Annotated in this window: 55 protein-coding genes and 1 other RNA gene (1 of these 56 running past the window's edge); 19 read left to right on the plus strand and 37 right to left on the minus strand. The window is 63.1% G+C overall.

Going from position 1 to position 56,309, the window contains the following annotated elements:
* The 3 genes from ACESMT_RS06240 to ACESMT_RS06250 all read right to left on the minus strand — a co-directional run.
* Positions 1–1,051 (minus strand): efflux RND transporter periplasmic adaptor subunit (locus tag ACESMT_RS06240; RefSeq protein WP_372825710.1); only part of this gene is annotated, 1,051 nt, incomplete at its 3' end.
* A 207-nt stretch (positions 1,052–1,258) separates the two neighbouring features.
* Positions 1,259–1,732, minus strand: coding sequence for a ribonuclease HI (gene rnhA, locus ACESMT_RS06245; protein WP_372825711.1), 474 nt, complete (start codon positions 1,730–1,732; stop codon positions 1,259–1,261).
* Positions 1,729–2,601, minus strand: coding sequence for a class I SAM-dependent methyltransferase (locus ACESMT_RS06250; RefSeq protein ID WP_372825712.1), 873 nt, complete (start codon positions 2,599–2,601; stop codon positions 1,729–1,731). The genes rnhA and ACESMT_RS06250 overlap by 4 nt, the downstream gene beginning before the upstream one ends.
* Before the next feature lie 12 nt (positions 2,602–2,613).
* Here ACESMT_RS06250 and gloB point away from each other — a divergent pair, with 12 nt between their 5' ends.
* From gloB to ACESMT_RS06265, 3 genes are all read left to right on the plus strand, one after another.
* Positions 2,614–3,384 (plus strand): hydroxyacylglutathione hydrolase, encoded by a 771-nt coding sequence (gene gloB / locus ACESMT_RS06255; RefSeq protein ID WP_372825713.1) that lies wholly within the window; start codon positions 2,614–2,616, stop codon positions 3,382–3,384.
* 140 nt (positions 3,385–3,524) lie between these two features.
* Positions 3,525–4,943, plus strand: coding sequence for a transglycosylase SLT domain-containing protein (locus tag ACESMT_RS06260; RefSeq protein ID WP_372825785.1), 1,419 nt, complete (start codon positions 3,525–3,527; stop codon positions 4,941–4,943).
* Between the two features lie 100 nt (positions 4,944–5,043).
* Positions 5,044–5,913: a restriction endonuclease gene (locus tag ACESMT_RS06265; RefSeq protein WP_372825714.1), complete on the plus strand. Its 870-nt coding sequence runs from the start codon at positions 5,044–5,046 to the stop codon at positions 5,911–5,913.
* 28 nt (positions 5,914–5,941) lie between these two features.
* On the opposite strand, the gene ACESMT_RS06270 is transcribed toward ACESMT_RS06265, so the two are convergent.
* The 9 genes from ACESMT_RS06270 to dnaX all read right to left on the minus strand — a co-directional run bounded on the left by ACESMT_RS06270 (position 5,942) and on the right by dnaX (position 13,694).
* Positions 5,942–6,094 (minus strand): DUF3096 domain-containing protein, encoded by a 153-nt coding sequence (locus ACESMT_RS06270; RefSeq protein WP_372825715.1) that lies wholly within the window; start codon positions 6,092–6,094, stop codon positions 5,942–5,944.
* 157 nt (positions 6,095–6,251) lie between these two features.
* Positions 6,252–6,950, minus strand: a complete 699-nt coding sequence (locus ACESMT_RS06275) for a glutathione S-transferase family protein (RefSeq protein ID WP_372825716.1) — start codon at positions 6,948–6,950, stop codon at positions 6,252–6,254.
* Positions 6,950–7,789 (minus strand): ABC transporter permease, encoded by an 840-nt coding sequence (locus ACESMT_RS06280; RefSeq protein WP_372825786.1) that lies wholly within the window; start codon positions 7,787–7,789, stop codon positions 6,950–6,952. The genes ACESMT_RS06275 and ACESMT_RS06280 overlap by 1 nt, the downstream gene beginning before the upstream one ends.
* A 5-nt stretch (positions 7,790–7,794) precedes the next feature.
* Positions 7,795–8,634, minus strand: a complete 840-nt coding sequence (locus tag ACESMT_RS06285) for an ABC transporter ATP-binding protein (RefSeq protein ID WP_372825717.1) — start codon at positions 8,632–8,634, stop codon at positions 7,795–7,797.
* Between the two features lie 336 nt (positions 8,635–8,970).
* Positions 8,971–10,017 carry an ABC transporter substrate-binding protein gene (locus tag ACESMT_RS06290; RefSeq protein ID WP_372825718.1) on the minus strand — a complete coding sequence of 349 codons (1,047 nt, stop codon included), beginning with the start codon at positions 10,015–10,017 and terminating at the stop codon, positions 8,971–8,973.
* Positions 10,018–10,135: 118 nt separating this feature from the next.
* A complete protein-coding gene (locus tag ACESMT_RS06295; RefSeq protein ID WP_372825719.1) occupies positions 10,136–10,549 on the minus strand; it encodes an MAPEG family protein in 414 nt (137 codons plus the stop codon).
* Positions 10,550–10,650: 101 nt separating this feature from the next.
* Entirely contained in the window at positions 10,651–11,280 is a 630-nt protein-coding gene (recR, locus tag ACESMT_RS06300; protein ID WP_372825720.1) for a recombination mediator RecR, read from the minus strand.
* 150 nt (positions 11,281–11,430) lie between these two features.
* The gene (locus tag ACESMT_RS06305; protein WP_077594521.1) at positions 11,431–11,763 is read right to left on the minus strand and encodes a YbaB/EbfC family nucleoid-associated protein; all 333 of its coding nucleotides are present in this window, start codon (positions 11,761–11,763) and stop codon (positions 11,431–11,433) included.
* A gap of 53 nt (positions 11,764–11,816) precedes the next feature.
* Complete coding sequence (gene dnaX / locus ACESMT_RS06310) at positions 11,817–13,694, minus strand: DNA polymerase III subunit gamma/tau (RefSeq protein ID WP_372825721.1); 1,878 nt, start codon at positions 13,692–13,694, stop codon at positions 11,817–11,819.
* Positions 13,695–13,777: 83 nt separating this feature from the next.
* On the opposite strand from dnaX, the gene ffs reads away from it, so the two are divergent.
* Positions 13,778–13,874: signal recognition particle sRNA small type (gene ffs / locus ACESMT_RS06315), an RNA gene on the plus strand.
* A gap of 88 nt (positions 13,875–13,962) precedes the next feature.
* Here ffs and ACESMT_RS06320 read toward each other — a convergent pair.
* From ACESMT_RS06320 to ACESMT_RS06350, 7 genes are all read right to left on the minus strand, one after another.
* Complete coding sequence (locus ACESMT_RS06320; protein WP_372825722.1) at positions 13,963–14,514, minus strand: DUF4124 domain-containing protein; 552 nt, start codon at positions 14,512–14,514, stop codon at positions 13,963–13,965.
* A 40-nt stretch (positions 14,515–14,554) separates the two neighbouring features.
* On the minus strand, positions 14,555–14,851 hold the full coding sequence (locus tag ACESMT_RS06325; protein ID WP_372825723.1) for a hypothetical protein: 297 nt from the start codon (positions 14,849–14,851) through the stop codon (positions 14,555–14,557).
* On the minus strand, positions 14,848–15,276 hold the full coding sequence (locus tag ACESMT_RS06330; RefSeq protein WP_372825724.1) for a type II toxin-antitoxin system death-on-curing family toxin: 429 nt from the start codon (positions 15,274–15,276) through the stop codon (positions 14,848–14,850). Before ACESMT_RS06330 ends, ACESMT_RS06325 begins: the two co-directional genes overlap by 4 nt.
* A complete protein-coding gene (locus tag ACESMT_RS06335; RefSeq protein WP_372825725.1) occupies positions 15,273–15,497 on the minus strand; it encodes an AbrB/MazE/SpoVT family DNA-binding domain-containing protein in 225 nt (74 codons plus the stop codon). Before ACESMT_RS06335 ends, ACESMT_RS06330 begins: the two co-directional genes overlap by 4 nt.
* A 101-nt stretch (positions 15,498–15,598) precedes the next feature.
* Positions 15,599–16,948: a TIGR03862 family flavoprotein gene (locus ACESMT_RS06340; RefSeq protein WP_372825787.1), complete on the minus strand. Its 1,350-nt coding sequence runs from the start codon at positions 16,946–16,948 to the stop codon at positions 15,599–15,601.
* Positions 16,949–17,251: 303 nt separating this feature from the next.
* Positions 17,252–20,545: a UvrD-helicase domain-containing protein gene (locus tag ACESMT_RS06345; RefSeq protein ID WP_372825726.1), complete on the minus strand. Its 3,294-nt coding sequence runs from the start codon at positions 20,543–20,545 to the stop codon at positions 17,252–17,254.
* The gene (locus ACESMT_RS06350; protein ID WP_372825727.1) at positions 20,542–23,070 is read right to left on the minus strand and encodes a PD-(D/E)XK nuclease family protein; all 2,529 of its coding nucleotides are present in this window, start codon (positions 23,068–23,070) and stop codon (positions 20,542–20,544) included. Before ACESMT_RS06350 ends, ACESMT_RS06345 begins: the two co-directional genes overlap by 4 nt.
* A gap of 110 nt (positions 23,071–23,180) precedes the next feature.
* Between ACESMT_RS06350 and trxA the strand changes: the two genes are divergently transcribed.
* The 6 genes from trxA (at position 23,181) to ACESMT_RS06380 (ending at position 29,094) form a co-directional block, all read left to right on the plus strand.
* Positions 23,181–23,513 (plus strand): thioredoxin TrxA, encoded by a 333-nt coding sequence (gene trxA / locus ACESMT_RS06355; RefSeq protein ID WP_305348010.1) that lies wholly within the window; start codon positions 23,181–23,183, stop codon positions 23,511–23,513.
* A gap of 255 nt (positions 23,514–23,768) precedes the next feature.
* Complete coding sequence (gene rho / locus ACESMT_RS06360) at positions 23,769–25,031, plus strand: transcription termination factor Rho (protein WP_372825728.1); 1,263 nt, start codon at positions 23,769–23,771, stop codon at positions 25,029–25,031.
* A 231-nt stretch (positions 25,032–25,262) separates the two neighbouring features.
* Positions 25,263–25,544 carry a type B 50S ribosomal protein L31 gene (locus tag ACESMT_RS06365; RefSeq protein ID WP_372825729.1) on the plus strand — a complete coding sequence of 94 codons (282 nt, stop codon included), beginning with the start codon at positions 25,263–25,265 and terminating at the stop codon, positions 25,542–25,544.
* A gap of 95 nt (positions 25,545–25,639) precedes the next feature.
* Positions 25,640–27,358, plus strand: coding sequence for a hypothetical protein (locus ACESMT_RS06370; protein WP_372825730.1), 1,719 nt, complete (start codon positions 25,640–25,642; stop codon positions 27,356–27,358).
* A 150-nt stretch (positions 27,359–27,508) separates the two neighbouring features.
* The gene (locus ACESMT_RS06375) at positions 27,509–28,183 is read left to right on the plus strand and encodes a GNAT family N-acetyltransferase (RefSeq protein ID WP_372825731.1); all 675 of its coding nucleotides are present in this window, start codon (positions 27,509–27,511) and stop codon (positions 28,181–28,183) included.
* Positions 28,180–29,094: a carbon-nitrogen hydrolase family protein gene (locus ACESMT_RS06380; RefSeq protein WP_372825732.1), complete on the plus strand. Its 915-nt coding sequence runs from the start codon at positions 28,180–28,182 to the stop codon at positions 29,092–29,094. Before ACESMT_RS06375 ends, ACESMT_RS06380 begins: the two co-directional genes overlap by 4 nt.
* Before the next feature lie 30 nt (positions 29,095–29,124).
* Here ACESMT_RS06380 and phoR read toward each other — a convergent pair whose 3' ends face one another.
* From phoR to pstS, 7 genes are all read right to left on the minus strand, one after another.
* On the minus strand, positions 29,125–30,468 hold the full coding sequence (gene phoR, locus ACESMT_RS06385; RefSeq protein ID WP_372825733.1) for a phosphate regulon sensor histidine kinase PhoR: 1,344 nt from the start codon (positions 30,466–30,468) through the stop codon (positions 29,125–29,127).
* Positions 30,469–30,479: 11 nt separating this feature from the next.
* Positions 30,480–31,178, minus strand: a complete 699-nt coding sequence (gene phoB, locus ACESMT_RS06390) for a phosphate regulon transcriptional regulator PhoB (RefSeq protein WP_372825734.1) — start codon at positions 31,176–31,178, stop codon at positions 30,480–30,482.
* A gap of 234 nt (positions 31,179–31,412) precedes the next feature.
* Positions 31,413–32,114 carry a phosphate signaling complex protein PhoU gene (gene phoU, locus ACESMT_RS06395; protein WP_372825735.1) on the minus strand — a complete coding sequence of 234 codons (702 nt, stop codon included), beginning with the start codon at positions 32,112–32,114 and terminating at the stop codon, positions 31,413–31,415.
* 20 nt (positions 32,115–32,134) lie between these two features.
* Entirely contained in the window at positions 32,135–32,917 is a 783-nt protein-coding gene (pstB, locus tag ACESMT_RS06400) for a phosphate ABC transporter ATP-binding protein PstB (protein ID WP_372825736.1), read from the minus strand.
* Positions 32,918–32,928: 11 nt separating this feature from the next.
* Positions 32,929–33,798, minus strand: coding sequence for a phosphate ABC transporter permease PstA (gene pstA / locus ACESMT_RS06405; RefSeq protein ID WP_372825737.1), 870 nt, complete (start codon positions 33,796–33,798; stop codon positions 32,929–32,931).
* Positions 33,795–34,760 carry a phosphate ABC transporter permease PstC gene (pstC, locus tag ACESMT_RS06410; protein WP_372825738.1) on the minus strand — a complete coding sequence of 322 codons (966 nt, stop codon included), beginning with the start codon at positions 34,758–34,760 and terminating at the stop codon, positions 33,795–33,797. The genes pstA and pstC overlap by 4 nt, the downstream gene beginning before the upstream one ends.
* Positions 34,761–34,878: 118 nt before the next feature.
* Complete coding sequence (pstS, locus tag ACESMT_RS06415) at positions 34,879–35,922, minus strand: phosphate ABC transporter substrate-binding protein PstS (RefSeq protein ID WP_372825739.1); 1,044 nt, start codon at positions 35,920–35,922, stop codon at positions 34,879–34,881.
* 178 nt (positions 35,923–36,100) lie between these two features.
* Between pstS and ACESMT_RS06420 the strand changes: the two genes are divergently transcribed.
* From ACESMT_RS06420 to ACESMT_RS06435, 4 genes are all read left to right on the plus strand, one after another.
* Positions 36,101–36,583: a fasciclin domain-containing protein gene (locus tag ACESMT_RS06420; protein ID WP_372825740.1), complete on the plus strand. Its 483-nt coding sequence runs from the start codon at positions 36,101–36,103 to the stop codon at positions 36,581–36,583.
* Positions 36,584–36,749: 166 nt separating this feature from the next.
* Positions 36,750–37,898, plus strand: coding sequence for an ABC transporter substrate-binding protein (locus ACESMT_RS06425; RefSeq protein WP_372825741.1), 1,149 nt, complete (start codon positions 36,750–36,752; stop codon positions 37,896–37,898).
* Positions 37,899–37,967: 69 nt separating this feature from the next.
* Complete coding sequence (gene ppx / locus ACESMT_RS06430; RefSeq protein WP_372825742.1) at positions 37,968–39,464, plus strand: exopolyphosphatase; 1,497 nt, start codon at positions 37,968–37,970, stop codon at positions 39,462–39,464.
* A gap of 83 nt (positions 39,465–39,547) precedes the next feature.
* On the plus strand, positions 39,548–39,940 hold the full coding sequence (locus ACESMT_RS06435; RefSeq protein WP_372825743.1) for a hypothetical protein: 393 nt from the start codon (positions 39,548–39,550) through the stop codon (positions 39,938–39,940).
* A 20-nt stretch (positions 39,941–39,960) separates the two neighbouring features.
* On the opposite strand, the gene ACESMT_RS06440 is transcribed toward ACESMT_RS06435, so the two are convergent.
* From ACESMT_RS06440 to arsC, 9 genes are all read right to left on the minus strand, one after another.
* Entirely contained in the window at positions 39,961–40,434 is a 474-nt protein-coding gene (locus tag ACESMT_RS06440) for a histidine phosphatase family protein (protein WP_372825744.1), read from the minus strand.
* Complete coding sequence (gene ppk1, locus ACESMT_RS06445; protein WP_372825745.1) at positions 40,434–42,542, minus strand: polyphosphate kinase 1; 2,109 nt, start codon at positions 42,540–42,542, stop codon at positions 40,434–40,436. Before ppk1 ends, ACESMT_RS06440 begins: the two co-directional genes overlap by 1 nt.
* 93 nt (positions 42,543–42,635) lie before the next feature.
* Complete coding sequence (locus ACESMT_RS06450; protein WP_372825746.1) at positions 42,636–43,712, minus strand: glycosyltransferase family 4 protein; 1,077 nt, start codon at positions 43,710–43,712, stop codon at positions 42,636–42,638.
* Entirely contained in the window at positions 43,709–44,572 is an 864-nt protein-coding gene (locus tag ACESMT_RS06455) for a UDP-2,3-diacylglucosamine diphosphatase (protein ID WP_372825747.1), read from the minus strand. Before ACESMT_RS06455 ends, ACESMT_RS06450 begins: the two co-directional genes overlap by 4 nt.
* Positions 44,572–45,435 (minus strand): GNAT family N-acetyltransferase, encoded by an 864-nt coding sequence (locus ACESMT_RS06460; RefSeq protein ID WP_372825748.1) that lies wholly within the window; start codon positions 45,433–45,435, stop codon positions 44,572–44,574. Before ACESMT_RS06460 ends, ACESMT_RS06455 begins: the two co-directional genes overlap by 1 nt.
* 84 nt (positions 45,436–45,519) lie before the next feature.
* Entirely contained in the window at positions 45,520–47,481 is a 1,962-nt protein-coding gene (locus tag ACESMT_RS06465) for a PhoX family phosphatase (RefSeq protein WP_372825749.1), read from the minus strand.
* Between the two features lie 295 nt (positions 47,482–47,776).
* On the minus strand, positions 47,777–48,163 hold the full coding sequence (locus ACESMT_RS06470; RefSeq protein WP_372825750.1) for an RNA recognition motif domain-containing protein: 387 nt from the start codon (positions 48,161–48,163) through the stop codon (positions 47,777–47,779).
* Positions 48,164–48,497: 334 nt separating this feature from the next.
* Positions 48,498–49,238 (minus strand): arsenical resistance protein ArsH, encoded by a 741-nt coding sequence (arsH, locus tag ACESMT_RS06475; RefSeq protein WP_372825751.1) that lies wholly within the window; start codon positions 49,236–49,238, stop codon positions 48,498–48,500.
* Positions 49,204–49,635 carry an arsenate reductase (glutaredoxin) gene (gene arsC, locus ACESMT_RS06480; RefSeq protein WP_372825752.1) on the minus strand — a complete coding sequence of 144 codons (432 nt, stop codon included), beginning with the start codon at positions 49,633–49,635 and terminating at the stop codon, positions 49,204–49,206. The genes arsH and arsC overlap by 35 nt, the downstream gene beginning before the upstream one ends.
* A 53-nt stretch (positions 49,636–49,688) precedes the next feature.
* Between arsC and ACESMT_RS06485 the strand changes: the two genes are divergently transcribed.
* From ACESMT_RS06485 to ACESMT_RS06505, 5 genes are read left to right on the plus strand one after another with little or no spacing between them, the layout of a single operon-like run.
* A complete protein-coding gene (locus ACESMT_RS06485) occupies positions 49,689–50,039 on the plus strand; it encodes an ArsR/SmtB family transcription factor (RefSeq protein ID WP_372825753.1) in 351 nt (116 codons plus the stop codon).
* 14 nt (positions 50,040–50,053) lie between these two features.
* Complete coding sequence (locus ACESMT_RS06490) at positions 50,054–51,358, plus strand: hypothetical protein (protein WP_372825754.1); 1,305 nt, start codon at positions 50,054–50,056, stop codon at positions 51,356–51,358.
* Positions 51,359–51,365: 7 nt separating this feature from the next.
* Complete coding sequence (locus tag ACESMT_RS06495) at positions 51,366–52,034, plus strand: arsenate reductase ArsC (protein ID WP_372825755.1); 669 nt, start codon at positions 51,366–51,368, stop codon at positions 52,032–52,034.
* Entirely contained in the window at positions 52,031–52,765 is a 735-nt protein-coding gene (locus ACESMT_RS06500) for an aquaporin (RefSeq protein WP_372825756.1), read from the plus strand. The genes ACESMT_RS06495 and ACESMT_RS06500 overlap by 4 nt, the downstream gene beginning before the upstream one ends.
* Positions 52,765–53,970, plus strand: coding sequence for an MFS transporter (locus ACESMT_RS06505; RefSeq protein WP_372825757.1), 1,206 nt, complete (start codon positions 52,765–52,767; stop codon positions 53,968–53,970). Before ACESMT_RS06500 ends, ACESMT_RS06505 begins: the two co-directional genes overlap by 1 nt.
* Before the next feature lie 25 nt (positions 53,971–53,995).
* On the opposite strand, the gene ACESMT_RS06510 is transcribed toward ACESMT_RS06505, so the two are convergent.
* Together ACESMT_RS06510 and ACESMT_RS06515 are read right to left on the minus strand one after the other, a co-directional pair.
* A complete protein-coding gene (locus ACESMT_RS06510; RefSeq protein WP_372825758.1) occupies positions 53,996–54,850 on the minus strand; it encodes a universal stress protein in 855 nt (284 codons plus the stop codon).
* A 45-nt stretch (positions 54,851–54,895) separates the two neighbouring features.
* A protein-coding gene (locus ACESMT_RS06515) for a SulP family inorganic anion transporter (protein WP_372825759.1) crosses the window boundary here: on the minus strand, positions 54,896–56,309 show its 3' portion. Its footprint extends 71 nt past the window's final position; the window shows 1,414 of its 1,485 coding nt (coding positions 72–1,485); its start codon lies off the right edge, out of view — the gene reads right to left on this strand; the stop codon is at positions 54,896–54,898.

Here is a 56,309-nt window from a genome sequence, read left to right on the forward strand (position 1 = left end):
CCTGCAAGCCACTGGTAATCTCGGCTTTTCCGGGCTGGCGAAGGCCAACCTGTACCGGCACGCGCTGGGTGGTCCAGCTCTGCGCCTCGGCCCCTGGCAGCAGCTTGATGACGAACTGCTTGTCGCCTTGGGGCAACAGTGCCTCTTCAGGAATCACCTGGGCGTCGTTCCGCTCGCCAAACACGGTGTTGACGCGGGCGAACATGCCGGGGCGCAGTTTCAGCTGCTGGTTGTCGATGCAGGCCCGCACCGCGACAGACCGGCCGTTGGCATCAATCAGCGGATCAATCGCCTGCACCACCGCGCTGTATTTGAGGCCGGGCAAGGCATCCATGTCCACCCGCGCCGTCTGGCCGCGCCGGACCTTGCTCTGAAAACGCTCGGGCAATCGGAAGTCGACATAAATCACATCGATGTCCTCGATGTTGACGATGTCCGCGCCGTCTTTCAGGTAGTCGCCTACATGGACCAACCGGATGCCGGCAATGCCGTCAAACGGCGCAATGATTTTGAGCCGCGCGGCTGTCGCCCTGGCCAGCGACAGCTTGGCCTGAGCCACCTGCAGATTCGCGGCGCTCTCATCCAGCGAGCGCTGGCTGACAAAATTCTGAGCGACCAGTTCCTCGTTGCGCTTCTGGTTGGCCTGGGCAATCGACAGTTCGGCCTGGCTTTGCTGAACCTGCGCCAGCGGTAGCTGGTCATCGAACTGCACCAGCACCTGACCCTTGCGCACACGCTGGCCGTCGGTGAAGTTAAGCTGGGTAATGCGCCCGCTGACCTCCGGGCGCAGCACCACGCTGCGGCGCGAGCGCAGGCTGCCCACGGCCTGCGCATCGTCAATCAGGCGAACCAGCTCCACCTTGGCGGCTTCCACCGTCACTGGCCTGCCCGTTGCGCCAGTAGCACCCGCTGGCACCGCCTTGGTGCCCGAAGCGGGGGCTACCGCGTTGTCAGCCCCTGCGGCTTTGGGCTTCTGGTACCACCAGGCGGCGCCCGAAGCGAGCGCAAGACCGGCCACCGCGACCACCGCGTAAATTGCTTTTGATGCCATGGGGAAGAAACTTGTAATTGAAAAGATACAAGCCGCCAATGTATCAGGACGCTCCTGCCGGGTGCGCCTTTTTTATCGGCCGTGCAGGGGCTTGCCGGTCAGCTTTACACGGCCTTTACGAAGCCAGGGGGCCGTGGTCGCTGCCGATGCTATGTACGCTTACGGCCCTGTCTTTTCATGGCCGCCGCAAGGCCGCTCGGGCGCCCTTCAGCGCCGGGACAAGGCCAGCTCAACGCCCTTGTTGGCCAGCACGTCGGCCCGCTCGTTGCCGGGATCGCCGTCGTGGCCGCGCACCCAGTTCCACGCGATGGCATGGCCGCTGCCGCTGACCAGCGCGTCGAGTTTTTGCCAGAGATCGACATTTTTCACCGGCTCTTTGGACGCCGTGCGCCAGCCCCGGGCTTTCCAGCCGGTGATCCATTCGGTCATGCCCTTGAGCACATACTGGCTATCGACATACAGGGTGACGCGGCAGGGCCGCTTTAGCGCGGCCAGTGCCTCGATCACGGCGGTCATTTCCATTCGGTTGTTGGTCGTCGACAGCTCGCCACCGAACAGTTCCTTGACGCTGCCGTCCGTGGTCAGCATGGCGCCCCAACCGCCGGGGCCGGGGTTGCCCTTGCAGGCCCCATCGGTATAAATCACCACGTGCTGCGCGGCGGTTTGCGAAATTTCAGTCATGCATCGGGGTCCAGATTTCTGCGAGTGTCCGGAGTTATTAAAAAAGCGCCAGGCTGCCGCACCTGGTTGGCAATAGCCACCGGGGCGGTGGCTGTGCCCTTGCGGGCTTTCCAGGCGGGTTCAAGCAGGCGCATGCCGCGTACCCGCTTGACGGCCACCAGGAAATACACAGCGCCGAAAATCGGCCACGAGCGAGCGCCGACCTTGTCCATCCAGGCAAACCGCTCCAGCGACGCGCGGCTGCTGACGGCCGGACGGTAGCAGCCAAACTGGCCGGACTCCACCTCAAAGCTGAGCAGGCGCAGCCAGTCGCGCAGGCGCCAGTAGCCAATAAATTCGCCGGCCTCAGGCAAAAACAGTTCGCCGTAGCCCATACGCTGGTAAAAATGCGCGCGGCGCTGCCGCAGCCCCCACAGGCTGGCCGGGTTCATGCCGCTGATCACCAGGCGGCCCTCGGGCACCAGCACGCGTTCAACCTCGCGCAACGTGGTGTGCGGGTCGCTGCTGAGCTCCAGCGTGTGCGGAAGCAGCACCAGATCCAGGCTATTCTCGGGAAACGGCAAGGCTGCCGGATCCGTCAGCAGCGCCACGCGTGCGGGCGGTGCGTCTGGCGCGGCGGACGCCGTGGCGCCTTTGTCGGGCGGCGACGGGACCGAAGCTGGCCCGCCCTCGGCACCCTGCTGGGCCAGCCATTTGTGCGGCATGCGGTTGCCGCGTAACGCGTCCAGTTCAGGCAGCCCCAGCTGCAACGCGTGATAGCCAAACATGTCGGCCACGGCCTGATCGAAGCGCTCACGCTCCCACGCCAGCAAATACTCGCCGGGCGGAGTCCTGAACCAGTCTGTGAAACCTATAATTTGTGAGCCCATCAAGACCGCTGCATGTTCATCATTCCCATTCCTGCCTTCTCGGACAATTACCTCTGGCTCCTGCACGACGGCCAGCGCGCGCTGATCGTGGATCCCGGCGATGCCGAACCCGTGCAGCGCGCACTGCAGGAAAACGGGCTTACGCTGGAGTCGATTCTAGTCACGCACCACCATGCCGACCACACAGGCGGCGTGGACGCCCTGCGCGAGGCCACAGGCGCGCTGGTGTACGGCCCGGCCCGCGAGCCTATTCCCGGACCTTTTCACAAACTCGTGGACGGCAACAGGGTGCAGGCCCTGGGCCTGGATTTTGAAGTGATCGACGTGCCGGGCCATACAGCCGGCCACATCGCCTTCTACACGCCGGAGGTGGATGGGCGGCCGCTGCTGTTTTGCGGCGACACGCTTTTTTCTGGCGGTTGTGGGCGGCTGTTTGAAGGCACGCCGGCACAAATGCTGGCCTCGCTGGACCGCCTCGCGACGCTTCCCGGCAACACCCGTGTGTGTTGCACCCACGAATACACCCTGAGCAACCTGCGCTTTGCGCTGGCGGTGGAACCTGACAATAGCGAACTAATTGGTTACCATGCACGCTGTACGGCCTTGAGAGAGCAAGGCAAGCCCACGCTACCCACGTCGATAGCCCAGGAGTTGCTGATCAACCCGTTCTTGCGTACCCGACAAGCCACTGTCATCGCAGCAGCCCGGCGTTTTGACCCGGCCGCCCATGACGACAACACCATATTTGCCGCCATCAGGCAGTGGAAGAACCAATTCAAATGACAGAACCGCAGCGCCCGTTTTTTCCCAGTTCCCCCATTTCGGGCGGGCGTTTTTCCCGTCAGGCATCAAGCCTCAAAACATTTGTTCTGGCGTTCACGGTGGCCGTGCTCGCAGGCTGCGCCGCCACCAGCCCGACGGGCATGCCCGGCGACCCGGTGCTGACCACATCCTCCGCGCCAGCGGCCCCACCGGTTTACCCCAACGGCCCGCTGTCACCCATTAACAGGGCGCAGGCGGCGTCCAGCACGGTCGTGCAGTTGCAGCCGCCACCGGACCTCTGGGCTCGCATACGCAGCGGCTTTGCCATGCCCGACCTGCAAGGCGAACTGGTGACCGACCGGGAGCAGTGGTACGCCAGCCGGCCCGACTACATGCAGCGCATGACAGAGCGCTCAAGCAAATACCTGTTTCACATCGTCGAGGAGCTGGAGCGGCGCAACATGCCGACCGAACTGGCGCTGCTGCCCTACATCGAAAGCGCCTTCAACCCGCAGGCCGTCTCCAGCGCCAAGGCCGCCGGCATGTGGCAGTTCATGCCGGCCACCGGCAAGTACTTTGACCTCAAGCAAAACGCCTTCCGCGACGACCGCCGCGACGTCCTGGCCTCGACACGTGCCGCGCTGGACTACCTGCAAAAGCTGCATCGCATGTTCGGCGACTGGCACCTCGCGCTGGCCGCCTACAACTGGGGCGAAGGCAGCGTGGGCCGGGCCATCGCCAGAAACAAAAAGGACGGCTTGGGCACCGGTTACCAGGACCTGCGCATGCCGGACGAGACGCGGCTGTACGTGCCCAAACTGCAGGCGGTCAAGAACATCGTGGCCAATCCACAGGCCTTCCGCGCTGAGCTGCCGCTGATTGAAAACCACCCGTATTTCCAGCAGGTGCTGATCTCGCGCGACATCGATGTTGCGCTGGCCGCCAAACTCGCTGACGTCGCACTCGCCGACTTCAAGGCACTCAACCCGTCCGCGCACCGCCCCGTGATCATTGCGTCAGGCACGCCGCTAATCCTGCTCCCCTGGGACAACGCCAAAATATTCCAGCGCAACTTCGAGGCCTACACACAGGGGCAATATGCAAGCTGGACCGCCTGGACCGCACCGGCCACCCTGAGCGTCGGCGATGCAGCCAGGCGCGTCGGCATGAGTGAGGCCGACCTGCGCGGCGTCAACAACATTCCGCCGCGTATGCTGATCAAGGCCGGCTCCACGCTGCTGGTGCCGCGTACCGCCACAACGGACAGCGATGTGACCAGCCACGTTGCCGACACGGCGCAAGTGGCTTTCGCGCCCGAAATTGTCACCCGCAAAACCTCTGTCAAGGCGCGCAAGGGAGAAACCGTAACCACTATCGCGCGCCGTTACGGCCTGAGTGCCGCGAACGTGGCCGAATGGAACGACGTCAGCGCCAATGCCGCATTCAAGCTGGGCCACCAGGTGGTGCTTTTTTTACCGGTCAAGGCCAGCAGCACCCGCAGGGCAGCACCTTCGCGCAGCAACATCAAAGCCATCAAGCGCAGCCCTGGCAAAACCGTGATCAAGAGCAAAAAACGCTAACGGCACCCGTCTGCGGGAACTACAAAAAAACCGTGCCCTGGCCCATGTCCATCCTGCGTTTACAGCTATCAAAAATGTAGCGCCCCAGATTGCACATGCCATGGCCGCCCGCAACCCCAGCCCCCCCAGCAAGCCCCGCGACCCCGGCAAGCCCAAGGCGCGCCATTCCTACGTTTTTTTCATTGGCCTGCTGGCCATCGCACTCGGGCTGACGCTGCTGGTGATGTCCCTGGAGAGCAAGGGTTTAAGGCCTGCGGGCGCAGTGGCCTTGCTGCTCGGCCTCGTCATGGCTGGCAGCTATCTGACGAACCGGCTCTACAACGAAGCCTATGCCGACCCTCTGGCGTACGAACCCCCCTGGAGCAAGCTCGCCAGAGGTGCCGGGCCGCCAAGGCTGCCGGCCCCAGGAAAAGCGGCCGTTTCACCCGGAACGGCCTTTTCCATGGAAAAACTGATCGATTTCCCTGCCGCTGCGCCCCCCCGCCGCGCCGACCCGCCAGCCCGCAGCATGCCCGTGCACGTACCACCCGCGCCGGTGCCTTCGTGGACAGAACTGTTTGATCGCATGTCACCGCAGCAGTTTGACAGCGTGTGCGTGGCCCTGTTTGGACAAAGCGGGTTTGAACCCCGTTGCCAGTCGCATGGCGTGCCTGGCGGGGTGACGATCTGGCTTCACTCCCGCCATGCGCACCAGGGCAAGGAAACCCCTGCGGCGGTTGCGCTGTGCAAGCAATGGAAGGGGCAAGTGGTGGATCTGCGTGAACTGTATCCCTTGTTCGTACTCATGAAGGCGCGCCAACTCAAGCGAGGCACCTATGCCACCGCATCAAGCTACACCGACAATGCGCGCCAGTTCGCAAAGGACAACAACATCAACGCTCTGGACAAGGTCGGTCTGCTGGGCTTGATCGCCGGACGTACGCCGGCCCAGCAGCAAGCCCTGCTGGCACTGGCGCTGGCGAACACCTGACGCTGCCAGCCGCGGCTGCGGAACTTGTCTACAGGCGCAAGGACCCGGTGCCGAACAATCCGATCAGGCCAATGACGATCAGGTAGATCGCCACGATGTAATTGAGCAGCCGCGGCATGATCAGGATCAGGATGCCGGCAATCAGGGAAACGATGGGGCCGATGTGGGCAGACAGGTTCATGGGGTGTCCTTGGCAAGTGTTCAAAGCGTCCTGCTGGTTTTGGCAGTGCGCGGGTCGTATCAATGTACCGGCAGCGGTCGCCCGGGTCTGTAGGACGAAGCAAACAGCTGAACCGCGAATTGACGAGCCGGCAGGCCGTACGTGCCAGCAAACCGGTTCAAGGCTGGCTGGCGGCAACCAGCGTCGCAAGGAAGGCTGGCAGCGGTCGGCCCTGCGTCAGCAGATAACGCCCCATGGCCCCAGCAACCTGCCGCACCGAGGGCCGCAGTGACACGCGGTCGCGCCAGGCCAGCAAAAGCGGTGTTGAACCGTTGATGGGCGCGCCCATGCGCTCGCCGAACAGCCGGGCCAAGTAAAACGCGATATCCGCAAACGAGCAGGAACCGGTCAGGCCCTCACGGTCAGCCAGCAGTTTTTCCATCTGCCCGTCATACAGGGCGCAAGCCTCACGTGCCGCGACAGCCGCCGGGTCCTGCGGCTGCGCCTGCAATCCCATGAGGCGGACCACGGGCGGAAAATACACCTCGTCGGACTGGTGCTCCAGCAGGCGCGCACGGGCTTTTGCTTCGAGCCCGGTGGGCCAGAGCGCCGGCGCCGGCTGCAGTTCCTCAAGATATTCAAAAATCTGGGTCGAATCAAACAGCTCAAGGCGGCCATGCACCAGCACCGGCACCTGCTGCTTCGGGTTGATACGCAGCACCTCGGGGTGTTTGGGCTGGTACAAACGTTTCATTTCGAAGGGCACCATGACCACTTCGACGTCCAGCCCTTTTTCCAGGGCCGCAATCTCTACCTTGGCGCCGAACATGCTCAGCGGACCGGAGTACAGGCGCATCGCCGGGGCGGCGCCGCCCATCAGAGTTTCTCAGTCTCGCCCATGCGCGGCTGCCATTTCATGAGCCGCTTCTCGACGCGCCCGACAATGCCGTCCAGCACCAGCGCAAAGGCTGTCAGCACCACAATGCCCGCAAACACGGTGTTCACGTCAAACGTTCCTTCGGCCTGCAGGATCAGGTAACCCACGCCCCGTGCCGACCCCAGGTACTCGCCGACCACGGCGCCGACAAAGGCCAGTCCCACCGACGTGTGCAGGCTGGAAAACACCCAACTGGTCGCGCTGGGCAGGTAGACGGTACGCAGCAGCTGCCGTTGATTGGCGCCTAACATCCGCGCATTGGCCAGCACCACCGGACTGACTTCCTTGACGCCCTGGTAGACATTGAAAAACACGATGAAAAACACCAGCGTGACCGCCAGTGCCACCTTGCTCCAGATGCCCAGGCCAAACCACATCGCAAAAATCGGCGCCAGGATCACGCGCGGCATGGAGTTGGCGGCCTTGATGTAAGGGTCCAGGATGGCGCTGGCCATGGGCGCCAGCGCCAGCCACAGGCCGCAGGCCAGGCCCAGTACCGTGCCGATGCCAAAGGCCAGCACCGTCTCCAGCAGCGTGGTGCCCAGGTGCAGGTAGATGTCGGCATTGCCCGGCAAACCGTCAGGAAACAGCAGGCTGGGGCCAAAGCCGAAAGGCAGGAACCAGGACCAGACCCGGCCAGCCACCTTGATGGGTTCACCGAGGAAAAACGCCAGCTGCTGGTCGCGCGAAGCCAGTTGCCACAGACCCAGGAAAGCCACCAGCAGGCCAACCTGCCAATAACGAAGATTTTTGTCGGAAGGTTTGAGCGAATTCCACATGATGTTCATGCCGCCTTGCGGAGTTGCTGGGCATAACCCTTCAAGACTTCATCGCGAAGCACGTCCCATATCTGGGTGTGCAGTTCAATGAAGCGCGCCTGCGTCCTGACTTCGGCCACGTTGCGGGGACGCGGCAGGTCAATGTCGAACTCACCCATGGGCCGGGTCGCCGGTCCAGCCGACAACACCACCACACGGTCACTCATGGCAATCGCTTCGTCGAGGTCATGGGTGATGAAAAGCACCGCCTTCTTTTTTGCTGCCCACAAATCGAGCACCTCGTTTTCCATGAGCTGACGGGTCTGGATGTCGAGCGCGGAAAAGGGCTCGTCCATCAGGATGATGTCCGGGTCCAACGCCAGCACCTGCGCCAGCGCCGTACGCTTGCGCATGCCACCGGAGAGCTGATGCGGGTAACGATCGCCAAAGCCGCTCAGGCCAACACGCTCCAGCCAGGCCTGGGCCTGGCGCCGAGCTTCGTCATCCGGCACGCCGCGGTATTGCAGACCCACCATGACATTGTCGATGGCGCTGCGCCAGGGCATCAGCGCCTCGGTCTGAAACATGTAGCCGGCCCGGGTATTGATGCCGCTCAACGGCTGGCCGAATACCTTCACGGTGCCCGACGTAGGCGGCAACAAACCTGCACCGATGTTGAGCAGGGTGGACTTGCCGCAGCCGGTCGGGCCAACGACGGAGACAAACTCTCCGGCGCGTATACGCAGCGTGGTCTCGCCGACGGCAGTGTAGGCCTCGCCCGCATCGTCGCGTGAACGAAAGGTACAAGTGACGTCCAGCAGTTCGAGGGCGCAACCAGCAGTTTGATTTTTGGCGGGGTCGGTCATGGATGCATATTGTCACCGCGAACCGGGCTGCTTAAACAGAGGCCGACCACAAGCGAAGTGGAGTTCCATGCCAGCCGGGGCCGCGGAACCGGCTTAGCCGGGCCGCAGGCGCAGCGCCCCCCTCGGGGCTGGTGCCTGCGGCTCCGAACCTGCTTGAGCAGGTTTGGACGGGCGACAGAGGCGAAGCGTCTCGCGAGCCGCGGCCTGCGGGGCCTCGCGTAGTACACGAAGTGACAAGCGTGGGGTGAGGGCCGCAGCGAAGGGCCGCCCCGAGCAAGGCAAGCCCCCTCGGGGGGCAGCGTAGTACACGCAGTGACAAGCGTGGGGGCCCTATTTCTAGGCCTTGAACTTTTCCTTGGCGCGCCGGGCAAATTCGTTGGTGTAGGTTTTGTCCAGGTCAATCTTGTCGGCTTTGATGCTGGGGTCAAAACTGGCCAGCGCCCTCAACGCCGTTTTCGCGCCCTCCTCGGGAATCAGGCCGTCCAGCGCAATCGCGTCGCGCACCTTGTTGAACGATGCCAGGTACAGCCCGCGGTCGCCGAGCAGGTAATTTTCGGGCACGGTCTTGATGATGTCACCGGGGCCGGCGGTTTGCAGCCACTTGAGCCCGTGCACGATGGCGTTGGCCATGGCTTGACAGGTGTTGGGGTTTTTCTGGATGAAATCAATCGGCGCATACAGGCAGGCTGCCGGCATGGGACCGCCAAAAACATCCACGGTGCCCTTGAGCGTGCGCGTATCAGAGATGATTTTTACCTCGCCTTTTTGCTCCAGCATGGTCATCACCGGGTCGGTGTTGCTCATGGCGTCGATCTGGCCCGAGCGCAGGGCCGCCAGCGCGCCGGCCGAGGTACCGACACCGATAAAGCTCACGTCACCCGGCTTGATGCCGGCACGCGACAACACCAGGTTGGCCATCATGTTGGTCGACGATCCGGGGGCGGAGACGCCGATTTTTTTACCGCGCAGGTCGGCCACCGACTTGTAGTTCGGCATGTTTTTGGTGGACACGCCAAAAGCAATCTGCGGCGCCCTGCCCTGCAGCACAAAAGCCTGGAACATCTGGTTTTTGGACTGCAGATTGATGGTGTGTTCGTAGGCGCCCGAGACGACATCCGCCGAACCGCCCACCACCGCCTGCAAGGCGCGTGCGCCGCCGGCGAAATCACTGATCTCCACCTCCAGACCTTCCGCCTTGAAGTAGCCAAGCTGCTCGGTGATGGTCAACGGCAGGTAATAAAAAGCGGCCTTGCCGCCGACGGCCAGCGCGATTTTTGATTTTTCGAGTTTGCCTTGCGCACGCAGGGCGGGAAACGCCAAGGTGGCCGCGCCCAATGCGATGGCGCTGGCGAAAGTTCTGCGGCGGATGGTGATGTCGTTCATGACGGGTTCTCTCTCTGATGTTTTTATGGATTCATCAAGAGCATATCGGGCAGCGAAAAAAACTGCATCGGTATCATCCCGTGCGGGTTTGTACGGAACGCTTCGTGGTTACCAGACGTTACCGGTAGCCAAGAAACAGAATGGCGATATTGACCAGCAGCGCCAGGAACCAGATAACGCTGCGGGTTTTGGCCATGTCGGCCACGTACATCATGACGTAGGCGATGCGCAGCACCACAAAAACAAATGCAAACACGTCAAGCCGCACCTGGGAAGCCTGCAGCTGGTGCGCAATGATCACCGCCGCAAAGAAGAACGGCAGCGCTTCAAAGGTATTGGCCTGCGCAGCATTGGCGCGGGCGCGCCAGTCGGTCTGCCGGGCCAGCCAGGCGCGTGGGTTGTTGTTGTCGTAGCCGCCTTTTTTTGGCGACGTGGTCATCATGCCCCACTTGGCCAGCCCCGCACAGGCGATGGGCAGCAATGCAAACGCCAGCAGGCACCAATAGGCGACGGTGAAACGTGTGTATGTCATTTTTTTGAGGCCTTTCTGGCTCGTGGTCGTGGGGGAAGGGGCACTGTCAGCGGTAAAAATCGGGCGGGCGGTGAAAAGGCCTCAGCGGGTCCTGGCGGGCCTTAGCGACGGTCTACCAGCGCGTGGGCGATGGTGCCAAGGTCCACGTACTCGAGCTCGCTGCCCACGGGCACCCCGCGCGCCAGCCGGGTGACCTGCACGCCGCGGCTCTTGAGGGCCTGCGAAATCACATGCGCCGTGGCCTCGCCTTCGCCGGTGAAATTGGTCGCGAGGATGACTTCCTGTACCTCGCGCGCATCGGCTGGCGCCAGCTCGCCCTGCGCATCCCGGGGCACCACCCGGTCGAACAGCTTTTGCAGGCCGATGTCGTGTGGGCCGATGCCGTCAAGCGGGCTGAGTTTGCCCATCAACACGAAATACAGGCCGCGGTAAGCCAGGGTGCGCTCCAGCGCCGCCTGGTCGGCCGGGGTCTCCACCACGCACAGCTTGCTGCGGTCGCGGCCAGGATTGGCGCAGGTGCTGCAAATAGCCAGCTCGGTCAGTGTGTTGCACAGCCCGCAATGTTTGACGCTGTGCACCGCATGCTCCAGCGCACGCGCAATCTGCAGGGCGCCAGCGGTGTCGTGTTGCAGCAGATGAAAAGCCATGCGCGCCGCCGACTTGGCGCCCACGCCCGGCAAGCGGCGTAGCGCCTGGGTCAGGCCCTCAAGAGCATTGGAATCAGAAGCCATGGACTGTGAAAAGGAGAAGACGCATTAGCGGCGTAGCGAGCGGGTTCAGGGCAAGGCGCGGGTGTCAGGTCACCGGAATGCACGTCAGGTGCATGAGGATGGCCTGGACGGGACCCGCAACGCAGCAATGGGCCCGCGCAGTAGCCGCCATTAGAAGGGGAGCTTCATGCCGCCGGGCAGTCCCGGCATCCCGGCCGTGAGCTTGCCCATTTTTTCCTGGCTCAGGTCTTCGGCCTTGCGCACGGCGGCGTTGAAAGCCGCCGCCACCAGGTCTTCCAGCATGTCCTTGTCATCGCCCAGCAAGCTGGGGTCAATCTCGACGCGCTTGACGTCGTGTTTGCAGGTCATGGTGACCTTGACCAAACCGTTGCCAGACTCCGCCGTGACTTCGATAAACGCGAGTTCATCCTGGGCTTTTTTCAGGTTGTCCTGCATGGCCTGCGCCTGTTTCATCAGGCCGGCGAGTTGTCCTTTGTTGAACATGTGTCTTTTCCTTTAAAACGGGTTGACGGGGTGTCGAAACACCATGGCGAGAATCATATCGGCTTGTTCATGACAGGCGCCAGCGGCTTGATGCTGCCGGGAACAATTTTCGCGCCCCAGTCGCGCATCATCCCCTGCACAAAAGGGTCGTTCTGGATGGTTTCTTCGGCGTGGCGCTGTCGCTCCAGCGCGGCAAAGGCATTGCGCCGCGCTGGCGAGTCGCTCACCGGCCCCAGCTCGACCACCACTTCCGGCGCTTGCCCGCTGTCCTTCAACGCGGCCTGAAGGACCAGTTGTAGTTTTTCGCGCGCGGCCGCCTGGTTCAGCGACTCGCGCTCGACACGCAATGTCCATACACCGTCAGTTTGCGAACGCAGCTCCGACTGCAGCGCCAGCTCCCGCACCAGTGCGCCCACCATCTCGGCGGCGACCATGCGGTTGACCAAAGCCGTCCATTCGTCACCCAGCGGGCTTTCGGGCGCCGCGGACGGAGCCTGCGGCACACCAACCGGCACGGGGACCGGCGCCTGTGCCTGGGTCGCAGCCGGTGACGGCGTTGCCAGCCATTCATCGTCCCAGGGCGGCGGCAGCGGAACGTCAGATGCTACAAATTCAGGAGCTGCCTGCGCCCGCTGCGCAAGGGCTGGATCCCGATTTGATTCAGAATTTATACGCTGCAAAGGTGCAGAGACGTTGGGCCGCACAGCGGGTGGCTCAACCGGCGCGGGGACGGCCGGGGCGGCTGCTACCGCAGCCGGGGTCTGCTCAGGCCGCAGCTTTTTTGGGGGCTCGACGGCGCTCCCCGGCTTGGTCGCAATGTGCCCGGCGGGCTTGAAAGCCAGCAGGCGCAGCAGCACCATGGTCAGCGCCGCGTAGTCGTCGGGCGCCAGGCCCAGTTCAGCGCGGCCGTGCAGACACAGACTGTAGAGCAGTTGCGTCTCATCGGCTGGCATCAGCTCCGCCAGGCGCGCGGTGGCCGCGATCTCGGGGTCCGACTCGTCGTCTGAGGCACCGATGCCCGGCACCGCCTGCAGCACCGCCATGCGCTGCAGCACGGTGGCCATTTCTTCCAGCGTGGACGCAGCGCTCAGGCCATTGAGGCGCAGTACCTCGGAGGTTTCGACCACACTTTTGCCGTCGCCGCGCGCCAGCGCATCGAGCAGCTCGAACACATAGCTGCGGTCCACGCTGCCCAGCATCTGGCGCACGCTGGCTTCCTGCAACTGGCCCGAGCCGAAGGCAATTGCCTGGTCGGTCAGCGACAGCGCGTCGCGCATGGAGCCGCGCGCGGCGCGCGCCAGCAGGCGCAGCGCCTGCGGCTCGGAGGCCACATTTTCAGCCTGCAGCACCTGGCGCAGGTGTTCGAGGATGGTCTCAGGCGCCATCGGCCGCAGGTTGAACTGCAGGCAGCGCGACAGCACGGTGGCCGGCACTTTTTGCGGGTCGGTGGTGGCCAGCACAAACTTGAGGTACTCGGGGGGTTCCTCCAGCGTCTTGAGCATGGCGTTGAAGGCCGTGTTCGTCAGCATGTGGACCTCGTCGATCATGAAAACCTTGAAGCGACCGACAACCGGCTTGTACACCGCCTGCTCCAGCAACTGCGCGATCTCATCGACGCCGCGATTGGACGCCGCGTCCAGCTCGGTGTAGTCGACAAAACGGCCGCTGTCGATGTCGGTGCAGGCCTGGCACACACCGCACGGGGTGGCGGTGATGCCGCCCTGCCCGTCCGGGCCCAGGCAATTGAGCGACTTGGCCAGGATGCGCGAGATCGTGGTCTTGCCCACACCACGCGTGCCGGTGAACAGGTAGGCATGGTGCAGGCGTTGCGTGCGCAAGGCATTGCTCAGGGCCTGCACCACATGCGACTGCCCGACCATTTCAGAAAAATTCCGGGGGCGGTATTTGCGGGCAAGCACGAGGTAGGACATGGCATGGATTCTAAAGCGCCACCCAGAGGTTTTTTGCTGGCCTGGCCCTTTAACTCCTGCACGCCGCCCTTACAATACAAAGCGACGGGCCTTCCCGCATGGTGAAGCGGCCAACCGGGTCAGATGGGGAACCAAGCAGCCCTAACTGTCGAGCCAGTGCCGGGGTCAAGGTCCGTCACCTTTTTTTATCATCAAGCTATATTGGTCGTAGAAACCAATTCGGAATTTAGCCTGGCCGGTCACAAAGGCTCGGTGCATCGCATCACAACTAGCGGATCGTATTGTTAATTCTGTTGTTGATGGTGGTCGTGTTTTTATCTGGCTCTCGCATACCGCAGGTACCAAACATGACAGACCTCTTGGCATCCACGATGGTTTGGCTGTTGGCGGTCGAGCTCGCCGTCACTTCGTAATCGCGTTTGGCTTTTTCACAAGCAAAGGTGTCAATGCGTTCTGCCTGAAAATCAGGCTGCGTTCGCTGAGACGCCATGCCCCCCGAGGATGTCACCGCTTTTTGCTGTTGGTTTCTCAGCTGCTCTTTCAACTCCTCATTCTCCTTGCGGAGCAAGAGCTCCCTGTTTCCCGAGGAGTCAAGGGTATTTCCCTGTACCAGAATCTTTTCACTGGAGTGCGCAGTTTGACAAGGGGCATCAGAAAACTCAATTTTTCCTGTCGAAGTCTTGCATTTGTAGATCTGTTGAGCAGCAACATCACCCCCACACAAGAGCGCCAGAGCGAAGCACGCTACGTTGACAGAAAATACAGCTTGCATTTTTTCTTCCTTGGCGAATGCCTTGTTTAAATAGGTCTCGAATACCAACTCTCGGTGAGTCTACCCGGCTCAGCTTTTTGCTTGCTTCTCAAGCGGAAAGACCGCTATTTTCGGCTTCTTCAATCGCCATCGTCGTCTGCAGCGCATGCTCCGCAATCTGCGCCGACACCAGCGCCAGTGACGCCAGCGCATAGGTGCCGCTGATGATGCCCTTGTAAGCCACCTCGGCAGCCACCGCGTCCCGGCCCAGGCCCTCAGTGGCGGCGACGATGCAGGCCTCGATGCTGTCCAGGCCGGCGTCGTCGTAAAGCGCTTCGCCTTCGTTGGTGACGCGGTATTCGTACTGGTCCTGTTCCATCGGGTCGATGTGGAAACGCACAATCATGGCTGGCCTCTTGTCATCTGTGATTTCGTCATTTTTTTCAAGGACCTGACAACGATTTTCGTACGGAGCCATGAAGCAAACTGCTCTTCGCCGATGTCGTCTGCAGCCAGCGCCAGCACCGTGACTGTCGCATCTGCCTGCGTTGCGTTCAAGCGGTAGCCGTTCAAGTACAGAAACATACCTACTGCCAAAAATGCTGCACGCTTGTTGCCGTCAACAAAGGGATGGTTCTTCGCCACCCCCATCGCATAACTCGCAGCCAGCGCGGCAACATCGGGCTCTGCGTACACGAGCAGGTTCAAAGGCCGGGCCAACGCTGACTCCAGCAAGCCGTCATCGCGCAAACCCTCGGCACCGCCGTGTTCCGCCAAGCTTTCGCCATGCAGAAGCAGCAATGCCTGCTTGTTGATCCAGCGCCACGTCATTTGGCGAGTTGATGGAAGGTGTCGCGGTATTCACGCATGAATTCACGGCCGGCCTGAACCTGCTCGTTGAGGGCGGGGTTATAGGGCGTGATGGCATAGCCGTCTGGTGTTTCCACGAGAAACACCGACTCCCCTTTTTCAAGCTTGAGCCGCCCCAGGACTTCGCGCGGCAAAATAACGCCAATGGAATTGCCAATTTGAGTCAGTTTGAGAATGTGCACGTTTCAGCCTTGGTTATAACGTACGTAATACTAAATCAAACCAACCCGCTCCGCCAGTCGAACGTCGAATTTTTCAATTCATCCCTGAAACGCTATCCAATTCATAGCTGGTCGTTCTCGCCAATCAAGGGCTTCAGGCCAAAATGACTCAAAACGCCCTGCCCGGCCACACGCCCGCTCGCAAAACAGCCGGTGAGCAAGTAGCCGCCGGTGGGCGCTTCCCAGTCCAGCATTTCGCCGGCGCAGAACACCGGTACCCCCGCCGGGGCCGTGAGCCGCAGCTGCGCATCCATGGCTTCGAACACCACCCCGCCGGCGCTGCTGATGGCTTCGTCGATGGGTCGCGTCGCCACCACACGCACCGGCAGGGCCTTGATGGCGTGGGCCAGTTGCACCGGGTCGTTCATCGCTTCCTTGCCGAGCAGCTCATGCAGCATCGCGGCCTTGATGCCTTCGATACCCAGACGGCTCTTGAGGTGGCTGGACAGCGAGCGCGAGCCGCGTGGGTGGCGCACTTCAACCAGCACCTGCTCAGGCGACTTGTCGGGCAGCAAGTCGAGGTGAAAAACCGCGCTGCCATGGGCGGCGATTTCGTCGCGCAGCAGGCTGGAGGCGGCGTAGATCAGGCTGCCTTCCACGCCGGTGGCCGTCGCGACAAATTCGCCCCTGCGGCTGAAGCTGCGGCCGCGCGAGTCGGTGAAGCTGATGGCCACCGACTTGAAGGGCTGACCGGCAAAGCGGCTGGCGAAATGCCCGGTCCAGCCCGGCTGCTGCGACGGACCCTGGCCGACCAACTCGCGGAAAAACTCGCGCCGGGTTTCGCCCTGTTCGGCAGCTGCCAGCGCGCGCGGCTCCGGGCCGACATCAAAGCCGCAATTGGACGGCTGCAGCGCCGCCACGGCCACGCCGCGCCCGGCCAGCATCGGTACCCAGGCACCGTCCGAGCCCAGGCGCGCCCAGCTTGCGCCGCCCAGCGCCAGCACCACGGCATCGGCCTGAACCCGCACTTCGCCGGCGGGGCCGGCAAACTTCAGCGAACCATCATCGGCCCAGCCCAGCCAGCGGTGCCGCATCGCGAACTTCACGCCGGCGCCGCGCAGGCGCTGCAACCAGGCACGCAGCAGTGGTGCGGCCTTCATGTTCTTCGGAAACACACGGCCCGAGCTGCCAACAAAGGTTTCCACGCCCAGCGCCCCGGCCCAGGCCCGCAATTCGGCGGGGCCGAATGCGGCCAACAGCGGCTCAAGCTGCGCGCTGCGCTCACCGTAGCGGCTGATGAAAGGCGTTGCGGCCTCTGAATGCGTGAGGTTCAGCCCGCCCTTGCCGGCCAGCAAAAACTTGCGGCCCACCGAAGGCATGGCGTCATACACCCCGACCTGCAGGGCCGCGCCGGCGGCGGACAGGATCTCGGCGGCCATGAGCCCGGCCGGGCCGCCGCCGATGACGGCCACGCGAAGCGCCCGGTGGGCGGAGGCGTCGGGCGTACCGGATGCAGCGTGGGGTGTGAGCGGGTTCAAAAAAAATTCCAGGGAAGATGCAAAAAGGCCAGATGGCGCGATGTCAGGAACAAGAGTACGCGGGCCAGCGGCGCAGAAAACTATCATTTTGATAGCTGACTATGCCGGCTCCACAAGGGCTGCAGGCCTGAAATGCTTGGGAAATCGGCTCCAGGGCCATCGCTATGGCAAGTAGTGCGGGCGCTGCTGGGTCGGCTTCAGCCTGAATTATGCAGGTCCGAACACCCTGCCCTTGTCTCAGGGAACTTCCAGCACCGTACCCTGTGCGGTTAAGAATGCCGCCTTGACGGTCTGCCCGACATGGATCGCCTGCACGGCGGCGCGGTAGATCTGCATTTTTTCGACCAGATCGGGCAACTCCTGCGGGGCGGCGCGCGATTTGTAGTCCAGCACCCACCAGTGGCCTTCATGCCCGGCATCACGGCGCTGCACCAGCCGGTCCAGGCGAAAAACCTGGCCAGCGTGGGACAACTCGACCTCGTTACCTTGCCAGGCAATCACCTCTGCGTTCCAGGCCCACGCGCCTTCGCCAGCCAGAATGCGCTGCGCCATGGCCGCCGCGGCCTGGCCCTGCGCCGGGCTCAGGCGGAACTCGCGCACCACGGCGCGTACTTGGGGTTCGGTCCCACTGCCCCACTCCAGCAAGCGGTGCATGGCTTTGCCGATACGCGCGACGTCGGGATCCTCGTCCGCTGCGGTTTCGATCGCTGGCTGCGCAGGCAGGACGGGAACTGCGGGCAGTTCCAGCAGGTAGTCGAGGGCCTGCTCACCGGCACCGGATATGGCCTGTGCCATCGGCACGGGTACATCGTCTAACAGGCTGTCCAGGCGGCGCCACCAGCTGTCGGTGGTTTCGCGGTGCGGCGTGATGGACGACAACACCAGCGTGTGGCGCGCACGGGTCAGCGCCACATAAAGCGCGTTGAGTTCTTCCCGTTTGCGCGCCGCCTGCTCCAGCGCCAGCGCTTCGACCGCGCAGGCGGGCGGGCGGCTTTCGCTGACCAGAAAAACAAACTTGTGCGGCGCGACGGCCTCACCGGGCCAGTCCACCAGCACCCCCATGCTGTCGGCGTTGCGCTCCAGCGTGTCGGTGTCCAGCAGCAGCACGGCTTCGGCTTCCAGCCCCTTGGCGCCGTGGATGGTCAGCAGGCGCACCGCTTCGCTGCTGACCGTGGCTGGCGCCTGCAGGCCGCCAGCCTTGAGCGCCCGCACAAAGGCGTACGGCGTGGCGTAACGTCCGCCATCGAGCTGCAGGGCCACCGCCAGCAAGGCGCGCAGGTTGACCAGCACGGCGGCGCGCTGCGCCCCCGGAGCGGCGGCAGCGAACTTCGCCAGTACATCGCCGTGGTGGTAAATCGCCTGCAGCGCGTCGTGCGGCGGCAGGCTGTCCAGCCAGCCTTTGTACTGCATCAAAATTGGCGCCAGCCCTTTGGTGGCGGGCGCTAGCTGCTCTGATTGTTGTAGCACCTCAAACCACGACAGACCCAGCGTCGCGCGCTGCAGCGCGATCTCGACCAGCGCGTCGTCGCTGAGCCCGAACAGCGGCGACTTGAGTGCACGCGCCAGCGAGAGGTCATGCTGCGGTGAAACCAGCACATCGAGCAAGGCGACAACATCCAGCACCTCGCAGCAGTCGATAAGCGCAGTTTTTTCACCGACCACTGCGGGGATGTGCAGCGCGCGCAACTCATCCTGCAGCGGCAGCAGGCCAGCGCGTTTGCGCGATAAAACCATAACATCAGAGGGCAACAATGTTTTTCCGCCGGGCCGCCCCAAGGAAAAATGCGCCCCCCCGGGGGGCAGCGAGGACACGCCAGTGCCGAGCGTGGGGGCCAACAAGTGTGAAATCCACGCTGCGGCCTGCCTTGCCTCCAAGGTGCGCAATGTCTCTTCGGGCACTTCGCGCGGCGTGGTCAGGCTGTCGCGCCAGCCACCCAGTTCGTCGGACGCAGCCTCGTCCTCCTTGCTGCGCGGAATGGGCGGCAGCCGGCCAACCGCACCGGCTTCTGTTGACTCCGTCGTGTGCTCCCGAAAGCCTTCATAACCATCGCTGTCCCGCGCCGCGCCCATCGCCGCATTGACGGTGGTGATGACCCGCTGCGCGTTGCGCCGCGTGTGGTCGCAGCTGAGCAGCTCGCCACCCAGGCCCTGCCGCACAAATAGCTGCGCGGCCTTGAACACTTGCGGCTCGGCCCGCCGGAAGCGGTAAATGCTCTGCTTGGGATCACCGACGATAAACACACTGGGCGCGGTGCCCGCACCCGCGTAAGCGCTGAGCCAGGACCACAGCGCCTGCCACTGCAGCGGGTTGGTGTCCTGGAACTCGTCGATCAGCAGATGCCGGATACGCGCGTCCAGGCGCTGCTGCACCCAGCCCGACAACACCTCGTCGCCGAGCAAAGCGAGCGCTGCGCGTTCGATGTCGTTCATGTCGACCCAGCCGCGCTCCTGCTTGAGCGCGGTGAACTCGGCAATCAGCAGCCGCGCCAGCCGCGCCAGCCGCTGCTGGTAAAGCCAGGCGTCGTGCTGCTGGCGCGCGGCCAGCACACGCAGCACCAGCTCCTGCGCGATGCGCACCTGCTCGATGCCAACGATTTTTTCGCCGAACTTGCGCGGCGTGCCTTTTTCGGTCAGCAGCGCGGCAAACGCGCCGGAAAGGTTGCCGGCGCTCAGCGCCTGCTCCAGCTCAGCGCCTTTGGCTGAAAAAGTCGGCGCGCTGGCGCGGCCCAGGGCAACGGCGGCATCACGCAAGGTCTGGCGGTGAAAACGGTTGGTGCTCAGCAGTTCTTCGGGCTCGTCAAGGCCGCCAAACTCGGTGAATTGCACGGTGAAATGCTTGACCGACGCGTCCACCACGCCGACCGCATCAGCCAGGGCGAACTCGGTGCGTTTGTCGAGGGCCGCCTGCAAGGCCTTGTCGGTCTGAAAACGCCCATGTGCCAGCACCACCGCTTCGAAGTCCGCCCTGAGCGCAGGTTCAGCCAGCAGTGCAGCATAAAACCTGCGCCACACCAGGGCGCGGGCCGGCGCATCGTCTTCCAGCAGTTCGTAGTTGAGCGGCAGGCCTTGCTGCTGCAACAGGGCCAGGGGGGCGCTGCGCAGCAAGGCAGCAAACCAGCTGTGGAAGGTTCGAATCTGCACCGAGCGGCCGGTCTCGAGGATGCGCTGGTATAAATTTGATAGCTGCTCGCGCCCATCTGGCGGGGGCTGCGGGCCTTTTTTGTACGAAAAACCACGCATCGCGAGCTCGCGCGCCAGCGTAGCGTCGTCGGCATGCGCAAACTGCTCCAGCCATTCGTAGAGCCGTTCGCGCATCTCGCCGGCGGCGCGTTTGGTGAAGGTGATGGCGAGGATCTCGTGCGGCTGCGCGCCCGCGAGCAGCGCCCGCAAAATGCGCGAGACCAGCATCCAGGTTTTGCCGGCGCCAGCGCAGGCCTCGACGGCCACACTGCGGCGCGGGTCGCAGGCGATGGCATAAAACGCCTCGGCCGACACCGGCTGGTCGTTGTGTTCGTAGGCGGCCTGCGTCATGGGCTTTCCCAGAAATCTTTGCGGCACAGGCCGCGCGCAGAACAATACTCGCAGGCCTTGCCTTCACCCAGTGCCGGCAGCGGCGTGCCGCGCGCAATCCGCGCCATGTCGGTGATGATGCTGTCGAGCAGTTCGTCGCGCAAAGCCACGATACCGGACTGCTCATAGGTGCGTGTGGGCTCTTTTTCCCCGAGATTCACGTAGGCGGCGGCCAGCGTGTCGTCGTCGAGCAGGCCGGCGTAAAACGCCAGCTGCGTGTCTTCCTGCGGCTGCTTCAGACGCTCTGAGGTGGTGGCGCGTGCCTCGGTCTTGTAGTCAATCACCAGCGCGCTGCCGTCGGCAAGTTTGTCAATGCGGTCAATCTTGCCGATCAGGGTCAACTCACCAAGCGGTGTCTGCCTTTCGACTTCAGCGGCGCTGAACACCGCGCCGGTAGCCTCATGATCCGCCAGCCAGGCCAGGTAGCCGTCGCGCACGCGCGGCCAGCTCGCGGCAAACGGCAAAAACTCGCTGTCGCTCAGGGCCAGGGCGCGGCTGGCCTGGTCTGCCGCCTGGTCCATCATCGCGCTGCGCACGGGCAGCCCGGTTGCCGGCGCAGCTTGCAGCGCGTCGTGAAAAAACTTGAGCAGCGTGTGCAGCCAGTTTCCAAAATCGCGTTTACCGAGTTCGGCATCGAGTTCATCGGCTTCCTGCAAGCGCAACTGGCGCAATGCAAAAAAGCGATAGGGGCAGCGCCGCAGGTCTTCATAGGCGCTGGCCGACAGCCGCCTCACCGGCAGGGCTTCCCCGCTGGGCATGGGGTGCAGCGTGGGTTGCAGCACCAGCGGTCGCAACACGCGCGGGTCGGCGGCCAGGGTCCTGTCATGCTGTTGCAACAGAAGCTCCTGCACAAAACCGCTGGGCATCAGGCGCTCGCCCTGGTCGCTTTCGCGCCAGAGCACATCCAGGTGCGCAAAGCGCAGTGCATGCAGCCAGGCGGCGCGCTGGGCAGCGGCGCCCGCTTCGCGCGATGGCAGGTCCAGCAGCTCGCGCTGCGCCGGGGTCCAGCTGCCCGGGGGCTCGGGCGACACCTGCAGGCGCTGCTCGTCGCAGCCGGGCAAGACCACAGCCTGCAGCGTCCGGCCCAGCAACTGGCTCAGCGGCAGGATCACCACCTGCGCCTCGCGCGGGTGCACGGGCTTGAAGTCCGCCGCCTCCAGCGTCTGGTTGACCCAGCCGGTGAACCCGGCCAGGTCCATGCGCGCATCGGCATCGGCAAACTCGGCTTCGGCACCCTCGTGCAGGCGCAGCGCGTCAAGCACGGCCTGACCGGCCACGTCCTGCACCAGAGCGTCCCACTGCCCGACCGCCTGCAGCGCAGCGCGCAGATCCCGCAGCCAGGCGGCCAGCGGGCGGGCGCGCTGCAGCTTGTCACGCAATGCGTTCAGCCGCTCGGCGATGTCGTGCACGGCCGCCAGCGTGTCACCCACAGCGCGCCACTCACGCACACCCAGCTGGCGCAGCTGCTTCTCGGCGGCTTCGACGGCTGCGGGCGCAAAAGCCGGTGCATTCTTGAGCCAGTCGAGCACCGCGTCGGTGCTGGCATGCCAGGTCAGCGCACGCAGCAGGCCCATCAGCGTGGCAGCGGCGCGCGTGGTGGAAAGTTTCCAGCCGGTTTCATCACGCAGCGCGACTCCGCCCTCACCGAGCATGGCACGCACACGGCGCGTCAGTTCGCGGTCCTGCGCCACCAGCGCGACCGGGCTGCGCCCCTGCGCAAGGTGCGCCAGCACGCAGGCGGCAGCGCGCTGCGCCTCAGCCTCGAAGTCCGGCGCCGCATGCAGGGCCGGCGCGCGAGCCTCGCCAGGCAGGTTCAGCGACAGGGATACGGCGCGTTCGCCAAAGTGCGCTTTGAGCGCCGCGGTCACTGGCTCGACCTGAAAACCTTCCAGCACCACCAGCAGGTCCACAGGACCACTCGCCTGCTGTGAAAACAGCAGATCCGACGGGTAGCTCGAATGGGCGACCCAAGTCAGGGCGATCTGTCCCAGTGCAGCCTCCAGCCGCAGCAACGGTGTCTGCAGGCCGGCGCCCAACAAGGTGATCATCTCCGCACCCCAGGCCTGCCGCCGTTCAGGCGGCACTGCCGCAGCCTGCCTGGCCAGCGATCCGGCGGATTCGACAAGTCGGGTGGCCAGCGCGTCTTTGTGCGCGCCCAGGCCGGCGCGCTGCAGCAGCGAAGTGGCAGTCAACACATCACGCGCCGCGTCCTGACGAAAATCACCATCGGCCGCGTCCAGACCGCCCAGGCTGGTCGCCCAGTTCATCGTGGACTCGAAACGCGGCACAAAGTGCGTGCCGCCCGCGGTTCCTGCCCAAGCGGCTTTGGCCTCTTGAATGAGCTGCGCATAAGGCAGCAGCACCAGGGTTCGCGCCGGATGGGCGCCGCGCTCGCGCAGCAGCACAGCCAGTTGCGCCATCACCTGCGGCCAGACAACCTCGCTGGGGCCTGGCGCGGCGGTCGCGGCATTCACTATCACGTTCATAGGGAGGACTTGGGGTTTGGTGGCCTGCGGGGGGACTTGGTTTCTGCCACAATGCCTGCAACTTTAGCTTCTATCGACACAATTTCCTGAACCTCTCCAAAGGACATGCCATGGCCAGCGAACTGATCAAACATACCACCGATGCCACCTTCGAAGCCGATGTGCTGCAGGCCACAAAGCCGGTGCTGGTGGACTACTGGGCGGAGTGGTGCGGTCCCTGCAAGATGATTGCCCCGATTCTGGACGAAGTAGCCACCGGTTACGACGGCCGCCTGCAAATTGCCAAAATGAATGTCGATGAAAACCGCGACATCCCGGCCAAGTTCGGCATTCGCGGCATTCCTACCCTGATGCTGTTCAAGGACGGCCAACTGGCCGCCACCAAGGTTGGCGCCATGAGCAAGGCGCAACTGACTGCCTTCATCGACCAGCAACTGGCCTGAACCTCCCGCCCGCCATGCGACCAATCCCGCCTGTGGATTCTTCGCATGACCGGGTATCAGCCCCGCGCCTGCACTGCGAGTGCAGCCCCTTTTTCGACCTGACGGGCAGCCCTGATTTCCTGTCATAATGCCCTTGTTCGCTGACCGGCCGCTGCCGGTTGGTTCGAGTTCCCGGTTTGTAAGCCTTCCCTCTGAAGCGGCTTCTTTTCAAACCTCCCCCCGTTTCCATCAATGAACTCCGCCAGGAGTAATTCCATGCACTTAAACGAACTCAAGGCACTGCATGTGTCTGAAGTCCTCAAGCAGGCCGAAGAGCTTGAGATTGAAAACGTTGGCCGTATGCGCAAGCAGGAGCTGATGTTCGCCATCATCAAGAAACGCTCCAAAACCGGTGAAACCATCGTCGCCGATGGTGTGCTCGAAGTGCTGCCGGACGGCTTCGGCTTTCTGCGGGCACCGGACTCCAGCTACACCGCGTCCACCGACGACATCTACATCAGCCCGAGCCAGATACGCCGCTTCAACCTGCACACCGGCGACATGATCGAAGGCGAAGTGCGCACCCCGAAAGACGGCGAGCGCTACTTTGCACTGAACAAGCTCGACAAGGTCAATGACGGCGCGCCCGAGGCCAACAAACACAAGGTGATGTTCGAGAATCTGACGCCGCTGTTCCCGCGCGAGCAGTTCAAGCTCGAGCGCGACATGAAGGGCGAAGAAAACCTGACCAGCCGCATCATCGACATCGTGGCACCCATCGGCAAGGGCCAGCGCGCCCTGCTGGTCGCACCGCCCAAGTCCGGCAAGACCGTGATGATGCAGAACATCGCCCACGCCATCACCGCCAACTACCCCGAAGTGGTCATGATGGTGCTGCTGGTGGATGAGCGCCCTGAAGAGGTCACCGAGATGCAGCGCAGCGTGCGCGGCGAAGTGATCTCGTCCACCTTTGACGAGCCCGCCGCGCGTCACGTCCACGTCGCCGAGATGGTGATCGAGCGCGCCAAGCGCCTGGTCGAGTTGGGCAAGGACGTTGTGATTCTGCTGGACTCGATCACGCGTCTGGCCCGGGCCTACAACAACGTGCTGCCCTCGTCGGGCAAGGTGCTGACCGGTGGTGTGGATGCCAACGCGCTGCAGCGCCCGAAACGCTTCTTCGGCGCGGCCCGCAAGATTGAAGAAGGCGGCAGCCTGACCATCATCGGCACCGCGCTGGTCGATACCGGCAGCCGCATGGACGAGGTGATTTTTGAAGAGTTCAAAGGCACTGGCAACTGCGAGATTCACCTGGACCGCCGCCTCTACGAAAAACGCGTTTTCCCGGCGATTCACCTCAACCGCAGCGGCACCCGCAAGGAAGAGTTGCTGCTGGCCCCCGAAATCCTGCAAAAGTCGCGGATTTTGCGCCAGTTCATGTACAACATGGACGAAATCGAGTCCATGGAGCTGATGCTCAAGAACATGAAAGCCACCAAGAACAACCACGAGTTCTTCGACATGATGAGGCGCGGCGGCTAACGCCGCCACGCCAGCAATCGCCCCCACGGTTGCTCGCTTCGCGTAGCGCCCTGCCCCCCGAGGGGGCGCTGGGCCTGCGGGCCGGCAGTGCCGGACCTGCGGCTCCTGCTTGCTGGACGGGCTCAAAGCCAAAAGTCGCTGTAAGTGCTTGATTTCATGGCATAATGCGAGGCTTCACGGAAAGTGCTCGAAACTGGTTTGAGTGGCTCCCGAAACGAACAAGGAAAGATCATGAAAGAAGGCATTCACCCCAATTACCGCGAAGTTTGTTTCCTGGACATGTCCAACAACTTCAAGTTTGTGACCCGTTCCTGCGCCAACACCAAAGAAATGGTGAAAATGGACGACGGCCGCGAACTGCCCCTGTACAAGCTTGATACGTCCAGCGAGTCGCATCCCTTCTACACCGGCACACAAAAATCTGTGGACAACATGGGAGGCCGCGTCGAGAAGTTCCGCAACCGTTTTGGCAAGACCCCCGCCAAGGACGCTGCGGCGCCTGCTGCCGAATAAGCTGCGAAACCTCTCCAGCCCACCAGAAAAAGCGGCCTGACACCAGGCTGCTTTTTTTTGCCCCAAAATCGGGCATTGCGTCCGCCTGAGTTTCCGTGAACAAACCTTCACCCGCCATCATTGCCCAGTCCGCAGTCCGGCGCCTGCCCCGGCTTGCGTTGCTGCTGTTTTGTGTCGCCTATATCCTGCCCGGCTTCCTGGGCCGCAGTCCCTGGAAAAACGCCGATATTGCGGCCTTCGGCACGATGCGCGAGCTGGCCGCAGGCAACACCAGCTGGCTGCACCCGCAACTGCTGGGCCAGTCAGGCGAGTTCGAAGCCTTGGCGCCCTACTGGTTGGGCGCACTGGCGATCAAGGCCTTCCCGTTTTTTGACCCGGCTTTTGCGGTGCGCGTCCCGTTCGGGCTGCTGCTGGCCCTGACCCTGCTGTGCACCTGGTACGCGGTGTATTACCTGGCGCGCAGCCCGCAAGCCCAGCCCGTGGCTTTTGCCTTTGGCGGCGAAGCCAGCCCGGTGGACTATGCCCGCGCCATCGCCGATGCCGGACTGCTGGCACTGGTCGCGAGCCTGGGCCTGGCCCAGCTCTCCCATGAAACGACGCCGGCACTGGCGCAGCTCGCCTTTACGGCGCTGGTGTTTTATGCGATGGCGGCCAGCGCCTACCGAAGCGCTTACAAGCTGCTGGGGCCGGCCTTGGGCCTGGGGATTGGTCTGGCCGGGTTGGCCCTGAGCGGCGCGCCCACCGTGGCGGCCTTGCTCGGCGCTGGCAGCACCTTGCTTGCGCTGGGCGGCACACAAGAAACCCAGTCCGAAAAACCCCAGCCACACGCCTGGCGCTGGGTCTTGCTGGCGGGCGTTCTGACGCTGGCTGTGTGCGCCCTGTCCTATGGGCTGGACCTATGGCGCTGGCGCATCGAAATTCCCGGCCTGGAAACCTCTGCCGACCGCAAGGAATGGCGCAGTCTGGCACGGCTGCTGATCTGGTTCACCTGGCCTACCTGGCCGCTGGCCGCCTGGACTTTGTACCGCTGGCGCAGGCAATTGACCAGCCGCCATGTGGCCCTGCCGCTGTGGTTTGCGCTGGTGGCGCTGGCCGCCACCGTGACCACCTTGGCGACTGATCGCAGCCTGCTGCTGAGCCTGCCGCCGCTGGCGGCGCTGGCCGCCTTTGCCCTGCCCACACTCAAGCGCAGCGTGGCCTCGCTGATCGACTGGTTCACCCTGCTGTTTTTCACCGGTTGCGCCACCGTCATCTGGGTGATCTGGATCGCCATGCAGACCGGCATGCCCAAACAGCCTGCGGCCAACGTCGCCAAGCTGGCGCCCGGCTTCGAGCCGAGCTTTTCCTGGCTGGCCTTTCTGGCTGCCGCACTGGCTACGCTGGCCTGGGCCTGGCTGGTCCGGTGGCGCGCCGGCCGACAGCGTGCGGCGATCTGGAAATCCATGGTGCTGCCTGCGGGCGGCGCCACCTTGTGCTGGATGCTGCTCATGACCTTGTGGTTGCCCCTGCTGGACTACGCGCGCAGTTATGCGCCGCTGTCGCGGCAGGTGGCGGCCCTGGTTGACCCCGATGGCTGCGTGGAGGTTTATGGTCTGAACGCAGCCCAGGTGGCGGCCTTCCAGTATCACGGCCACATGACCTTGCAACGTGCCGGCGCCAAAGCCGCCTGCCCGTACCTGGTGGTCGATGCCGACGCGCAAGCCACCCTCAGCGGGACCGTTGACATGCCCGAGTGGGCATTCCTGGCCACCTTGCGCCGGCCGACCGACCGGAACGAGAACGTGCTGCTGTTCAAACGCGTCAGCCGACCGTGACCCCGTCCCCGCCGCAATGCTGCCCGGCCTCCTGCCTCCCGCCCTCATTCGCCAGCCGCGCGGATCTGTCCGCACCCCGCGCTTTCCGGCCTGCCCGAATGGCCTGCGACGCGCCCTATCCCCCTGACACCCCGACATCCCGATATCCCTATGGCCAAACTCATCGTTAGAAATACCACCTTGAACGACATTGAGGCGCTGGTGCGTCTGCAGCGCGAGGTCTACCCGAATATTCCCTCCTGGCGGCACGACCGCGTTGCAAACCAGATTGAACTGTTTCCCGAGGGCCAGTTTGTCGCCTTCTACGATGACCGCCTCGTCGGCTGCGCCAGCTCGCTGGTCATCCAGTGGGACGAATGGTCAGAACCCCACACCTGGGACGAAATCACGGCCAAAGGCACTTTTGACACGCATGATGTGGACGGCTACACCCTGTACGGCGCCGAGGTCTTTGTCGCGCCGCTGTTGCGCGGCAAACGGCTTGGCCACGCGCTGTACGAGGCCAGGCGACGTTCCTGCGTGGCTTTGAACCTGCGGCGCGTTATCGCCTGTGGCCGGTTGCCGGGCTACCACCTGGTGGCTGACCAGATGTCGGTGGATCTCTACGCCCGCAAGGTGCTGTGGGGCGACATCACCGACCCGGTACTGAGCTTCCAGCTGAAGGAAGGGTTCAGGTTTTGTGGCATCATAAAAAACTACATTGCCGATGACCATGAGTCAAAAGGCTACGCCTCTCTGATCGTCTGGCTCAATCCGCACTACGACGCCTCCCGGCCCACCGGTCTGCAACTGGCGCTAGCCGCTACCAAGGAGAAGACGCCATGACGACACCCCCAAAGCCGAACGTTCACGAACCCAAGCCGATCTCGGTGCGTATCGCGGCGGTGCAGTACCTGCTGCGCTCCATCCATGACTGGAACGGGTTTGAAAACCAGGTGCGCTTTGTGATGAAAGCCGCTGGCGACTACAAACCCCAGTTTGTGTTGCTACCCGAAATTTTCACCACACAATTGCTGTCTTTCATGGACACCAGCGACCTGCATCAGGCCGTGCGCAACATGAACGACTACACCACGCGTTACATCGAACTGTTCAAGGAACTCGCCGCCCAGTGGAAAGTGCATGTCATCGGCGGCAGCCACCCGACCATACGCGACGGCCAGCTTCTCAACACGGCCTATCTTTTCACGCCTGAAGGCAAGGTTTTCACCCAGGACAAGATTCACCTGACCCGCTGGGAGAAGGAAAAATGGAAAGGCGACCCAGGTCACCACCTGCGAGTCTTCGACACGCCACACGGACGGATCGCGATCCTGATCTGCTACGACATCGAGTTTCCAGAACTCAGCCGCAAGGTCTGCGAAATGGGCGCCGACATCATATTTGTCCCCTCATGCACCGACGACCGCCAGGGCTTCCTGCGGGTACGCTACTGCTGCCATGCGCGCGCCATTGAAAACCAGGTCTACGTTGCCGTCACCGGAACCGTGGGCAACCTCCCTGTCGAAGGCCTGGGTCTGCACTATGGCCAGGCGGCCATCATCACACCGTCGGACTTTCCCTTTGCGCGCGACGGCATCGCTGCCGAAGGTGTGCCCAACATGGAACAGATCGTGATTGCCGACGTGGACCTCGGCAAGCTGGTCATGAACCGCGTCAACGGCACGACCATTCCGCTGTACGACAAACGCGTCGATGTTTATGACAACGATGTGGAGATGGTGACTACGGTCTGAGCTTGCATGAAGCCGACGTTGCAGGCAGCCTCAGGTGGCCTGCAGCTGGCGCAACCGGGTCGCCGGAAAAACGATGGAAAAGCGCGAACCTTGCCCAGGCTGGCTTTCAATGTGCAGTTCTGCGCCGTGGCGCTGCGTCACGTGTTTGACAATCGCCAGCCCCAGGCCGGTCCCACCGGTTTCGCGTGATCGGCTGCGGTCAATGCGGTAAAAACGCTCCGTCAGGCGTGGAATGTGTTCCGCCGCGATGCCCGGCCCGCTGTCCTGCACCTGAAATCTACCCCGCCCGTCGGGCAGCAGCGTCCAGCTGACACGTACCATCCCGCCCGCCGGCGTATAACGCACGGCGTTGCTGACCAGGTTGGACATGGCGCTGAGCAGCTCGTTGTGGGCTCCCGCGATTTCGCAAGACGGCCCCGGATCAAACTCCAGGCGGTGACCGTCTGGCGCCAAAAGGGCTGACAAGGCACGCGCCTCCTGCTCACATTGCGCCAGCAAGGCAGCGGTGCTGACCCACCCAGCCGTGTCGGGCAGCGGGCCACCCTCCAGGCGAGACAGGGTGAGCAGATCGTTGACCAGGGTCTGCATGCGCAGGGACTGCTGGGCCATCAGGCCAAGATAGCGGGTGCGCTCAGGCTCCTGCAGTGGCAGGGTTTGCAGGGTTTCGATGAAGCCCGAGAGCACGGTGAGCGGGGTGCGAATCTCGTGCGACACATTGGCCACAAAATCGCGGCGCATGGCTTCAGCCAGTTCCAGCGCCGTGATGTCGCGCGACAGCAGCAAACGGCGCTCGTTTCCGTAGGCGTGCAGATGGACCGACAGCTTCACGGGGCGCGCCGGCGTCGATTGGCCGCCAGGGATGGTCACGTCACCGGCATAGTCGCCCGAGGTCAGGTAGGCCGTGAAAGCAGGGTCGCGCACCAAGTTGGCAATATGCTGCATCACGTCGCGGGTGGCGTCAAACCCGAAGTGCTGAGCCGCCGTCTGGTTGCACCATTCGATCCGCCCTTGAGCGTCCAGCAGCACCACGCCATTGGGTGAAGCCTGCATGGCGGATAAAAATTCATTCAGGCGGGACTGGCTTTCCTGATACTGGCGGTCCCGGTTTTTCAACAGCCGGCGGATCCGGTCGGCCATGTCGCCCCAGACGCCACCGGTAGCTGGCGAGAGGCCGGAGGTCGCGCCGGCCACCCCGGCGTTTTGTTCGCTTCGCAGCCAGGCCAGAAGCCGGGCGACCTGGAACGTGTCAAGCAGCAGCCAGGCAAAACCAGCCAGCAGCAAGCCAGACACCATACCCTCCCTGCCGGCCAGCCACCAACCTGCAACCCAGCCAGACAGCAAACAGCCTGCAAACGTTATCCAGCGATTGATCATGCCCGGGATGGTCACACAGCGGGTGCGAGCGACGTCAGCCGGTAGCCCGCACCGCGAACCGTTTCAACCATGGCACCCGCAGCGCCCAGCGCCTCTCTCAGACGCTTGACGTGGACATCGACAGTACGCTCCTCGATGAACACATGGTCGCCCCATACCTTGTCAAGCAGGGTGCCGCGGCTGTGTACGCGTTCGGCATGTTTCATCAGGTAGTGCAGCAGCTTGAACTCGGTAGGCCCGAGCTTGAGCTCCAAGCCCTGATAAAAAATACGGTGCGTCCCGGCATCGAGCATCAGCTCGCCAACGGTCACGCAGTCGTTGACCGATTCCGGCGCGCGCCGGCGCAGCACGGCCCGGATACGTGCCAGCAGTTCCTGCGTCGAAAATGGCTTGGTGATGTAGTCATCGGCACCAGCGTCCAGCCCGGCTACCTTGTCCGGCTCATCGCCTCTTGCGGTCAGCATCAGGATGGGGATGGCCTTGGTGCGCGCATCCTTCCGCAGGTGGCGTGCCAGCGCCAGACCGCTTTGACCCGGCAGCATCCAGTCCAGCAAGATCGCGTCGGGCAGGACCGCATCGAGTTCGCGCTGCGCGGCCACGCTATCCCCAGCGATCACCGGAGTAAACCCGCCATGCGTCAGGTTGACCGCGATCAACTCGGCAATCGCCGGTTCGTCTTCGACGATCAATATGCGTGGCTGATGTTTCATAACGGAACTACTCTCTTGAGAGAACGGAAGAGCGACCGTGCAGGATCTTTCCTGCACAAGCGGGGGCCGCAGGTCCGGCTTCGCCGGCCCGCAGGCGTCGCGGCCCCCTCGGGGCTGGTGCCTGCGGCTCCGAACCTGCCTGTGCAGGTTTGGACAGGCGCCAGAAGCGAAGCCTCTGGCGAGCGGCGGCCTGCAAGGTGCAGGGAGCTACACGCAGTGAGCGACCGTGGGGGCTCATTTCACCGCCGACTCAATCTGCTCCATCGGCGTATGACGCACATCGGCACCCTTGACGATATAGATGATGAATTCGGCGATGTTTTTGGCATGGTCACCGACCCGCTCGATGGCTTTGGCAACAAACAGCAGGTCCAGGCTGGGAGAGATGGTGCGCGGGTCCTCCATCATGTAGGTGATGAGTTTGCGCACAAAGCCGTCAAACTCCTTGTCGATCAGGTCGTCTTCTTTGAGGATGGATACCGCCACCGCCGTGTCCAGGCGCGCAAAGGCGTCCAGCGCCTTGCGCAGCAGGCCCGAGGCCAGTTCGGCAGCAACGGTCAGCTCTGATGCGGGCAAGGCGCGTGAGGCCCCGCTTTGAATGATTGACTTGACCATGCGTGCTATTTTTTCCGCTTCGTCACCGGCTCGTTCGAGGTTGGCCGTGGTTTTGGAGATGGCGATCAGCAGGCGCAGGTCGCGCGCGGTTGGCTGACGCCGCGCGATGATGGACGACAGGTCGCGGTCAATGTCGACTTCCATCGCATTGACACGGGCTTCGGTCTCGATCACCTGATTGGCGGTCTCGGCATTGAACTGCGACAACGCATGGATGGCCAAGCGGATTTGTGACTCGACCAGGCCACCCAGCTCCATCACGCGTGAGGACACGCCGTTGAGCTCGCTGTCAAACTGGGTGGATAAATGTTTTTCGGGCATGGTGTTCTCCTGGTTCCTGATCAGCCGAAACGGCCGGTGATGTAGTCTTCGGTTTCCCTGCGTTTGGGCTTGAAAAAAAGGTCTTCGGTAGCACCAAACTCGATCAGGTCGCCCAGGTACATGTAGGCGGTGTAGTCGCTGCAGCGCGCGGCCTGCTGCATGTTGTGGGTCACGATCACCACCGTGTAGTCCGTCTTGAGCTCGGCGATCAGCTCCTCGATCTTGGCGGTGGACAGCGGATCGAGCGCCGAGCAGGGCTCGTCAAGCAGCAGCACTTCCGGCTTGATCGCGATGCCGCGCGCGATACACAGGCGCTGCTGCTGGCCGCCGGACAGGCTGGCACCGTTCTGGTTGAGCTTGTCCTTGACCTCGTTCCACAGTGCAGCCTTGCCCAGCGCCCATTCGACACGCTCATCCATGTCGCTGGCACTCAGGCTTTCGAACAGCTTCACGCCATAAGCGATGTTGTCGTAAATCGACATGGGAAACGGCGTCGGCTTCTGGAACACCATGCCGATGCGCGCGCGGATCAGCGAGACGTCTTCTTTCGATGTGATCATGTTCTCGCCCCCCATCATGACCTGGCCCTCGGCGCGCTGATCGGGGTAAAGCTCGTACATGCGGTTGAAGGTGCGCAGCAAGGTGGACTTGCCGCAGCCCGAGGGGCCGATAAAGGCCGTGACCTTTTTCTCGGGAATGTCCAGGTTGACGTTCTTGATCGCGTGGAATTTGCCGTAGTAAAAGTTCAGGTCGCGCACCGACATCTTGATCGATTCGCTGCTCGCCACAGTGGATGTTTGCATTTGGAAATTCCTCAGTTTTTATTTCTGAACAGTACGCGCGCCAGGATGTTCAGCGCCAGCACACCCAGCGTGATCAGCAGCACGCCGGCCCAGGCCAGCTTCTGCCAGTTCTCGAACGGGCTCATGGCGAACTTGAATATCGTCACCGGCAGGCTGGCCATTGGCTGGCTCAGGTCGCTGGTCCAGAACTGGTTGGACAGCGCGGTAAATAGCAGCGGCGCAGTTTCGCCAGCCACACGGGCCACCGCCAGCAACACGCCGGTCACGACACCGGCCTGCGCGGCACGCAGCGTGATGCCCATGATGACTTTCCACTTGGGGCTGCCCAGCGCATAGGCGGCTTCGCGCAGCGCGTTGGGCACCAGCCTGAGCATGTTGTCCGTGGTCCGGATGACCACGGGAATGATCAGCAGCGCCAGGGCAACCACACCGGCCCAGCCTGAAAAGCTTTTGACCTGGGCAACAATCAAGGCATAAACAAACAGGCCCACAACGATGGACGGTGCCGACAGCAGGATGTCGTTCACAAAACCAGTGAGCTTGCCCAGGCGGGTGTGCGCACCATATTCGGCGAGATAAATGCCGGCCAGCACGCCGATCGGCGTCCCCAGCGCGGTCGCCAGCAGCACCATGGTGAGCGAACCGAAGATGGCATTGGCCAATCCGCCCGTTTCTGCGTTCGGCGGAGGCGTCATTTCGGTGAACAGGGCCAGACTCAGCCCGCCCAGCCCGAGACGGAAAGTCTCAAACAGAATCCACATCAGCCAGAACAGGCCAAAAGCCATGGCCGCCATGGACAGCGTGAGCGCCATTGCATTGAGCAGCTTGCGACCTCGGAACTTGGCCATGCGGGCCTGTTGCGTGCCGGTGAGAGCTGTCATGTGCGGGCTCCTTCGCGTTTTTGCAGCCGGGACAGCAGCAGCTTGGACAGCGTCAATACCACAAAGGTGATGAAAAACAGCACCAACCCGAGGTAGATCAGGGCCGCCTGGTGCAGGCCCTCGCTGGCCTCGGCAAACTCATTGGCCAGCGCCGAGGTGATGCTGTTGGCCGCCTGAAACAGCGACAACGAGTCGAGCTGGTTGAAATTGCCGATGACAAAAGTCACCGCCATGGTTTCGCCCAGTGCCCGGCCCAGGCCGAGCATGATGCCGCCTATCACGCCAGCCTTGGTGTAGGGCAACACGATTTTGAACACCACTTCCCAGGTCGTGGCGCCCAGCGCATAGGCCGACTCCTTGAGCATGGGTGGCGTGACCTCGAACACGTCCCGCATCACCGACGCAATGAAGGGAATGATCATGATGGCCAGGATGATGCCGGCCGCCAGAATACCGATGCCCACCGGCGGTCCTGAAAACAGCGCGCCCAGGTAAGGCACGTCGCCAAACGCGGTCTGCAGCGGCACCTGGACATATTTGACGAGGACGGGACCGAACACCAGCAAGCCCCACATGCCGTAAACGATCGATGGCACGGCGGCGAGCAGCTCGATGGCTACCCCAAGAGGGCGCCGGAGCCAGCGCGGCGAGAGTTCGGTCAAAAACAGGGCAATGCCAAAACTCACGGGTACGGCGATCACCAGCGCCACCAACGAGGTCATCAGCGTGCCGTAAATCATCACCAGCCCGCCGTATTTGTTCTGTACCGGGTCCCATTCGGACGTCCAGAGGAAACTCAGGCCGTATTCCCTGATCGCTGGCCAGGCGCCCATGACCAGCGACAGGATGATGGCGGCCAGCAGCAGCAGGGTCGCGATGGCGGCCAGCCGGGCCGCCCACTCGAAAATCATGTCCGCTGTGCGGCTGGACCGTCGCTGTGTGGGGGTCGGCGGGACGGACATGGTTGTCTCTCTGCTGCTGTATGAACTTGCAGGAAGTGTAGCTGCCAAGTGGAACTCCTCGTGCGGACACAGAAAAGGCGAAACGGCGTGCGCCGCTTCGCCTTGAACAGGGGATGGATTACTTGGTGGCGACTGCTTTGCCAGCGCCGTCGGTGATCTTGCTCCAAGACTGGCGGATCACGTTTTTGACCGAGTCAGGCATGGGCACGTAGCCCAGCTCGTCGGCCATCTTGTCGCCGTTGGCGTAGACCCAGTCGAAGAACTTGAGCGACTGTGTGGCCTGCGCCGGCTTGTCCTGCTTGGTGTGCATCATGATGAACGTGGCGCCCGTGATGGGCCAGGAATCCTTGCCAGGCTGCTCGGTCAGCACCTGGTAGAAGGACTTGGCCCAGTCCGCGCCAGCCGCTGCGGCCTTGAAGGCCGTGTCGCTGGGCTGCACATAGGTGCCGGAAGCATTGCGCATGGACACATGGGACTGCTTGTTCTGCTTGGCGTAGGCGTACTCAACATAACCGATGGAGTTGGGCAGGCGCTGCACAAACGCGGACACGCCTTCATTGCCCTTGCCACCGGCGCCAGTCGGCCAATTCACCGCTGTGCCTTCACCCACTTTGGCCTTCCACTCAGGATTGACTTTGGACAGGTAGTTGGTGAACAGGAAGGTAGTGCCGGAACCATCGGCACGACGCACCACGGCGATGGCGGCATCCGGCAGCGGCACGCCCGGGTTCAGCGCGGTGATGGCCAGGTCATTCCATTTGGTGATCTTGCCCAGGTAGATGTCGCCCAGCAATGCACCAGTCATTTTGATCTGACCGGCGGCAATGCCCTTGATGTTGACCACGGGCACCACACCACCAATCACGGTGGGGAACTGCACCAAGCTGTCCTTGGCCAGTTCGGCGTCGGCCAGTGGCGCGTCGGAAGCGCCAAAGTCCACGGTTTTACCGCGGATCTGGCGCATGCCGGCACCAGAGCCAACCGACTGGTAATTGATGCGCACGCCGGTGGCCTTGTTGTAGGCATCGGCCCACTTGGCGTAAATCGGCGCGGGGAAGGAGGCGCCGGCGCCGGTCACGTCCTGGGCGCTGGCCAGGGAAGTCACGGACAGTGCCGCCAGGGCCACCATGCCAGCCATCGTTGCTTTGAAGTTCAGCTTCATTCGTATACCTCTTGAGAGTTAAAGGAAAGTGGACAGATGAATGGACTGTATGAAGCTTGTGTGACAGTGGCATGACAAAAACAAACGCGGGCATTTGTCATGACCGACCCTCTGCGTCACGCCGTTGTCATACAAGCTGACTACGCTCACGGCTGTCCATCAACCAAGGAGTGAGAAAATGTTTCTTCGTCGTACCCTGCTTGCCGCAGCAACCGTGGCTCTTGTCTCGGCCTGTGCCAGCATGTCAGCCCCCAAAACCGTGGCCGACACGCTCGCAGCCAACCCCGCCCTGAGCACCCTCCATGGCCTGGTCGTCAAGGCTGGCCTGACCCCCACCCTGCAGGGCACTGGCCCGTTCACGGTGTTTGCACCAACCAACGAGGCCTTCAAGGCAGTCCCCCAAAAAACCATGGATGCGCTGGCCAAAGACCCGGCCATGCTCAAGAACGTTCTGACCTACCACGTCGTTCCCGGTAAATTGGCGTCCTCTGACATCAAGGCAGGCCCGATGAAAACCATCAACGGCGCCAATGTGGCATTGGCCAGGGCCGGCGACTTTGTCACCGTGGAAGACGCCATGGTGCAAACCGCCAATATTGCGGCGTCGAATGGCGTGGTTCACACCGTGGATCGCGTGATGATTCCCCCGGCGAAAAAATAACAGCAAAAAAGCGCACACGCGGGTCAGCGGCCTGCGCGTTCTGCTTCTGGCGCATGTTTCAAGCCTTTTATGCCTCTGGCCCCTATCCAGCGGTCCCAGGCAGCTACTAATTTGATAGTAACCCCAACAACCGGTGGAACCGTTCAGGCCACGCCATGGAAGAATCATGCCTTCAACCCGCACCCCGCCCACCCGCCGCCAGCTCTTGCAGGGGACGGCCTTGCTGGCGGCCAGCGTCGCCCTGCCCGCTCTGACGCAACCGGGCCGTGCTGGTAGCGCCTCCCGCAGCGTAATGGTTGCGCAACTCGTGGACTATTCGCTGGGCCAGCAGGATGTCTCCAAGGATTTCCTGATCGGCTCCCGCGCAGCCTGGCAGGAAATCAACTCACGCGGCGGCGTCCGCGGGCGGCGCGTTGAGCATGTATCGCTGGAAACCGATGGCACGCCAGCCAGCGTGCAAAAGGCACTGGCTACCGTGCGCGACAACCCGACTTGCGTGGTGCTCTCGGGCAGCGTGGGCGACCAGATGGCCGACCTGGTCGTGACACAGCTGCAGAAAGACGGCGTTGGCATTGCTCACGCCGCCCCGTGGCTGCAAAACTCCAGCCTGGACATCGACGAGCAGACTTTTCCGATTTTTGCCGCGCGCCAGGAGCAGATTGCCTATGCCCTCAAAACGCTGTCAGTGATGGGCATGAGCGAATTGGGCGCGGTGTATGCGACCGCGCAGGACCATGCCGCGTACCAAGGCGAAGTCGAACGTATTGCCAATGGCATGAAACTCAAGCTGGAATCGTTTCGCGGCGCCGACAATCTGCGCGTCATGGGGCAGCAACTGACGCCACGCACGCCGGCCGTGCTGCTGTTTGTCGGCGGCACGCCCGAACTGGCGGAGTTCACGCAGGGACTGGAGAAGCAGGCGCGCCAGCGTTACATCGTGGCGCTGGCCGATGTCAACCTGCAGACCATGCAGCAAATGGGTGCCGCCCGCAATACACCGGTGATTGCCACGCAACCCGTACCGCTGGTCAATGCCAGCCTGCCGGTGGTACGCGCCTACCGCGAAACCCTCGCCCGGCTGTTTGACGAGCCGCCGACCTCGCTGAGCCTGGCAGGCTACATCGCCGCGCGTTACACCATGGCTGTACTGGCCGAGGTCGAAGGCACTCCGACGCGCCAGAGCGTGCTCACGGCCTTCCAGCGCCGCTCCAAGGTGGACATCGGCGGCTTTCTGGTTCGCTTCAACCCGCAGCGGCGCAGCAACACCTACGTCACGCAAAGCATGATTACCGCCGACGGACGCCTGATCGGATAGAACAGCCATGCGGGTTTTGCGCGAATGCTATGCTGGCTTCGCCCGCAACCACCCGCTCACCGCCCCCACATGCAAAATGGAACCCGCCTCGCTGCGGTGGACCTTGGGTCCAACAGCTTTCGCCTTGAAATAGGCCGTCTCGACCACGCCCGGATTCATCGCACCGAATACCTCAAGGAAACCGTGCGTCAGGGCAACGGCCTGGACGGCGACCGCAACCTCACACCGGAAGCCATGCAGCGTGGTTGGGACTGCCTGGCGCGTTTCGGCGAGCGCCTGGCCGGCTTCAAAAAGGGCGAGGTGCGTGCCGTCGCCACACAGACGTTGCGGGAAGCCCGCAACCGCGACGAGTTCCTGCTGCGCGCCCACCAGGTGCTGGGCTTTCCCATCGACGTGGTCTCTGGCCGTGAGGAAGCGCGCCTGATCTACCAGGGCGTGGCCCACATGCTGCCGCAGTCCGAAGAACGACGCCTGGTGATCGACATCGGCGGACGCTCCACGGAATTGATCCTCGGCAAGGGCCTTGATGCGCTGGTGATGGAGTCCTACCGGGTTGGCAGCGTGGCCTGGTCCATGAAGTACTTTGCCGACGGCCAGTTCACCCCGCGCGCTTTTGCCGCGGCTGAGGTAGCCGCCAAGGCGGTGCTTGACGAAGCCATCACTCTGTACCGCCTGGAGAGCTGGGATGTCGCCTACGGCTCGTCTGGCACGGTCGGCGCAGTAGCCGATGTGCTGAGCGCCGGCGGCTGGCCGCAGGGCCTGATCACGCGCGAAGGCCTGGACTGGCTACTGGACCGGTTGTTCAAGGCGCAAAGCGCGGACCGCCTGAAACTGGAAGGCATGAAGGACGACCGGCGCGCCGTGATTGGCGGCGGCATCAGCGTGTTGCGGGCTGTTTTTGAGCTGCTTGGCATCACGCAGATGCAGGTCGCGCAAGGTGCCTTGCGCCACGGCGTGCTGTACGACCTGCTTGATCGCGAGGGTGACACCACCGATCTGCGCTCCACCACGGTTGCCCGCCTGGCCCGCAAGTTTGACGTGGACAGCGCGCAGGCCGAGCGTGTCAGCAAGACGGCCAGCACGCTGCTCCGGCAAGCCGGCCATGTGCTGCCGGCGCCAGAGCTGCTGCGTTTGCAGCGCAAGCTCGACTGGGCGGCCCAACTGCATGAAATCGGCAGCCATATCTCGCACAGCGACTATCACAAACATGGGGCCTACATTCTGGACAACGCCGATGCGCCGGGATTTGCGCAGCCAGAGCTGCACCGGCTGAGCCTGCTGGTGCTGGGCCACCGGGGCAAGCTGCGCAAGCTCGACGCCGACTTCGAAGACCCGGTGTTTGCGCAACAGCTGCTGTGCCTGCGACTCGCGGTGATCCTGTGCCATGCGCGCCGTGATCCCGATCTCAAGGGCATGCAAATGGAAGGCACGCTGGACAAGCACCGCTTTGTAGTGAGCTGCCGCACCGGCTGGGCCGCCGCCTACCCGCAATCCGCGCACCTGCTGCGCGAAGAAGTGTTGGCCTGGGAGAAAACCCCCTGGACCTTGATTGTCGCCAGCCCCTGAGATGGCGGGCAGGCACAGGCTTGACCCTGGCCGATTAAACGATATAAACTGTATAAACCGTTTAATCAGCAAGAAAGCAAATCATGGCAACTGCGAAAAACCCCCCGACATCCCGCAAGCAGGCCGGCAGCGCCGCAAAAAAAGTGCCGCTGAAAAAGACCACCGCGCCAGCGGCTCCCGCACGGCCCATTATCAGAAAAGCCGCAAAACCTGCCGCAAAACCGGCTGCGCCCAAGGCGGAAAAGCCGGCCAAGGCCAAGAAGCCAAAGCTGGTTCGCGACAGCTTCACTATTCCCAAGGCCGAGTATCTGGTGCTGGACCAGCTCAAGCAGCGCGCTGGCACTTTGACCCGCCCGGTGAAAAAAAGTGAATTGCTGCGGGCCGGCATCAAGGCGCTGGCCGCCATGCCTGACGCAGCGTTCCTGACGGCGCTGGCCAATGTGCCGGCCATCAAGACCGGCCGTCCTGCCGCCTGAGAGGCAGATCCCGCCAGTCCCTAAAGCAGTTCAGGCGACTGCACCGTGACCACCACGGTCTGTGCGCCGGCTTCGCGGTCGCGGTAGCGCAGCCACCAAAGCGCGCCTTTTTTCACCGGACATTCACCTTCCTTCAGCGCCAGCAGCTGGGCGATGGTCTGGCCCAGCGTGGGTTGGTGTCCGATGATCAGGATGGGCAGCTTGTTGGCAGGCCACTGGGCCAGCTCCAGCAGTTGCGAAGGCGGCGCATCAGGGCCGAGCTCGGCGCGTAGCTTGTACTTGCGCCCCAGCGCCATCGCCGTCTGCTCGCAGCGGCGTGCAGGGCTCACCAGGATGCGGGTACGCTCCGGCAACTGCCGGTCCAGCCACCCGGCCATGCGGGCCGCCTGCTTTTCGCCGCGCGGAGTCAGGGAGCGTTCGAGGTCGCTGACCGCATGACCGTCATCGGACTGCCACTCTTCGGCCTCTGCATGGCGCCAGAGAATCAGGTCCATCACGGCCTGCCCGCGCCGCTGTTGCGGGCTGCATAACGCGCCATCAGCGCCGCCTGGGCGCCATGCCCGCCGCCCGCGTTCGACGGGTGGACACGCTGGTAAGTGCCATCGGACTGCAGGTCCCAGGCGTCCCGGCCATCGTGCAGGTAGGGAACCAGGCATTCATCGATGATGCGCTGGCGAAGCAGCGGGTCTGTCACCGACCAGGCCAGCTCGACCCGCCGGAGCATGTTGCGGTTCATCCAGTCGGCGCTGGACAGGTAGAGCGCCTCGTCCCCGGCACACCGGAAGTAAAAAACGCGAGAGTGCTCCAGGAAACGGCCAATGATGGAGCGCACGCGGATGTTGTCGGTCAGGCCCGGCACCTGCGCCGGCAACATGCAGGCGCCGCGCACCACCAGGTCGATTTTCACGCCGCGCTGCCCGGCCCGGACCAGCGCCAGCATCAACGCCTCGTCGGTCAGCGCATTCATCTTCGCGACAATGCGCGCATCCTTGCCAACTGCCGCGGCATCACCGAGCGCGTCGATTTTTTCGATCAGCTTTTTGTGCAACTGAAACGGCGCCACCCAGAGGCGGTTGAGCTTGGGCAGCTTGCTCTGGCCGGCCAGGTGCACAAACACGTTGTCAATATCAGCCGTCAGCGCAGGATCGGCAGTAAGGTAACTCAAGTCGGTGTACAGGCGGGCCGTCTTTGGGTTGTAGTTTCCGGTAGACAGGTGCGCGTAGCGCCGGAGGTACTGGCCTTCACGCCGCGTCACCAGCAGCATCTTGGCGTGGGTCTTCAGGCCGACCACGCCGTACACCACCTGCGCGCCAATGGATTCGAGCATCTCGGCCCAGTTGATATTGGCTTCCTCGTCAAAACGCGCCTTGAGTTCGAGCACCACCATGACTTCCTTGCCGCGCCGCACGGCCTCGCGCAGCAGCACCATCATTTCGGAGTCAGTGCCGGTGCGGTAGATGGTCTGGCGGATCGCCAGCACCTGCGGGTCGTTGACCGCCTCGCGCAGGAAGTCGAGTACGCCGTCAAAGCTCTCGAAAGGCTGGTGGATGGAGACATCGCCGCGTTTGAGCCGTTCAAAAAAGGACTCGCCGGGCACCAGCTGCGTCGGATAACAGCCCTTGTAGGCCGGAAAAAGAAGGCGTGGGTCGTTCACCAGGTCCACCAGCTGGGTCAGGCGCACCAGGTTGACCGGGCCATGCACACGGTACAGCGAGGCTTCCGGCAGATTGAACTGGCCGAGCAGGAAGTCGGACAGGTGCTTCGAGCAGCCCGCCGACACTTCCAGCCGTACCGCCTGTCCATAGTGGCGTTGCTCCAGGCCCAGGCGCAGCGCAGTACGCAGATTCCTGACGTCGTCCTCGTCCACCGCGAGATCGGAGTGACGCGTAACGCGGAACTGCGAAAACTGGCCAACCTCGCGGCCGGGAAAAAGCTCGTTCAAGTGCGCCCGGATCACGCTGGACAGCGACACGAAACAGGTGTGTCCGCCCGAGACCTTGGCTGGCATGCGGATCAGGCGCGGCAGCACCCGCGGCACCTTGACGATGGCAATGTCGTTTTCGCGGCCAAAGGCGTCACGCCCGCCAAGTCGGACGATGAAGTTGAGCGACTTGTTGGCCACCTGGGGGAAAGGGTGCGAGGGGTCCAGCCCGACGGGAATCAGCAGCGGCCTGACCTCGCGCTCGAAATAGGCCTGAACCCATTGCCTTTGCGCGGCGTTGCGGTCGCCATGCGAGACAATTTTGATGCCCTGTTTGTCGAACAGGGGCATCAACTCGTCGTTGTACAGCGCGTACTGGCGCGCCACCATGTCGTGAGCGGCCTCGGCCAGCGCCTCGAAAGACGCCTCGGTATACGCGCCCTTTTGCTCTCTGGCCTGCGCAGCAGTCAAGTGAAGCGCGGCGCGAACTTCAAAAAACTCGTCGAGATTGGAAGAAACAATGCACAGGAAGCGCAGCCGTTCCAGCAGCGGCACGTCCGCGCGTTTGGCACAGTCCAGCACCCGCTCATTGAAGGCAAGAATGCTGTGGTCACGGTCCAGGAACTGAAGCGAAACAGTCGCGTCAGGCGTGGTCGGGGATGCAAAAACGGAAGAGAGCATGCGGTCTGGGTGGTTTTTTGTAATCAAATTGACTTGTTGGCAGTGTTAACACATTACATGACAGGCGTGTGACAAAAGCGTGGCAAAGTCGCGCTAAAGCCCTGATCCCGTCAGGGCGTCGATTGAAACCAGTTTTTCATCAGTCTGCCGGACCGCGACCAGGTGCCCCTCGAACACACGAGCCGCATGCGCCCAGCTGAAATCAAGCGACCTGGCGCGCGCCTCGTGCCGCGGTACCGCCAGCGCCGCGTAACAAGCCTGTTTCAGATCGGCATGCATGACGCCGCCGTGCGAGCGCCCGTCCTGCGTTCCCAGCACCTCCAACGGCCCGTCCACCGGGTAAGCGGCCACCGGCGTGCCGCTGGCCATGGCTTCGAGCATCACCAGCCCGAAAGTCTCGGATTTGCTGGGAAAAACAAACACATCGGCCGCCGCATAAACCCTGGACAACTCGGACCTGGGCAAGACGCCCAGCCAGCGCACCTGCGGGTAGCGCTCTTTCAGCGACGCTTCCAGCGGTCCGACCCCGCAGATCAGTTTGGTGCCGGGGATGTCGAGTTTGAGGAAGGCATCGATATTCTTTTCATAGGATACCCGGCCCACAAACAACGACACCGGCCGCACCAGCGTGCCCAGCGGCGGGTACAGGCGCGGCTGCGGCTGGAAAGCAAACAGGCGCGTGTCCACACCGTGGGTCCAGCTGCGCAGTTGGCGAAAGCCTCGCTCCTGCAGCATGCGCAGCACGCCGTTGGTCGGCACCATCACGCCCGATGAGGCCCTGTGAAAGTGGCGAAACAGCGCGTAACCCCAGGACAACGGGATTTTCAGGGCGGCGTTGAGGATTTCCGGAAACTTGGTGTGAAACGCCGTGGTGAAGCGCAGGCCGTGCTTGATGCAATAGCCGCGCGCCGCCCAGCCCAGCGGGCCTTCGGTCGCCACATGAATGGCGTCTGGCTGGAGGGCGTCGAGTTTTTGACCCAGCAGCACGCGGGGGCGAATCGTCAGGTCGATGCCGGCGTAACCCGGGCAGGGGCGCGTTTTGAACAGGCCGGGGTGGATCACCTCGACCTGGTGGCCGAGCTTTTGCAGCTCATGCACCAGCTCCACCAGCGTAGTCACCACGCCGTTGACCTGCGGCTGCCAGGCGTCGGTGATCAGCGCAATCTTCATGCGACCGCCGTAGCCGCGACGTGGCCACGGCCCTGGGTTTCATGGGCCGGTGCCCAGTGCAGCAATTCCAGCGTGCCGTCGTAATGCTCTACCAGTGCGGTGCGGCTTTCTACCCAGTCGCCGTCGTTGCAATACAGCGTGCCGTTGATATCGCGCATCTCGGCACGGTGAATGTGGCCACAGACCACGCCCTGGTGGCCGCGGCGGCGCGCTTCGCTGGCCACAGCCACTTCGAAGTCGGTCACGTAGTTCAGTGCGCTTTTGACCTTTTGCTTGAGGTAGGCCGACAGCGACCAGTACGGCAGGCCAATGCGGGCACGCAGCCCGTTGAGGTAGCGGTTGAGTTTGAGCGTGAATTCATACAGGTTGTCGCCCACATAGGCCAGCCACCTGGCGCACTGCACAACCGCATCGAAATAATCGCCATGCACCACCCACAACTGGCGCCCGTCGGCGGTGGTGTGGACGGCGTCCTCGACCACCTCGATGCCGCCGAACTGGTGGCCTATAAATTCACGCGCAAACTCATCGTGATTTCCGGGCACATAGATGACATGGCAGCCCTTGCGGGCACGCTTGAGCAGCTTTTGCACCACATCGTTGTGCGACTGCGGCCAGTACCACTTGCGCCGCAACTGCCAACCATCAACGATGTCACCCACCAGGTAGAGGTAATCGCTGGGGTGGGCCTTCAAAAAGTCCAGCAGCGCAGCGGCCTGGCAGCCGGGCGTTCCGAGGTGCAGGTCAGAGATGAAAATGCAGCGGTAACGCTTGCGCACCGCGAGGTCATCCTGGTCGTCACCGTCATCCGGCGTGAACCCGTGGTTCAGCGGGCCGAGTTTGTCAAACAGCGTGCGCATCAGTCCCCCGTGCCGGAAAAGTGCTTGCGGTAGCGCGGCGGCAAATCGGCGATGCGCATCATCATGGGCAGGTCGGCCGAGTTGAAGTCCGGGTCCCAGGCTGGTGCGCCCAGCACCTTGGCGCCCAGTCGCAGGTAACCCCTGATCAGCGCCGGTGGCTCGACGTCCAGCGAGTCGTCGAGGCGATCAACCGGCAGCGGCAGACGTGGTGTGACGTGATACTCGATCGCTGCAAGGTGGGTCTGCCGGACTTGGCGCCAGATGCTGGCCGCCGCATGACCGCTGCCGTGTTCGGGATGGCCACTGTGCTGCATGGGGATGCTGGCGCAGCCAATCATCGTGTCAAGCTGGTTACGTGCCATGAACTCGGCCAACGCGCCCCACAGTGCCAGGATCACGCCGCCGTGGCGGTGGTCGGCATGCACACAGCTGCGGCCCAGCTCGACCATGCGCGGGCGCAGGAAGCGCAGTCGCGTGAGATCGAACTCGGTGTCGCTGTAGGTACTGCCAGCACGCCTGGCCTGAGTCGGTGTCAGCACGCGGTAGGTGCCTATGACATCCTGACTGGCTTCGTCACGCACCAGCAGGTGTTCGCAAAAGTCGTCGAACAGGTCGATGTCGTGGCCCGGCACCGTGCCGGGCAGCGTGGCGCCCATTTCGGTGGCGAAGACCTGGTACCTCAGGCGCTGTGCCTGCCGGACCTCGTCCTGGTGCCTGGCCCAGCTGACCTGGATTTTCCCCAGGGCAGGCCTTTGAACAGCGGCTGGAAGGGTTGCATGAGAGCTTTGATGAAGTAACCCCCGTGAAAAATGGGGCGGAGCCACCGGCGACAGGGCAAACGTGGGGTTGGGCAGTTCTTTCATGGTGACTCCTTGTTGTCAACTCGCAATAAATAAAACCGGAACGCTGTAAAAAAGCCCCGGGGTCGGGGCTTTCAATCTCTCGAATCAGGTGCCGACAGTGCCGCCATCCTTGCGGCGGATGACGACGGTGGCCGAACGGGGTCGGCCGCCGGTGGGTCCATCCGGCCAGTGACTGACCGCCTTGGGCTGGGCCGGATCGCCGCGCTCGCTGGCGGTCTCTCCCGGGTGCTGGATATTGATGAACACTGCGCGGCGGTCGGGGGTGAAAGTCACGCCGGTAATCTCGCAGCCCGCCGGGCCGGTCAAAAAGCGCTTGGTCTCACCCGTGGCCGGGTCGGCGCACAACATCATGTTGTTGCCAATGTTTTTATAGGCCCCCTTGTGCATGGCCGAGGTGGAAATGTCAGTCTGTATCCAGAGCATGCCGCCCGCATCAAACTGCAAACCGTCGGGGCTGCCATACATGTCGCCCTTGATCGTGCCCCGGTACTCGGCCTTGTCGGCGTTCGGGTCACCAGCCAGTGCAAAGTGCATCCAGCGGAACTCGGTCGCACTGGCGTCGCCATCAAGGCGGTTCGCGCTGCCGCCCGGGCTGCCCTTGCCTTCGCGCCAGCGAATGATGTGGCCCATGATGTTGTCATTTCGCGGATTGGCCGCATTGGTCAGACGCCCCGGCTGGCTGCCCTGCCCCCGGTTGCTGTTGTTGGTCAGCGTTACAAACACCTCACCGGTGTTGGGGTGCACGGCCACCCATTCAGGCCGGTCCATCTTGGTGGCACCGGCCACATCGGCGGCCTGGCGGCACTTGATGACCACGTCGGCCTGGCTGGCGAAACCGGCGGCGGCATTCAAGCCTTCTTCACCGTGCACCAGCGGCAACCAGCGGCCATAGCCCTGCTCGTCAAAACGGGCCACATACAAGGTGCCATGGTCCAGCAGCTCTTTGTTGGCGCGGTAACCGCCAAGCTTGACTTTGTCGCGGCTGACAAACTTGTAGATGTATTCAAAACGCTCGTCGTCACCCATGTACACCACCGCGCGGCCGTCGCGGCTCAGGGTCGTGGTCGCGCCTTCGTGCTTGATGCGGCCCAGCGCGGTGCGCTTGATCGGGGTTTGTGTCGGGTCCTGCGGGTCGATTTCGACCACCCAGCCGAAGCGGTGCGGCTCGTTAGGGGTTTTGACCACGTCAAAACGCTCGTCAAACTCGTGCCAGCGGTAGCCGAAACCCTTGGCGCGCATGCCGTAGCGCGCCTCGTCCGGGTTGGGCTTGTCCGGCGCCGAGAAATAACCGTTCCAGTTTTCTTCGCAGGTCAAAAACGTGCCCCAGGGGGTTTGACCCGCTGCGCAATTGTTCAAAGTTCCCAGAGGCTTCATGCCATCCGGGTCTGCTGCGGTTTTGACCAGCGCGTGGCCCGCGGCCGGGCCGCTGAAGGCCATGGGTGTGGCCGCCGTGATGCGGCGCGCATAACGCGAGTTGGGCATGACGCGCCAGATGCCGCCGCGCTCTACAACCTCGATCACACTGACGCCGTGGGCCGCCTGCGACTTGCGCACCTTGTCCGCCGTCCAGGTTTTCATGCCGTCGCCGTGCAGCAGGCCGTCGTCGGTGTACTCGTGGTTGATGGCCAGCAGCCCGTGGCGTGGGTTTTTGTCGAGCGGGAAATACTCCATGCCATCGTGGTGCATGCCCGACTGGAGCAATTGCTCCTGCCAGCTGTTGGATGCGTCGGCACTGAAAGCCGGTGCAGCAGAACCGGCAATACCGGTGGCGTCGCCCCAGCGGTAAAGCACCTGCGCGTCGTATTCAGGCGGTACAACCAGCGCATCGGCACTGGACGCCGGCACGCCGGTAAAGCCAAGCGGCTTGCCTTTGGACACGGTGGCGGCGTTACCGGTCAGCGTGTGCGAACCCATCAGCAACGCCACCGCCGCTGTGGTGCAGCGCAACACATGGCGCCGCTCGTTGTCTACGTCGTGAATCGACGGATTGCCTGCAGAGTTGACCCCTTCGTCAAACTCGTAAGCCTTGCCAAACCCTTGACCCATACATTGCTTCCCATCGTGTTATTGACTGATGCACCGATTCTGGAAGTGCGCCGTGACGTGGTCATGTCGCTTTGATGGCTGTTTGGTGACATCCGGGGCAAGGTGCCGGGCGCTATCAGATCAGGAGCTGCTTGCGCTTTCTGGATAAGGGCTGGGGGCAAAAACGACTTGAAAATCCGGCATCATCCCAGCGCTGGCAAGCATGTTGCCCCCAAAGAAAAAAGGCCTCGAAACCGGAGTTCCGAGGCCTTTGTTGCGTTTCCCGGCACGAGGCCGGGAAGGCTGGGTACAGGGCTTAGTAGCCGCCGCGACCGCCGCCGCCGCCGCCGTAGCCGCCACCGCCAGAACGATCGCCGCCGCCACCGCCACCGCCGTAGCCGCCACCACCACCACCACCACCGCCGCCGAAGCCGCCGCTGCGTGGAGGACGTGCCTCCATCGGACGAGCTTCGTTGACGGTGATGCTACGGCCGCCGAGCGACTGGCCGTTCATGCCGGCAATCGCTGCCTGCGCTTCGGCATCGTTGCCCATTTCGACAAAACCAAAGCCTTTGGAGCGGCCGGTGTCACGCTCCATCATGACTTTGGCGCTGGTGACAGCGCCGAACTGGCCAAAAGATTGTTGCAGATCTTCGTCACGCACCGTGTATGGCAGGTTGCCGACGTAAAGTTTGTTGCCCATGAGGACTCCTCAAAAAAACACATAAAACAAAAGCGATGGAGTCCCGAAAGCACAACAAATCCAGAAGTACCGCCGTAGCGCGCGAAACTGACCGATCACCTAACTTGTCCGGGCGAATTGACACCCGTACCCCCCGATTATGCGTTAGGAAACGTGCGACCACTACATTACTTTCACTGAAAGGGCAAGATAAACACGGTCAGCACGGTACAAACGCCGGCCAAACCACCCTTCTGACGCTTTCATGAAGGTGCGGGAACGTTCACTTGCTATGAATTCAATAGCTTCTCACGCTTGCTGGTAAAGGGCCAGAGCCCGATTTGGCTCATAAAATTCACAAACCCTGCTGATTCACCCGTTTCGACAGCGCTTCGGCGCTCTCCTTGCGCTCGCTGTACCGGTCCACCAGGTGCGGCGAGACATCCCGCGTGAGCAGCGTGAATTTGACGAGTTCTTCCATCACGTCAACCACCCGGTCGTAATAGGCCGAGGGTTTCATGCGCCCGGCTTCGTTGAATTCCAGGAAGGCCTTGGCGACCGAGGACTGGTTGGGAATCGTCAGCATGCGCATCCAGCGGCCCAGCACGCGCAGCTGGTTGACGGCATTGAAGGACTGCGAACCGCCGCTGACCTGCATGACGGCCAGCGTTTTGCCCTGGGTCGGCCGCACGGCGCCGTCGGCCAGGGGAATCCAGTCGATCTGCGACTTCATGATGCCGGTCATCGCGCCATGGCGCTCGGGCGAGGTCCAGACCATCCCTTCGGCCCACTGCGCGAGTTGCCGCAGCTCCTGCACCTTGGGATGGGTGTCGGGGGCGTCGTCAGGCAGCGGCAGGCCGCGCGGATCGAAGGTGCGCGTCTCGGCGCCCATGGCTTGCAGCAGGCGCGCGGCCTCTTCGCTGAGCAGCCGACTGTAGGAGCGCTCGCGCACCGAGCCATACAGCAGCAATATGCGCGGCGCATGCGCTGACGGTCGAAACGCCTGCAGAGCGCTGGCCGTGGGCAGCGTGAACAGGGTTCTGTCGAGGTTGGGAAGGTCTTCAAGCGCTGGCAACACGTTCTCCCTTCTCGTCAACAACCCGCTCGCCGTCTTCCTTGGTGAAGGCGCCCCGCTGCCGCTTGGGAAGGATGTCCAGCACCGCCTCGGACGGCCTGCACAGGCGCGTGCCCAGTGGCGTCACTACGATGGGCCGGTTGATCAAAATGGGGTGGGACAACATGGCGTCAAGCAGCTGGTCGTCAGAAAGCGCAAGGTTGTCCAACTGAAGTTCGGCGTAGTGCTTTTCCTTGCTGCGGATCAGCGCCCGCAACGGCTGTCCGGTCTGCGCAGCCAGGCGGGCCAGGGTCTCGCGGCTGGGCGGGGTCTGGAGGTACTCGATGACTTCGGGTTCTGCGCCGCTGTTGCGGATCAGCGCCAGCGTGTTTCGCGAGGTGCCGCACTGCGGGTTGTGATAAATCGTGATGTCGGCCATGCTTTTTTTCCTGTTTGATTGCTTCAATTCAATAATTCAATTATATTTGAATTATGGAAATTAAACCTCTCGCATCCCTTGATGAAGCCCTCGCTGTTAAAGCCCTGGCTGCACTGGCCCAGGCGCAACGGCTGCGCACCTTCCGCGCCTTGGTCGTCGCCGGCCCCGACGGGCTGACGCCGGGCGCCATCGCCGAATTGCTGGAAGTGGCGCCCAGCGCGTTGTCTTTCCACCTGAAAGAACTCGCGCATTCAGGCTTGGTCAGCAGCGAGCCGCGCGGCCGCAACCTGATCTACCGCGCCAACTTCCAACAGATGAACGCCCTGCTCGGCTACCTGACCGAACATTGTTGCCAGGGCGAAGCCTGCGAGGTTGCCGACGCTGCCTCGTGCGCGGCCTGCTGACCGGGGGCGCCGCGATGAACCTCGCCGAAACACTGAACCTGGGCTGCCTGTGCCGCACCCTGAACCCCGAGCGCTTGCGCCAGCAGCTGGAAACCGACCCCAGCCTGCAAGGCATGCTGAGCGGGCTGACCACGACGCACCCACATCTGTTTTCCGAGACGGCGGTGTTTCTGGACCCGGCCATCAACGCCAAGCTGAGCCAGGCGATTGCGGCCATTGAGCGGGTGGTGGCCCTGCCCGCCTACCAGCAACTGGCGCTGGCCCATGCCCCCGAAACCGCCCAGCACGACTTTGGGCCCGCGGGCGTTTTCATGGGCTACGACTTTCACCTGGGGCAAGACGGCCCGCGCCTGATCGAGATCAACACCAACGCCGGTGGCGCGCTGCTGAACGCCGCATTGGCGCGCGCGCACCGCGACTGCTGCGCGCCCATGCAGGGGCTGATGGATGCCACCAGCCATCTGACGGGGCTGGACGACACCTTTGTGGCGATGTTTCGCAGCGAGTGGCAGGCCCAGCGCGGCACGGCTCCGCTGCGCAGCGTGCTGATTGTTGACGACGCGCCCGATGACCAATACATGTCGCCAGAATTTGCGCTGGCGCGGCAGCTGTTTCTGTCGCATGGCATCACTGCCGCCGTGGGTGATGCACGCGATCTGCAATGGAGAGACGGCGCGCTGTGGCACCCGGCATTGCCCGCGGGCATAGCCGTTGATCTGGTCTACAACCGGCTGACGGATTTCAGCCTGTCCGAGCCCGCACACACCGCCTTGCGCGCGGCCTATCTGGCAGGCGCTGCGGTGGTCACGCCGCATCCGCGTGCGCACGCGCTGTTTGCCGACAAGCGCAACCTGATCACGCTGGGTGACGATGCGCTGCTGGCGTCATGGGGCGTATCCACTGAGGACCGCCGCCTGCTGCAAGTGGTTGTTCCGCGCACCGAGCTGGTCACCGCCGGGCAGGCGGATGCACTGTGGGCGCGGCGGCGGCAACTGTTCTTCAAGCCGGTGGCCGGGTACGGCGCCAAGGCCGCTTACCGGGGCGACAAACTGACCAAAAGCGTCTGGGCTCACATCACGGCGGGTGGTTTCATCGCCCAGGCGCTGGTGCCGCCCAGTGAAAGGCTGGTCGATGTGGATGGCGTGGCGACGCGCCTGAAGCTGGACATCCGCGCCTACACCTTTGGCGGCCAGGTGCAACTGCTGGCTGCGCGCACCTGCGCCGGGCAAACCACCAATTTCCGAACAGAGGGTGGCGGCTTTTCGCCGGTGGTGGTGCTGCCCCTGATCTCTGTTCCATCATCAACGATCGCCCCGTAAAACCTTCATGTCTGAGCGCTCCCTCAACGTCCTGTTTCTGTGTACCCACAACTCGGCCCGCAGCATTCTGGCCGAAGCAATACTCAACCACATCGGCAAGGGCCGCTTCAAGGCCTTCTCGGCCGGCAGCAGCCCCCGCGAGAACCAGCAGCCCAACCCGCTGGGCCTGAAGGTCCTCAACAACGCTGGCATTTCAACTGAAGGCTTGCGCAGTAAAAGCTGGGACGAGTTCGGCAAGCCGGATTCGCCGGACGTGCGCCGCGCAGGGCCGCCCCAAGCAAGCACAGCCCCTGAGGGGCTGGAGCCTGCGGCTCCGAACCTGCTTGAGCAGGTTTGGACAGGCGACAGAGGCGAAGCGTCTCGCGAGCCGCGGCCTGCAGGGCCTCGCGCATTACACGAAGTGAAAAGCGTGGGGGTCGTTATGGATTTGGTCATCACCGTCTGCGATAACGCCGCTGGTGAGGTCTGCCCCTACTGGCCCGGCCAGCCCGCCACCGCGCACTGGGGTTATGCCGATCCGTCGGAGGTCGAAGGCGATGAAGCGAAAAAACTTGAAGCTTTCCGCCAGACCCTGCACGCGATCCACAGACGCCTGGAGCTGCTCATCAACTTGCCGGCTGACAAGCTGGAGCGCGCCATGGTGCAGCAGACTGCGCGCGGTCTGGCCAGCTCATGAGCAGCGCGGCTTCCACGGCGCTCACCACGCCGCCGCTGGCTCAGCGCCTGTTCGCCGAATTTCTGGGCACCGCTGGCCTGCTCTGCGCTGTCATTGGTTCGGGCATCATGGCCGAGCAACTCTCGGGCGGCAACAACGGTGTGGCGCTGCTGGCCAACACCCTGGTGACCGTGTTTGCGCTGTACGTGCTGATCGAGGTCCTGGGGCCCGTCAGCGGCGCCCACTTCAACCCGCTGGTGACTCTGGTTTTGTTGTCAAAAACGCCTTCAGCCCTTGATGGCCGTGCGCGAATTGCTCTTTTTTTTATAGCAGCTCAACTGCTGGGTGCCATCGCCGGTGCCTGGCTGGCGCACGCCATGTTTGACCTGAACATCCTGCAGCTGAGCAGCAAGCTGCGCGGCGGCTGGTCAGCAGACGGCAGCTTCAGCAAATGGGGCCAGTGGCTGGCTGAAGCCATCGCCACCGCCGGGCTGATTCTGGTGATTCTTCGCGCGCCACCCGGCAAGGCCCCGGCGCTGGTGGCCTGCTACATAGGCGCCGCCTACTGGTTCACCGCCAGCACCTCGTTTGCGAACCCTGCCGCCGTGCTGGGCCGCATGTTGTCAGACAGCTTTGCTGGCATCGCGCCCGCCAGTGCGCCTGGTTTCGTCATCGCCGAAGCCGTGGGTGCTGCGGCAGGCGTGTTGATGAGCCGCTGGCTCGAAGGCAGCAGACCCACAGGCCAGGCCTGATGCTGCGCGGCGCGCTGAGCCCAGGCCAGCGCCGCAGCGCCACGGTTGCCGGTCTGGGCATTGCGCAGACGCTCGCCTGGGCATCCAGCTATTACCTGCCAGCCATGCTGGCGACGTCCATGGCGCGCGACTTGGGCATCGCCACGCCGACAGTGTTCCTCGGTTTTTCGCTGGCGCTGGTGGTGTCCGCCCTGCTCGGACCGTTGGCCGGCAAGCTGATTGACCGTTTCGGCGGCCGGCCTGTGCTGGCCGCCAACAGTTTTGTCTTTGCCCTTGGGCTGGCTGGGCTGGCGTTGGCGCAGGGACCCGCTGGCATGTTTTTGGCCTGGGCCGTGCTTGGGGTGGCCATGGCCGCAGGCCTCTACGAAGCCGCCTTTGCCGCGCTGGTGCACCTGTACGGCAAGGACGCGCGCGGTGCCATCACCGGCATCACGCTGCTGGCCGGCTTTGCCAGCACCGTGGGCTGGCCGCTGTCGGCCTGGCTGGAACTCGAATGGAGCTGGCGCACGGCCTGCGGGGTCTGGGCCGGCCTGCACCTGGTGGTGGCGCTGCCACTGAACCTGATGCTGCCCTCCTCTCCCGTTGCGCCCTCCGCGCACGCCCCACGCGCGGCGGATCGGGCTGTAAGCGCTCCTGCCAGCCCCGCTGGGCAAGACTCAAACCGCACGGCGGTGCTGCTGGCTTTTGTGTTTGCCGTGACCTGGTTCATCAGCACCGCGATGGCAGCGCACTTGCCGCGCCTGCTGCAGGTCCAGGGCGTGCCGCTGGCCACCGCGCTGGTGTTTGCCGGGCTGGTCGGACCGGCGCAAGTGGCCGGGCGCCTGCTCGAGTACGGACTGCTGCGCAACATCCACCCCTTGGTGTCAGCGCGGGTGGCAGGTGCCATGCACACGGTAGGCGCGATGGCTTTTCTCTTCATCGGTGTGCCGGCGGGCGCGGTGTTTACCGTGCTGCACGGCGCGGGCAATGGCGTGCTCACGATTGCCAAGGGCACGCTGCCGCTGGTGCTGTTTGGCGTGAAGGACTATGGCGCACGCCAGGGCCTGCTGATGGTGCCGGCTCGTTTTGCACAGGCCCTGTCGCCCTGGCTGTTCGGCCTGGCGCTGGACCGCTACGGGGCGGGGGCGCTGTGGTTTTCGGCAGCGCTGGGCGGACTGGGTTTTACCGCCCTTTTACTGCTGCAGGATCGCGGGTCAAGGCCTTAGCTGCCGACCGATACCAAACCTCATGTCATCGCAGGATCAGAACCGGTATTTCGCTGAGCCGCAGCAAGGTGGTTGTCGTGCTGCCAACAATCATCTGGCGAATGCGCGAATGACCGTAGGCGCCCATCACCAGTAGCGACGCGCCCTGCGTTTTGATCAATGCCGGGAGCACTTCTTCGGGCTCGCCGCTCACCAGCTCAACTGCCGCCTCAAAACCCGCCACCGCCAGCGCGAGCCGGGCGTCTTCAAGCTGCTGCCGCGCCTGCAGCGTGTCGGCGCCGACCATCGCCAACAGCACAGGCAAGCCTTTAAGCATCGGACTGCGTGCCACGGTGTCGAGGGTCTTGCGGGCGGTCGGGCTGCCGTCAAAGGCGATGACGAAGCGTTTTGGCGCCTCGAACGGCGCACCGGGCGAGACCAGCACCGGGCGCTTCACGGCGCGGATCACACGCTCGACATGGTGGTCCAGGTGAATCTTCGAGGCCACGCTGGCATGGTAGTGCTGACCCAGCACAAAAAGACGCGCGTCGGGCTCCATCTCCAGCACCGTGTCGATCAATTCGCCATGGCGCAGCCGCACATCGAGGCGCGCTACCCCGGCAGCCGCGGCGCGCTGGCGGGCACCGGCCAGCAGTTGCCGCCCGGCTTCCTGCGCCAGCTTGCCGCGTTGCGCGTCCAGCGCGCTCAATTCAGCTAGAAGCGTCTCCTGCGACCCCAAGCCGATGGCGCCGCTGTAGTCGGCGACCAAAGGGCGGCCGGTGCGCTCCAGCACATGCAGCAGTTCCAGCGGCGCATCCAGACGCTGTGCAGACCATGCGGCCCAGTCGATCACGGCAGCCGTGCTGGCCAAGCTGTCAATGCAGGCATAAACCTTGTTCATCGGGTGCTCCTTTTGTTCTTTTGTCCAGTGGGTGTCGTCGATGCTTCAATGCATGAGTTTTTCAACAGCGCCGGGTTTGTCGTGAATCGCAAAGCGGTCCATCATGGTGGTGCTGGCTTCATCGAGGCCCAGCACTTGCACCTCGGCGCCCTCACGCTTGAACTTGAGGACCACCTTGTCCAATGCCCCAACCGCCGTGATGTCCCAGAAGTGGGCGCGGCTCACGTTGATGCAGACCTTTTGCACGGCTTCCTTGAAGTCAAAGCTGCTGATGAAGGTTTCAGCCGATGCGAAAAATACCTGACCCACCACGCTGTAGGTGCGCTGGCGGCCTTCGGCATCCAGACTGCGGTCGATGCGCAGCACCTTGCCGACCTTGTGGGCAAAGAAAAGGCCCGACAGCAACACGCCGACAAACACGCCCTGGGCCAGGTCATGCGTGGAAACGGTCACCACCACGGTGGCCATCATCACGATGGTTGAACTTGGCGGATGTTTGCGCAGGTTGCGGATCGAGTCCCAGTTGAAGGTGCCGACGCTGACCATGATCATCACCGCCACCAGCGCAGCCATCGGGATCTGCTTGACCCAGGAGCCCAGGAACACGATCAGGATGAGGAGCGCCAGACCGGCCACCAGTGTGGACAGCCGCCCTCGCCCGCCCGATTTCACGTTGATGACCGACTGGCCAATCATGGCGCAACCGGCCATACCGCCGATAAAGCCGGAGGCGATGTTGGCCACGCCCTGTCCCATGCACTCGCGGTTCTTGTTGCTGTTGGTGTCCGTCAGCTCGTCAACAATCGAAGCAGTCATCATCGATTCCAGCAAGCCCACCACGGCCATCGTCGCGGCATAAGGAAAAATGATCCTGAGTGTTTCGAGATTCAGCGGTACATCGGGCAGCAAGAAGATGGGCAGGCTGTCGGGCAACTGGCCCATGTCGCCCACGGTGCGAATGTCCAGCTTGAGCAGCATCGCCACGCCGGTGAGCACAACGATGGTGACAAGCGGCGACGGCACAGCCCGCGTGATGTAAGGAAAGCCGTAAATGATGGCCAGCCCGGCGGCCGTCATCGCATAAACCACCCAGCTCATGTTGGTCAGTTCAGGCAATTGCGCCAGAAAGATCAGTATCGCCAGCGCGTTGACAAAACCCGTGATGACCGAGCGCGAGACAAATCGCATCAGCGCACCCAGCTTGAGCAAGCCGGCAACGATCTGCAGCAGACCGGTGAGCACGGTGGCGGCCAGCAGGTATTGCAGCCCATGCTCTTTGACCAGCAACACCATCACCAGCGCCATGGCCCCGGTGGCGGCCGAGATCATGCCGGGCCTGCCGCCGGTAAAAGCGATCACGACCGCGATGCAGAAGGACGCATACAGACCGACCTTGGGGTCTACCCCGGCAATGATGGAAAAGGCGATGGCCTCGGGGATCAGGGCAAGCGCGACAACC

This window comes from Polaromonas sp., assembly GCF_041689105.1.
Classification (GTDB): domain Bacteria; phylum Pseudomonadota; class Gammaproteobacteria; order Burkholderiales; family Burkholderiaceae_C; genus Polaromonas.

Coding starts and splice junctions, on each gene's coding strand:
- ACESMT_RS06325 (WP_372825723.1), bottom strand. CDS start 14,851: ATGATTGTGCGTTTCCACATCGACCCGATGGAACAGGACCAGTACGAA.
- ACESMT_RS06260 (WP_372825785.1), top strand. CDS start 3,525: ATGCCCGGCGACCCGGTGCTGACCACATCCTCCGCGCCAGCGGCCCCA.
- ppk1 (WP_372825745.1), bottom strand. CDS start 42,542: ATGCTCTCTTCCGTTTTTGCATCCCCGACCACGCCTGACGCGACTGTT.
- ACESMT_RS06295 (WP_372825719.1), bottom strand. CDS start 10,549: ATGACATACACACGTTTCACCGTCGCCTATTGGTGCCTGCTGGCGTTT.
- ACESMT_RS06495 (WP_372825755.1), top strand. CDS start 51,366: ATGTCTGAGCGCTCCCTCAACGTCCTGTTTCTGTGTACCCACAACTCG.
- ppx (WP_372825742.1), top strand. CDS start 37,968: ATGCAAAATGGAACCCGCCTCGCTGCGGTGGACCTTGGGTCCAACAGC.
- ACESMT_RS06330 (WP_372825724.1), bottom strand. CDS start 15,276: ATGACGTGGCGCTGGATCAACAAGCAGGCATTGCTGCTTCTGCATGGC.
- ACESMT_RS06440 (WP_372825744.1), bottom strand. CDS start 40,434: ATGGACCTGATTCTCTGGCGCCATGCAGAGGCCGAAGAGTGGCAGTCC.
- ACESMT_RS06270 (WP_372825715.1), bottom strand. CDS start 6,094: ATGAACCTGTCTGCCCACATCGGCCCCATCGTTTCCCTGATTGCCGGC.
- ACESMT_RS06265 (WP_372825714.1), top strand. CDS start 5,044: ATGGCCGCCCGCAACCCCAGCCCCCCCAGCAAGCCCCGCGACCCCGGC.
- ACESMT_RS06380 (WP_372825732.1), top strand. CDS start 28,180: ATGACGACACCCCCAAAGCCGAACGTTCACGAACCCAAGCCGATCTCG.
- ACESMT_RS06510 (WP_372825758.1), bottom strand. CDS start 54,850: ATGAACAAGGTTTATGCCTGCATTGACAGCTTGGCCAGCACGGCTGCC.
- ACESMT_RS06420 (WP_372825740.1), top strand. CDS start 36,101: ATGTTTCTTCGTCGTACCCTGCTTGCCGCAGCAACCGTGGCTCTTGTC.
- ACESMT_RS06350 (WP_372825727.1), bottom strand. CDS start 23,070: ATGAACGTGATAGTGAATGCCGCGACCGCCGCGCCAGGCCCCAGCGAG.
- ACESMT_RS06375 (WP_372825731.1), top strand. CDS start 27,509: ATGGCCAAACTCATCGTTAGAAATACCACCTTGAACGACATTGAGGCG.
- ACESMT_RS06485 (WP_372825753.1), top strand. CDS start 49,689: ATGGAAATTAAACCTCTCGCATCCCTTGATGAAGCCCTCGCTGTTAAA.
- ACESMT_RS06465 (WP_372825749.1), bottom strand. CDS start 47,481: ATGGGTCAAGGGTTTGGCAAGGCTTACGAGTTTGACGAAGGGGTCAAC.
- dnaX (WP_372825721.1), bottom strand. CDS start 13,694: ATGTCCTACCTCGTGCTTGCCCGCAAATACCGCCCCCGGAATTTTTCT.
- ACESMT_RS06345 (WP_372825726.1), bottom strand. CDS start 20,545: ATGACGCAGGCCGCCTACGAACACAACGACCAGCCGGTGTCGGCCGAG.
- recR (WP_372825720.1), bottom strand. CDS start 11,280: ATGGCTTCTGATTCCAATGCTCTTGAGGGCCTGACCCAGGCGCTACGC.
- pstB (WP_372825736.1), bottom strand. CDS start 32,917: ATGCAAACATCCACTGTGGCGAGCAGCGAATCGATCAAGATGTCGGTG.
- ACESMT_RS06290 (WP_372825718.1), bottom strand. CDS start 10,017: ATGAACGACATCACCATCCGCCGCAGAACTTTCGCCAGCGCCATCGCA.
- ACESMT_RS06450 (WP_372825746.1), bottom strand. CDS start 43,712: ATGAAGATTGCGCTGATCACCGACGCCTGGCAGCCGCAGGTCAACGGC.
- rho (WP_372825728.1), top strand. CDS start 23,769: ATGCACTTAAACGAACTCAAGGCACTGCATGTGTCTGAAGTCCTCAAG.
- phoB (WP_372825734.1), bottom strand. CDS start 31,178: ATGAAACATCAGCCACGCATATTGATCGTCGAAGACGAACCGGCGATT.
- ACESMT_RS06455 (WP_372825747.1), bottom strand. CDS start 44,572: ATGCGCACGCTGTTTGACAAACTCGGCCCGCTGAACCACGGGTTCACG.
- rnhA (WP_372825711.1), bottom strand. CDS start 1,732: ATGACTGAAATTTCGCAAACCGCCGCGCAGCACGTGGTGATTTATACC.
- ACESMT_RS06470 (WP_372825750.1), bottom strand. CDS start 48,163: ATGGGCAACAAACTTTACGTCGGCAACCTGCCATACACGGTGCGTGAC.
- ACESMT_RS06285 (WP_372825717.1), bottom strand. CDS start 8,634: ATGACCGACCCCGCCAAAAATCAAACTGCTGGTTGCGCCCTCGAACTG.
- pstA (WP_372825737.1), bottom strand. CDS start 33,798: ATGACAGCTCTCACCGGCACGCAACAGGCCCGCATGGCCAAGTTCCGA.
- ACESMT_RS06425 (WP_372825741.1), top strand. CDS start 36,750: ATGCCTTCAACCCGCACCCCGCCCACCCGCCGCCAGCTCTTGCAGGGG.
- ACESMT_RS06490 (WP_372825754.1), top strand. CDS start 50,054: ATGAACCTCGCCGAAACACTGAACCTGGGCTGCCTGTGCCGCACCCTG.
- ACESMT_RS06460 (WP_372825748.1), bottom strand. CDS start 45,435: ATGAAAGAACTGCCCAACCCCACGTTTGCCCTGTCGCCGGTGGCTCCG.
- gloB (WP_372825713.1), top strand. CDS start 2,614: ATGTTCATCATTCCCATTCCTGCCTTCTCGGACAATTACCTCTGGCTC.
- phoU (WP_372825735.1), bottom strand. CDS start 32,114: ATGCCCGAAAAACATTTATCCACCCAGTTTGACAGCGAGCTCAACGGC.
- ACESMT_RS06280 (WP_372825786.1), bottom strand. CDS start 7,789: ATGTGGAATTCGCTCAAACCTTCCGACAAAAATCTTCGTTATTGGCAG.
- ACESMT_RS06505 (WP_372825757.1), top strand. CDS start 52,765: ATGCTGCGCGGCGCGCTGAGCCCAGGCCAGCGCCGCAGCGCCACGGTT.
- phoR (WP_372825733.1), bottom strand. CDS start 30,468: ATGATCAATCGCTGGATAACGTTTGCAGGCTGTTTGCTGTCTGGCTGG.
- ACESMT_RS06305 (WP_077594521.1), bottom strand. CDS start 11,763: ATGTTCAACAAAGGACAACTCGCCGGCCTGATGAAACAGGCGCAGGCC.
- trxA (WP_305348010.1), top strand. CDS start 23,181: ATGGCCAGCGAACTGATCAAACATACCACCGATGCCACCTTCGAAGCC.
- ACESMT_RS06250 (WP_372825712.1), bottom strand. CDS start 2,601: ATGGGCTCACAAATTATAGGTTTCACAGACTGGTTCAGGACTCCGCCC.
- ACESMT_RS06365 (WP_372825729.1), top strand. CDS start 25,263: ATGAAAGAAGGCATTCACCCCAATTACCGCGAAGTTTGTTTCCTGGAC.
- ACESMT_RS06500 (WP_372825756.1), top strand. CDS start 52,031: ATGAGCAGCGCGGCTTCCACGGCGCTCACCACGCCGCCGCTGGCTCAG.
- ACESMT_RS06435 (WP_372825743.1), top strand. CDS start 39,548: ATGGCAACTGCGAAAAACCCCCCGACATCCCGCAAGCAGGCCGGCAGC.
- pstS (WP_372825739.1), bottom strand. CDS start 35,922: ATGAAGCTGAACTTCAAAGCAACGATGGCTGGCATGGTGGCCCTGGCG.
- pstC (WP_372825738.1), bottom strand. CDS start 34,760: ATGTCCGTCCCGCCGACCCCCACACAGCGACGGTCCAGCCGCACAGCG.
- ACESMT_RS06275 (WP_372825716.1), bottom strand. CDS start 6,950: ATGGGCGGCGCCGCCCCGGCGATGCGCCTGTACTCCGGTCCGCTGAGC.
- arsC (WP_372825752.1), bottom strand. CDS start 49,635: ATGGCCGACATCACGATTTATCACAACCCGCAGTGCGGCACCTCGCGA.